At 53.1% G+C, this 57309-nt stretch carries 56 protein-coding genes (2 of these 56 running past the window's edge); 25 read left to right on the top strand and 31 right to left on the bottom strand.

The genetic code is table 11. From position 1 onward, the window contains the following. Positions 1–2216 carry the 5' portion of a PAS-domain containing protein gene (locus F7R27_RS16580; RefSeq protein WP_151705382.1) on the bottom strand. Its footprint begins 424 nt before the window's first position, so 2216 of the gene's 2640 nt are visible here — the first part of the coding sequence; the start codon lies at positions 2214–2216; its stop codon lies beyond the left edge, outside the window. Between the two features lie 4 nt (positions 2217–2220). Then, on the bottom strand, positions 2221–2958 hold the full coding sequence (locus tag F7R27_RS16575) for a response regulator (RefSeq protein WP_151705381.1): 738 nt from the start codon (positions 2956–2958) through the stop codon (positions 2221–2223). A gap of 182 nt (positions 2959–3140) precedes the next feature. Between F7R27_RS16575 and F7R27_RS16570 the strand changes: the two genes are divergently transcribed. Further along, complete coding sequence (locus F7R27_RS16570) at positions 3141–4118, top strand: carbohydrate kinase family protein (protein WP_151705380.1); 978 nt, start codon at positions 3141–3143, stop codon at positions 4116–4118. Positions 4119–4841: 723 nt separating this feature from the next. On the opposite strand, the gene F7R27_RS16565 is transcribed toward F7R27_RS16570, so the two are convergent. From F7R27_RS16565 to F7R27_RS16555, 3 genes are all read right to left on the bottom strand, one after another. Continuing rightward, positions 4842–5201, bottom strand: a complete 360-nt coding sequence (locus tag F7R27_RS16565) for a YciI family protein (protein WP_151705379.1) — start codon at positions 5199–5201, stop codon at positions 4842–4844. Positions 5202–5261: 60 nt separating this feature from the next. Then, positions 5262–6113, bottom strand: a complete 852-nt coding sequence (locus tag F7R27_RS16560; protein ID WP_151705378.1) for a YciI family protein — start codon at positions 6111–6113, stop codon at positions 5262–5264. A 93-nt stretch (positions 6114–6206) separates the two neighbouring features. Continuing rightward, positions 6207–7421, bottom strand: coding sequence for an RNA polymerase sigma factor (locus F7R27_RS16555; RefSeq protein ID WP_338088413.1), 1215 nt, complete (start codon positions 7419–7421; stop codon positions 6207–6209). A gap of 135 nt (positions 7422–7556) precedes the next feature. Here F7R27_RS16555 and F7R27_RS16550 point away from each other — a divergent pair, with 135 nt between their 5' ends. Then, a complete protein-coding gene (locus F7R27_RS16550; protein WP_151705376.1) occupies positions 7557–8303 on the top strand; it encodes an SDR family oxidoreductase in 747 nt (248 codons plus the stop codon). 61 nt (positions 8304–8364) lie between these two features. Here the strand turns inward: F7R27_RS16550 and F7R27_RS16545 are convergent, their stop codons facing one another. From F7R27_RS16545 to F7R27_RS16520, 6 genes are all read right to left on the bottom strand, one after another. Then, positions 8365–8646: a type II toxin-antitoxin system RelE/ParE family toxin gene (locus F7R27_RS16545; protein WP_151705375.1), complete on the bottom strand. Its 282-nt coding sequence runs from the start codon at positions 8644–8646 to the stop codon at positions 8365–8367. After that, positions 8643–8927 (bottom strand): type II toxin-antitoxin system RelB/DinJ family antitoxin, encoded by a 285-nt coding sequence (locus F7R27_RS16540; RefSeq protein WP_151705374.1) that lies wholly within the window; start codon positions 8925–8927, stop codon positions 8643–8645. Before F7R27_RS16540 ends, F7R27_RS16545 begins: the two co-directional genes overlap by 4 nt. A gap of 136 nt (positions 8928–9063) precedes the next feature. Then, on the bottom strand, positions 9064–9936 hold the full coding sequence (locus F7R27_RS16535) for a GGDEF domain-containing protein (RefSeq protein WP_151705373.1): 873 nt from the start codon (positions 9934–9936) through the stop codon (positions 9064–9066). A 99-nt stretch (positions 9937–10035) separates the two neighbouring features. Beyond that, positions 10036–10692: a DsbA family oxidoreductase gene (locus tag F7R27_RS16530; RefSeq protein ID WP_151705372.1), complete on the bottom strand. Its 657-nt coding sequence runs from the start codon at positions 10690–10692 to the stop codon at positions 10036–10038. A gap of 144 nt (positions 10693–10836) precedes the next feature. Next, entirely contained in the window at positions 10837–12624 is a 1788-nt protein-coding gene (locus tag F7R27_RS16525) for an ABC transporter transmembrane domain-containing protein (RefSeq protein ID WP_151705371.1), read from the bottom strand. A gap of 141 nt (positions 12625–12765) precedes the next feature. Then, positions 12766–13236: an LEA/WHy family protein gene (locus F7R27_RS16520; protein WP_151705370.1), complete on the bottom strand. Its 471-nt coding sequence runs from the start codon at positions 13234–13236 to the stop codon at positions 12766–12768. Between the two features lie 238 nt (positions 13237–13474). Between F7R27_RS16520 and F7R27_RS16515 the strand changes: the two genes are divergently transcribed. Beyond that, positions 13475–14458 carry a bifunctional helix-turn-helix transcriptional regulator/GNAT family N-acetyltransferase gene (locus tag F7R27_RS16515; protein WP_151705369.1) on the top strand — a complete coding sequence of 328 codons (984 nt, stop codon included), beginning with the start codon at positions 13475–13477 and terminating at the stop codon, positions 14456–14458. A 57-nt stretch (positions 14459–14515) separates the two neighbouring features. Here the strand turns inward: F7R27_RS16515 and phnE (F7R27_RS16510) are convergent, their stop codons facing one another. From phnE (F7R27_RS16510) to F7R27_RS16465, 10 genes are all read right to left on the bottom strand, one after another. Beyond that, positions 14516–15343, bottom strand: coding sequence for a phosphonate ABC transporter, permease protein PhnE (phnE, locus tag F7R27_RS16510; protein ID WP_151705368.1), 828 nt, complete (start codon positions 15341–15343; stop codon positions 14516–14518). Then, positions 15343–16161: a phosphonate ABC transporter, permease protein PhnE gene (gene phnE, locus F7R27_RS16505; RefSeq protein WP_151705367.1), complete on the bottom strand. Its 819-nt coding sequence runs from the start codon at positions 16159–16161 to the stop codon at positions 15343–15345. Before phnE (F7R27_RS16505) ends, phnE (F7R27_RS16510) begins: the two co-directional genes overlap by 1 nt. Continuing rightward, positions 16161–17018: a phosphonate ABC transporter ATP-binding protein gene (phnC, locus tag F7R27_RS16500; RefSeq protein WP_151705366.1), complete on the bottom strand. Its 858-nt coding sequence runs from the start codon at positions 17016–17018 to the stop codon at positions 16161–16163. The genes phnE (F7R27_RS16505) and phnC overlap by 1 nt, the downstream gene beginning before the upstream one ends. 117 nt (positions 17019–17135) lie before the next feature. After that, positions 17136–18110 (bottom strand): phosphate/phosphite/phosphonate ABC transporter substrate-binding protein, encoded by a 975-nt coding sequence (phnD, locus tag F7R27_RS16495; RefSeq protein WP_151705365.1) that lies wholly within the window; start codon positions 18108–18110, stop codon positions 17136–17138. Positions 18111–18297: 187 nt separating this feature from the next. Further along, a complete protein-coding gene (locus tag F7R27_RS16490; protein WP_168927542.1) occupies positions 18298–18750 on the bottom strand; it encodes a phosphatase domain-containing protein in 453 nt (150 codons plus the stop codon). Then, positions 18743–19315 carry a histidine phosphatase family protein gene (locus F7R27_RS16485; RefSeq protein ID WP_151705363.1) on the bottom strand — a complete coding sequence of 191 codons (573 nt, stop codon included), beginning with the start codon at positions 19313–19315 and terminating at the stop codon, positions 18743–18745. Before F7R27_RS16485 ends, F7R27_RS16490 begins: the two co-directional genes overlap by 8 nt. 73 nt (positions 19316–19388) lie before the next feature. Further along, the gene (locus tag F7R27_RS16480; protein WP_151705362.1) at positions 19389–20450 is read right to left on the bottom strand and encodes an MBL fold metallo-hydrolase; all 1062 of its coding nucleotides are present in this window, start codon (positions 20448–20450) and stop codon (positions 19389–19391) included. Then, on the bottom strand, positions 20447–21535 hold the full coding sequence (locus tag F7R27_RS16475) for an ABC transporter ATP-binding protein (protein ID WP_151705361.1): 1089 nt from the start codon (positions 21533–21535) through the stop codon (positions 20447–20449). Before F7R27_RS16475 ends, F7R27_RS16480 begins: the two co-directional genes overlap by 4 nt. After that, positions 21523–23223 carry an ABC transporter permease gene (locus tag F7R27_RS16470; RefSeq protein WP_151705360.1) on the bottom strand — a complete coding sequence of 567 codons (1701 nt, stop codon included), beginning with the start codon at positions 23221–23223 and terminating at the stop codon, positions 21523–21525. The genes F7R27_RS16475 and F7R27_RS16470 overlap by 13 nt, the downstream gene beginning before the upstream one ends. A gap of 6 nt (positions 23224–23229) precedes the next feature. Further along, complete coding sequence (locus tag F7R27_RS16465; protein ID WP_151705359.1) at positions 23230–24210, bottom strand: ABC transporter substrate-binding protein; 981 nt, start codon at positions 24208–24210, stop codon at positions 23230–23232. Positions 24211–24344: 134 nt separating this feature from the next. Between F7R27_RS16465 and F7R27_RS16460 the strand changes: the two genes are divergently transcribed. Together F7R27_RS16460 and exaC are read left to right on the top strand one after the other, a co-directional pair. Beyond that, positions 24345–25100, top strand: coding sequence for a DeoR/GlpR family DNA-binding transcription regulator (locus F7R27_RS16460; RefSeq protein WP_151705358.1), 756 nt, complete (start codon positions 24345–24347; stop codon positions 25098–25100). Between the two features lie 250 nt (positions 25101–25350). Next, complete coding sequence (gene exaC, locus F7R27_RS16455; protein WP_151705357.1) at positions 25351–26871, top strand: acetaldehyde dehydrogenase ExaC; 1521 nt, start codon at positions 25351–25353, stop codon at positions 26869–26871. Positions 26872–26933: 62 nt separating this feature from the next. Here the strand turns inward: exaC and F7R27_RS16450 are convergent, their stop codons facing one another. Next, complete coding sequence (locus tag F7R27_RS16450) at positions 26934–29213, bottom strand: YgiQ family radical SAM protein (RefSeq protein ID WP_151705356.1); 2280 nt, start codon at positions 29211–29213, stop codon at positions 26934–26936. A gap of 216 nt (positions 29214–29429) precedes the next feature. Here F7R27_RS16450 and F7R27_RS16445 point away from each other — a divergent pair, with 216 nt between their 5' ends. From F7R27_RS16445 to F7R27_RS16435, 3 genes are all read left to right on the top strand, one after another. Beyond that, the gene (locus tag F7R27_RS16445) at positions 29430–32387 is read left to right on the top strand and encodes an HD domain-containing phosphohydrolase (RefSeq protein WP_151705355.1); all 2958 of its coding nucleotides are present in this window, start codon (positions 29430–29432) and stop codon (positions 32385–32387) included. A gap of 326 nt (positions 32388–32713) precedes the next feature. After that, the gene (locus F7R27_RS16440) at positions 32714–33208 is read left to right on the top strand and encodes a porin family protein (RefSeq protein ID WP_151705354.1); all 495 of its coding nucleotides are present in this window, start codon (positions 32714–32716) and stop codon (positions 33206–33208) included. Between the two features lie 27 nt (positions 33209–33235). Further along, on the top strand, positions 33236–34567 hold the full coding sequence (locus tag F7R27_RS16435; RefSeq protein WP_151705353.1) for a metal-dependent hydrolase family protein: 1332 nt from the start codon (positions 33236–33238) through the stop codon (positions 34565–34567). A 123-nt stretch (positions 34568–34690) separates the two neighbouring features. On the opposite strand, the gene F7R27_RS16430 is transcribed toward F7R27_RS16435, so the two are convergent. The 6 genes from F7R27_RS16430 to F7R27_RS16405 form a co-directional block, all read right to left on the bottom strand. Then, positions 34691–35800, bottom strand: coding sequence for an ABC transporter ATP-binding protein (locus F7R27_RS16430; protein ID WP_151705352.1), 1110 nt, complete (start codon positions 35798–35800; stop codon positions 34691–34693). A gap of 12 nt (positions 35801–35812) precedes the next feature. After that, positions 35813–36691, bottom strand: a complete 879-nt coding sequence (locus F7R27_RS16425) for a carbohydrate ABC transporter permease (RefSeq protein WP_151705351.1) — start codon at positions 36689–36691, stop codon at positions 35813–35815. After that, positions 36684–37619 carry a carbohydrate ABC transporter permease gene (locus tag F7R27_RS16420; protein WP_151705350.1) on the bottom strand — a complete coding sequence of 312 codons (936 nt, stop codon included), beginning with the start codon at positions 37617–37619 and terminating at the stop codon, positions 36684–36686. Before F7R27_RS16420 ends, F7R27_RS16425 begins: the two co-directional genes overlap by 8 nt. A 73-nt stretch (positions 37620–37692) precedes the next feature. Next, positions 37693–38958, bottom strand: coding sequence for an ABC transporter substrate-binding protein (locus F7R27_RS16415; RefSeq protein WP_151705349.1), 1266 nt, complete (start codon positions 38956–38958; stop codon positions 37693–37695). 281 nt (positions 38959–39239) lie between these two features. Further along, positions 39240–40703 (bottom strand): ATP-binding protein, encoded by a 1464-nt coding sequence (locus F7R27_RS16410; protein WP_151705348.1) that lies wholly within the window; start codon positions 40701–40703, stop codon positions 39240–39242. Then, positions 40704–41429 (bottom strand): response regulator, encoded by a 726-nt coding sequence (locus tag F7R27_RS16405; RefSeq protein ID WP_151705347.1) that lies wholly within the window; start codon positions 41427–41429, stop codon positions 40704–40706. Between the two features lie 364 nt (positions 41430–41793). On the opposite strand from F7R27_RS16405, the gene rnk reads away from it, so the two are divergent. Genes rnk through sppA form a run of 3 tightly spaced genes read left to right on the top strand, consistent with a single transcriptional unit; the run spans position 41794 to position 43987 of the window. After that, complete coding sequence (gene rnk, locus F7R27_RS16400; RefSeq protein WP_151705346.1) at positions 41794–42183, top strand: nucleoside diphosphate kinase regulator; 390 nt, start codon at positions 41794–41796, stop codon at positions 42181–42183. A 52-nt stretch (positions 42184–42235) separates the two neighbouring features. Further along, positions 42236–42907, top strand: a complete 672-nt coding sequence (locus F7R27_RS16395; protein WP_151705345.1) for an HAD family hydrolase — start codon at positions 42236–42238, stop codon at positions 42905–42907. A gap of 18 nt (positions 42908–42925) precedes the next feature. Further along, on the top strand, positions 42926–43987 hold the full coding sequence (gene sppA / locus F7R27_RS16390) for a signal peptide peptidase SppA (RefSeq protein WP_240776411.1): 1062 nt from the start codon (positions 42926–42928) through the stop codon (positions 43985–43987). A 14-nt stretch (positions 43988–44001) separates the two neighbouring features. On the opposite strand, the gene F7R27_RS16385 is transcribed toward sppA, so the two are convergent. Beyond that, complete coding sequence (locus F7R27_RS16385) at positions 44002–44586, bottom strand: Maf family protein (protein WP_151705344.1); 585 nt, start codon at positions 44584–44586, stop codon at positions 44002–44004. A gap of 118 nt (positions 44587–44704) precedes the next feature. Here F7R27_RS16385 and F7R27_RS16380 point away from each other — a divergent pair, with 118 nt between their 5' ends. The 14 genes from F7R27_RS16380 (at position 44705) to F7R27_RS16315 (ending at position 55951) form a co-directional block, all read left to right on the top strand. Then, entirely contained in the window at positions 44705–45229 is a 525-nt protein-coding gene (locus F7R27_RS16380; protein WP_151705343.1) for a YceD family protein, read from the top strand. A gap of 18 nt (positions 45230–45247) precedes the next feature. Further along, positions 45248–45430: a 50S ribosomal protein L32 gene (gene rpmF / locus F7R27_RS16375; RefSeq protein ID WP_151705342.1), complete on the top strand. Its 183-nt coding sequence runs from the start codon at positions 45248–45250 to the stop codon at positions 45428–45430. Positions 45431–45432: 2 nt separating this feature from the next. Next, positions 45433–46467 carry a phosphate acyltransferase PlsX gene (gene plsX, locus F7R27_RS16370; RefSeq protein WP_151705341.1) on the top strand — a complete coding sequence of 345 codons (1035 nt, stop codon included), beginning with the start codon at positions 45433–45435 and terminating at the stop codon, positions 46465–46467. 153 nt (positions 46468–46620) lie between these two features. Next, positions 46621–47553 carry an ACP S-malonyltransferase gene (fabD, locus tag F7R27_RS16365; RefSeq protein ID WP_151705340.1) on the top strand — a complete coding sequence of 311 codons (933 nt, stop codon included), beginning with the start codon at positions 46621–46623 and terminating at the stop codon, positions 47551–47553. 37 nt (positions 47554–47590) lie between these two features. Next, complete coding sequence (gene fabG / locus F7R27_RS16360; protein WP_151705339.1) at positions 47591–48334, top strand: 3-oxoacyl-ACP reductase FabG; 744 nt, start codon at positions 47591–47593, stop codon at positions 48332–48334. Positions 48335–48502: 168 nt separating this feature from the next. After that, the gene (gene acpP / locus F7R27_RS16355) at positions 48503–48736 is read left to right on the top strand and encodes an acyl carrier protein (RefSeq protein WP_010323864.1); all 234 of its coding nucleotides are present in this window, start codon (positions 48503–48505) and stop codon (positions 48734–48736) included. An 88-nt stretch (positions 48737–48824) separates the two neighbouring features. After that, positions 48825–50063 (top strand): beta-ketoacyl-ACP synthase II, encoded by a 1239-nt coding sequence (gene fabF / locus F7R27_RS16350; protein WP_151705338.1) that lies wholly within the window; start codon positions 48825–48827, stop codon positions 50061–50063. Between the two features lie 47 nt (positions 50064–50110). After that, a complete protein-coding gene (gene pabC / locus F7R27_RS16345) occupies positions 50111–50941 on the top strand; it encodes an aminodeoxychorismate lyase (protein WP_151705337.1) in 831 nt (276 codons plus the stop codon). After that, positions 50935–51969: an endolytic transglycosylase MltG gene (gene mltG, locus F7R27_RS16340; RefSeq protein WP_151705336.1), complete on the top strand. Its 1035-nt coding sequence runs from the start codon at positions 50935–50937 to the stop codon at positions 51967–51969. The genes pabC and mltG overlap by 7 nt, the downstream gene beginning before the upstream one ends. A 3-nt stretch (positions 51970–51972) precedes the next feature. After that, positions 51973–52596, top strand: coding sequence for a dTMP kinase (gene tmk / locus F7R27_RS16335; RefSeq protein ID WP_151705335.1), 624 nt, complete (start codon positions 51973–51975; stop codon positions 52594–52596). Continuing rightward, positions 52593–53585: a DNA polymerase III subunit delta' gene (locus tag F7R27_RS16330; protein WP_240776410.1), complete on the top strand. Its 993-nt coding sequence runs from the start codon at positions 52593–52595 to the stop codon at positions 53583–53585. The genes tmk and F7R27_RS16330 overlap by 4 nt, the downstream gene beginning before the upstream one ends. Positions 53586–53605: 20 nt before the next feature. Continuing rightward, the gene (locus F7R27_RS16325; protein ID WP_151705334.1) at positions 53606–53956 is read left to right on the top strand and encodes a PilZ domain-containing protein; all 351 of its coding nucleotides are present in this window, start codon (positions 53606–53608) and stop codon (positions 53954–53956) included. Between the two features lie 8 nt (positions 53957–53964). Then, positions 53965–54750: a TatD family hydrolase gene (locus F7R27_RS16320; protein ID WP_151705333.1), complete on the top strand. Its 786-nt coding sequence runs from the start codon at positions 53965–53967 to the stop codon at positions 54748–54750. A gap of 100 nt (positions 54751–54850) precedes the next feature. Next, positions 54851–55951 carry a malate dehydrogenase gene (locus tag F7R27_RS16315; RefSeq protein ID WP_151705332.1) on the top strand — a complete coding sequence of 367 codons (1101 nt, stop codon included), beginning with the start codon at positions 54851–54853 and terminating at the stop codon, positions 55949–55951. Positions 55952–56028: 77 nt separating this feature from the next. Here the strand turns inward: F7R27_RS16315 and F7R27_RS16310 are convergent, their stop codons facing one another. Next, the gene (locus F7R27_RS16310; RefSeq protein ID WP_151705331.1) at positions 56029–56610 is read right to left on the bottom strand and encodes a chemotaxis protein CheW; all 582 of its coding nucleotides are present in this window, start codon (positions 56608–56610) and stop codon (positions 56029–56031) included. A gap of 136 nt (positions 56611–56746) precedes the next feature. Further along, positions 56747–57309, bottom strand: partial view of an NAD(P)-dependent oxidoreductase gene (locus tag F7R27_RS16305; protein WP_151705330.1) — the 3' portion only. 334 nt of this gene lie beyond the right edge of the window; the window shows 563 of its 897 coding nt (coding positions 335–897); the start codon falls outside the window, past its right edge; it ends in the stop codon at positions 56747–56749.

The following is a 57309-nucleotide window of genomic DNA, read 5'->3' as shown; positions in this document are numbered from 1 at the left end:
GTCACTCGGGTCAACTGGCGAGGCAGGAGTATGTCGATCCGGGTGCCACGACCGACTTCGCTCCAGACCTGTATATCCCCATTCGACTGCTTGACGAAACCATAGACCATGCTCAACCCCAAGCCACTGCCTTCACCGATCTCCTTGGTAGTAAAGAAGGGCTCGAATACACGACGTATCAATGGTGCCGGGATGCCGCAACCGGTATCGGTTACACTGATGCAGATCAGATCCTGCTGCTCACCATTCAGTAATTGTTGCGCTCGGAAACGGGTTGTAAATGTCAGAACGCCTTTGCCCTGCATGGCGGCACTGCTGTTGATCGCAAGGTTGAGCAGGGCGTTCTCCAACTGACTCGGATCGACGGATACGAGCCAGTGGGCTGCTTGCAGATCCAGTCGAATCTCGATCTGATCACCGACACTGTACTCTATCAAGTCCAGCATCCCTTCGATCAGTCCATCGACCTCGACCTCTTCCGGCTGAAGGTGCTGTTTACGTGAAAATGCGAGCAGGCGTTGCGTGAGCAGGCGTCCTCGCTCAGCGGCGGCCAGAGCACGACCAGCAAATCTGCGCTCTCTGGCATCCGGGCTGAGTTGTTCTTCCAGCAGTTGCAGATTGCCGAAAATCGCAGTCAGCAGATTATTGAAGTCGTGTGCGACACCGCCGGTGAGTTGTCCCAATACCTCCATCTTCTGTGACTGGCGCAGCTGCGCTTCGATGGTTTTGCGCTCAGTCAGGTCACTGTAGAGGGTGACAAAACCGCCGTCTGGCATGGGGTTGCTGCGAAACTCAACGACTCGCCCACCGGGGAAGTGGCGCTCAAAGCGCTGTGCCCGTTGTTTACGTAGCTGGTTGACTTCGTCCCGGTCCAGCATCATGCCATCAAGCGCCCAGCCTTCCTGTGCTTCCTGCGACAGCAGTGTGTAGATGGTTTCTATCGGGAGTCCCGAGTGCAGTTTATCAACCGGTAGTTCAAGTATGTCGGCATATTGAGGGTTCCACGCCACCAGACGGTTCTGGCTATCGAAAACACTGAGCCCGTCGTTGATGTTGTCAAAGATGGTCTCCAGCAAGCGTGACTGCTCTTTCAGGTGCTGGCTCATCTGATCTATCGCCAAGGCGTTTTCCCGGAACACCTCAAAGGCTCTGGCCAGCTCACCGATCTCGTCCAGGCGTTCAACCGCCGGTGTCTGTCGCTCACGATCGCCAGCGGCAAGACGGCTCATCACGGAGGTCACTTCGCCCAGACTTCGGGTCAACTCACGGACCACCAAGATGCCGCCAACCGCCGCGGCAAAGCAGAGCAGGGCGATCATCAGAATGCCGGTTTTGCCCGATTTAACGACCACTCCCATGCGTTGACCCTGGTGGGTGATACGCTGTTGAACCTGATCAACGAACTGTTTGACCTCGGTGCTGAGCTGCTCAGACACGGCTCGTGTCGATGTCAGTAGAAACGCGCGCCGTTGTTGCAATTGTAGCTGTTGGCGGCGCTGTTCAAACAGGTTGAGATCGGAAGTCCCCAGAAATTGAAGTTCATGATGAAAGGCAGCGATCTGTGGGTAGCGATGAATCAGGCTGTCGGATTCATTCAATGCCAGAGCAAACTGCTGCTGCAACTGAGTTATCTGGCGGCTATCCTCCAGATGAAGGGCTGTGCTGAGCTGATCAAGCAGTATCAGAAAAGAGGGTAGCCAAACATGAGCATCTGTATTCTGTTCGTGTTGGTACAACTTCTCGCGAAGTAGGCCGAGGCGGTATTCAAGCTGACGTATATCTTCACGCAGCAGCAGGTGCTCATGAGTCAGCCCGGTCAACTCGGTGATGGTGATTTCCAACTGACTCAGCAGGGCGGAAAGGCCCGGTGCAGCGTTGTCCAGCTCGGGTATATCACGGGCGATCGCCAGTACATTGTCGATTCTTTCCTTCAGCGACAGGTTCAGTTCATTGAGCAGGGATGGGCTACTGGTATTGGCAACATAGGGGGCAACTGCTGCCAGATTAGCGGTGCGCTCAGCCAGCGCCAGTGAGCGCAGAATATCCGGCAGCGCCTGCTGCTCAAACTCATTCAGCGCAGTATCCGTATCGCTCAGACCTGTCCAGCCAACCAGTGCCAGCATAATGGAGGAGCCAGCCAGAATGGTGAAGGCCAGCATCAGACGGGTGCGTGCCCGCATGCCGTGAAAGGGGTTGCGCCAGCGTAAGCGGCTCATCGGCTCAGCACTGCATTACGGTGGCACTGAAGATATAGCCAATCCCGCGTTCGGTGCGGATATATCTGGGTTGCCTGGGGTTGGGTTCAATCTTGCGTCGCAGTCTCAGTATCAGTACATCAATCGTGCGATCAAACACATCCGTATTGTAACCACGAGTGGCCTCAAGCAACTGGTCACGACTGAATGCACGGTTGGGGGATTTGACCAACGCCTCCAGTAATACGTATTCTCCATGGGTGAGTGTTTCCGATGAGCCATCGGGCCGCAGCAGTTCACGACTGGTCAGATCCATCACCCAGCCATCAAAGCTGAGGCGCTCATGGCTGTAGCGATCCTCCTTGCGTACCATCGGGGTGCTCAGCTCGGTGGTGCGTCTGAGCATGGCGCGCACACGGGCCAGCAGCTCGCGGTTGTTGAAGGGCTTCATCAGAAAATCATCTGCCGCCAGCTCAAGCCCCAGGATACGATCGGTTTCATCCCCCTTGCCGGTCAACATCATGATGGGGATGCTCGACTGGGCCCGTATCTCTCTGGCCAGTTGCATACCATCTTCGCCACGCAAACGCAGATCCAGTATAACCAGAGAGCAGGCGTGTTCCTGCAGGGCAAGGCGCATCCCTTCACCATTGGCCACCGTGATCACCTCATAGCCGCCTGATTCAAGCAGGTCCTGCAGCAGTTCACGCATGGGGGCTTCGTCATCCACGACAAGCAGTCGCTGTCGTACGTTTTCGCTCATGCTGTTGTTACCTCTTATTATTACCTACCTGAATAACACATCTGAGCAGGGGAATTATTTCAATTATTACAAAAGCGGGAGAATCAATACATGCGTTATTAAAACAACTGTGTTTGAATGCGGTTTTGCTTGTGTTCTGATAATACGTTTTCTTATAACAAAAACTCAGTATGGAGCTGTAGATGAAAAAAGTGATTGCGTTCGGAGAAGCCTTGATCGATATGCTGTCAACCTCGTTCAGTCAGGACGCTGGTGATGAGCATGAAGCGTTTATCAAGTTTCCGGGCGGAGCGCCGGCCAATGTGGCGGCTGCCGTGGGCAAACTTGGCGGTCGCAGTTACTTTGCCGGCATGGTCGGCAAAGATATGTTCGGTGATTTTCTGGTCGAGACGCTGGCTGCTTCAGGTGTGGATACCAGCTGCATGCTGCAGACCCGTGAGGCCAAGACTGCGCTGGCTTTCGTTTCTCTGGACGCTACAGGTGAGCGCAGTTTCGAGTTCTACCGTTCGCCGTCGGCTGATCTGTTGTTTCGTGAAGAACACTTTGATGATGCCTGGTTTACTGAACCGGGTATCTTTCACTTCTGCTCCAACACCCTGACTGAATCTGCTATACGCGAGACTACGCTGGCCGGTATTGCCAAAGCGCGTGAGACGGGTTTTCTGATCAGCTTTGATGTCAATCTGCGTCACAACCTCTGGTCGGATGATCAGGACGCTTTTGCTGCGGTCTGGCAGTGCATCCCTCAGGTGGATCTGCTCAAGCTCTGTGTGGAAGAGTTGGAATATCTCTGTGCCGGGCAGGATGAAGATGCAGTGCTGAATAAGATGCTGGAGATGGGGCCCAGTGTCATTCTCGTAACAGATGGTGGTAAGGGCGTGCGTTATGTCAGCGCTTATGGGCAAGGGAGTGTGGTGCCGCCCAAAGTTACCATGGTTGACAGCACTGCAGCCGGTGATGCCTTTGTTGGTGGCCTGCTCTATGCACTGGCCGAGCAGTCAGTGGGGCCTGTTGAGCTGAAGGCGATGGCGCAAACACCGATATCACTGTTGCCGGCTTTGCGCATTGCCTGTGCCTGTGGGGCCTATACCGTAACGCAGAAAGGAGCGATCAACTCGCTGCCGATGCTGAAGGATATCCAGTCGCTGCTGACGGATTGATAGATCTATCCGGAGGGCGGCAATCAGGAAGGAGGCTGGTTGCCTGGTGTCGTACGCTGTTAACCTTGATTCAGACGGGTTAATTGTCCTGTGTTGATGAAGTGCTCATAAGTTACTGATTGGTTTCGAATTTAGGAATTTTTCCTATATACAGTCATATTTTCAGACGATAAGGTTATATCTGGCAGAGGGTGGCTATGGATGGCCGCGTGCTCAGGGCGTTAGCCTATGCTTCTTCAAGACAAGAATGAGTTCTGCAGGGACGCAGCTGAAGCTGAATAGTCGTTGATCACGTGAAAATATTGTCAGAGGAAGATAATGAGCAGGCACAGTCTGGTGACCAGAAAGGGACAGGTCATGTTCCAGGAATCAAATAAACTCTTTTATGAATACCGGCCAACCATCTATGTTGCGGCAGGTTTGATCTCCGCGTTAACCATAGATAACGATATTGGTCAGTACTCGGGCGCATTACTGGTATTCATGGGGGTTTTGATCTTCAACCTTCGGATATCAAACAGGACGTCAACTAGATAAGGAAGTTTACAAAAAGACCTGTCAGGGTTTTGGGCGAGAGTTCATCCACTTTCAGTGCGTTCTTTCTGAGGCAGTATTTACTGCTCAGAGTTTGCTATAGCTAACATGCATACTCGCCTGAGTCGTATGACTCGACCCTGCCATGATTTTCTCAAATGATAGTACCAGGTAAATCCTAGGCTCTTGTCAGTCAGGTGGCGGAAGATCGCGTATCGGCCGTACCTCAATGCTGCCCAGCTGTGCCGGTGGTATCTTTTCGGCCAGTTGGATCGCTTCGTTCAGATCACGTGCTTCCAGCAGATAAAATCCGGCGAGTTGCTCCTTGGTTTCGGCGAAGGGGCCATCGGATATCAGGGTCTCGCCATTGCGGACGCGCACGGTGGTGGCGGTTTCAACCGGCTGCAGCGCCTGGCCTGCAATGAAGTGGCCAGCCTCCGCGAGGCCAGCGACACATTGAATACACTTCTGATTGAGGTCATGCCACTCCTTCTCGGTCATGGCGTTGATGATGCTTTCCTGGTAATAGACCAGTGCAAGATATTTCATGGTCAACTCCTGTTGCTGGCAGTGGCATGGTTGATTGTCAGTCGTTTACATCTAGCCAGATCACTTTTGAGCGGGGCAGGTGTCTTGCCCAAGCATTCCAGCGTTAATCATCCAGGCAATGCCGAAGCGATCGTTCAGCATGCCGAAGCCGCGGGCCCAGAAGGTGGGCTCAAAGGGCATTACGATAGTGCCACCTTCGGCCAGTTGTAGGAATATCTGCTCTGCCTTCTCCAGACTCTCATATTCTAACTGCACGCTGGCGCCCTGAACCGGTCTGTAATATCCAGCAGGTGCATCGGCTCCCATGATCCGCCTGCCACCGATATTGATCTGCGAGTGAATGATCAGGTCCTGCTGATCACCCGGCATATCATTGGCCATTGGTGTTTCACGATAGGGGAGCATCATCTCTATATCGCCGCCAAGCAGTTGGGCATAAAAGGTCATAGCCTCTTTGCACTGGCCGTTAAAGCCCAAATGCATGCAGATGCTACTCGGCATTCTGGCCAACTGCTCACCCATCTTGCGATGCCTGTCAATCGCTGCTCCCGGCGTAAAGTCTTCCAGCTCATAGAATCGACGCAGTTCAAGGGTAACGTTGCCATTACTGTCCAGAGTGGGCCAGCGTTTGGCCCAGGTGATCGCTTTTTCCAGTGAGTCGGCTTCCAGCACGGTATAGCCTGCCAGCAGCTCTTTTGTTTCGGTGAAGGGGCCATCGATAACAGTGGGTGTGCCGTTGTGAAAGGCAATGCGATAGCCATCTTTACTGGGTGTCAGCCCATTTCCTGTCACGAATATGCCTGCCTTCAGCATCTGCTCGTTGTAGTCCACCATGCTTGCCAACAGCTCTTCCGAAGGCATGATCCCCTGTTCGGTATTGGCATCGGCTTTACGCATCAACATGAATTTCATCATTATCTCCTTGCTAAGATCTGCGATTGATTTTGGACTAGTCGCACGGGAGAGGGCTGAATCGACAGGCCCTGAAAAAAAATCAGAAAATTATCACAGTGATGCCAGGCGCTTTTGCAAATAACGCTGCTCCGGCAGTTGCTGTGTCAGGTTGAGTGCGGTCTGATAGGCAGCTCGTGCTTCTGGAATCCGATTCAGGCGTCGATAGAAATCCGCCTTGGCGGCATGCAGCAGGTAATAGTTCTGCAGTTCCTCTTCAAGGGGGTGCAGGGCTTGAAGACCTGCCTCGGGCCCATCACGCATGGCAAGCGCCACTGATCGATTGAGTGCAATCACTGGTGATGGGTTGATGCGCTGGAGCAGGTCGTATAGCCCCGCAATCTGAACCCAGTCTGTCTCATCGCTGCTTTTGCTTTGTGCATGTAGTGCAGCGATGGCAGCCTGAAGGGTATAGGGACCAACGGGTGGTTGAGCCATGGCGTGATCCAGCCAGGCAAGACCTTCCTGAATCTGCGGCTGATTCCAGCGTGTACGATCCTGCTCATCCAATGTGATCAGATCACCCTCAGGGGTCTGCCGGGCTGCTTTGCGTGAATCCTGCAACAGCATCAGCGCCAGCAGTCCCAGCACCTCTGTTTCGGGAAGGAGTTCGCAGAGTAACCGACCGAGGCGGATGGCTTCTTCAGCCAGGTTATGGTTTACGACAGAATCACCCATACTGCTGGAGTAGCCTTCGTTAAAGACCAGATAAACTACCTGTAATACATTGTGAAGACGTTCCGGTAAGGCTTTGATATCAGGGACTTCATAAGGGATCGCTGCATCACGGATTTTGCGTTTGGCCCGTACGATCCGCTGAGCTATGGTGGCTGGCTTTTGCAGCAGGCCTTTAGCCACCTGCTCGGTGGTGAGGCCGCACATCTCGCGTAGTGTCAGTGCCAGTTGTGCCTCGGTGGCAAGGCTGGGATGACAGCAGGTGAAGATCAGCCGGAGCTGGTCATCTTCAAGGGTGTTATCATTGAAGGGCGTCGCCAGAGGTTCCTCTTCATCCAGTAACAGCTGTTGGTGCTGGCGCAGGGTCTGGCGTCGGCGTATCTGATCAATTCCCTTGTGGCGTCCGGCCGAGATCAACCAGGCGGTCGGATTATCGGGTACACCCTGATCCGGCCACTGTTGCAGTGCTGCAACAAAGGCTTCGTGCATTGCTTCTTCAGCCAGTTCAAAGTCACCCAGAAGTCGGATCAGCGTTGCCAGCACCCGGCGTGAATGGGTCTGATATAACTGCTCTAATTGAGTTTCTATGGTCACTACACACTCCATGAGTTTGACGTGATCAGGTTATAGCGTAGAGTCTGGATAGATGCAAAACCAGGCAGACACACTTTAAGGAGCTCTGGACATATTGTTCTGGACAATGTGTTCTGGAGAACAGGAGAGAATAGCGTGGATCAGGTCATCATCATTACCGGGGGCAGTCGTGGGATTGGCGCGGCAACAGCGCGGCTGGCTGCAAAGCGCGGCTATGCGGTGTGTATCAATTACATCAGTAATGGGGCGGCTGCGCAGGCGCTGATGCAAGAGATAGAGAATGCTGGTGGCAAGGCGATCGCTGTGGCTGCAGATGTAGCAAAAGAGGCAGACATTATCAGATTGTTTGATACCGTGGATCAGGCGCTGGGACCTGTTACGGCGCTGGTGAATAATGCTGGCATACTGGAAACACAGATGCGCGTTGATCAGATGGATGCTGAGCGCCTGACACGAATCTTCACGGCCAATATTACCGGCACTTTTCTCTGTGCTCGCGAAGCGATCAAGCGTATGTCGACACGTCATGGCGGGCAGGGAGGCGCCATCGTGAATGTGTCATCTGTTGCTGCACGTCTGGGCTCACCCGGTGAGTATGTGGATTATGCGGCGTCGAAAGGGGCAGTGGATGCGTTGACCATCGGCCTGTCAAAGGAGGTTGCGGATGAGGGGATTCGAGTCAATGCCGTGCGCCCGGGATTCATCTATACCGATATCCATGCAGCAGGCGGCGAACCGGGTCGTGTTGATCGGATTAAGAATGTCATTCCGATGAAACGAGGTGGTCAGCCGGAAGAGGTGGCGACTGCAATTCTGTGGCTGCTGTCGGATGAGGCCTCTTATGCCACAGGTACGTTTATTGATCTGGCGGGTGGGCGGTGATTTGGAAGGCGGCGTGGTAGATGACATGATAGTTGCCCCATTCTGAGTGCCCATGCGATTACTATCCATCAGTCGGAAACTTTTGCTTCTGATGGAGTACACGCATGATGCGAATGACTGAACCATCGACCCAATAGGACACAATCATTGAAATCTCAGGGATAATCAGCAGCCTTCCACGAAGGCCCTCCCGTTGAACCCCGATAAGTGGTTGTTCCAGTAAACTCTCTACTTTAGCTTCAATGATATTGTCGGTTTTTTCTGCTGCGACAGGGTTGAATTCATACAGGTACTCGAAGATTTTTTCACGATCCTCCAGCGATTTTTCTTCCCATAAGATCATTGATGAACTCGATTACGAATTTTCGCTTTCCGTTCAGCCATTTGTGCTTTGCTTGCTTCATGGTCGATAAAAGAAGCCTCTCCCGAGTCAAGCTTCTCAAATGCTTGGTTTACTTGTTGGGTAAGCCACGCATCGTGAGATATTGCTTTACGCTGTTGCTCAGCCAATTGTTCAGTGAGCTCACGGCATGCATCGCTGAGAGTGCGCCCTTGGCTTTCCGCCATTTGTTGGGCTAAACGTTTTGTTTCGTCATCGACACGAAACTGTATTCTAGAGTCCATGATGAGCTCCTTATTCTGTGTGTACAAATGTTAGCACCAATTGTGTCAGCTAACAAACATCTCAATCCAGGCCGCTAACGGCCATGAAGCTTTCAGGTCGATCCTTAAGAAGATGGTCTGGCAAGAGGATGTCGGATTAAGGCAGTAGGGTCGATACCATCAGACAGTTACGTCCCTGGTCTTTGGCTTTATAGAGTTGTTTGTCAACTTCGTGAAACAGGGCGAAGGGCTCATGGGGTTGCTGAAAGAAGATACAGCCAATGGATAGGGTAAGCATGGCATAGGGTGGGTTTTCCTCATGCGGAATGCCCAATGCCAGCACCTTGAGGCGGGTGTTTTCTATATGTTTCAGCAGCGATGCACGATCACGACCACTGAGGAGTAGAACAAACTCCTCACCTCCGTAACGGTAAACGTGATCACTATGGCGTTTGACCTGCTTTTTCAAAACGGCAGATACTTTTCTCAGTGCTTCATCACCTGCCAGGTGCCCATAATTGTCGTTGTAGGGTTTAAAGTGGTCAATATCAACCATCACCAGTGCACTCCAGGGGCGCTCACTGGCGCTGGCCACCCAATCGGTGTAACTGTTCTCGAAACAACGACGGTTATAAACATCTGTTAATACGTCGATATCCGCTTCTTTCAAAGCCGTGATATCAGTAAATATCCAGATTCTTGCTCTGCCGTGCATGTCGCTATTGAGGGAGGCTGAACGTCGAGAAAAGACTCGCCCATCGATGAATTCCAGCTCATCTATGAAGTGCCTTTCCGTTTGATAGGCGCGCTCGACCACTTCAATGAAGTGGTCCGGGTCTTTGAGCTGGTTCAGCACCAGGGTGATTAACTCCCGATCATCTCTGGCCGTGACGTGCTTGGGCACACGCCACATTTCACGAAAGCGCTGATTGAGATACATCACCTCTCGCGCTTCGCTAATCACGAGCAAGCCATCGGGCAGGCTGTCCAGCAAAAGGGTCAGCAAGGGTTGTGAAAGGTTGTTAGGCATAGCCCTCTGCTATTTGAGGCATGTCATTAACTCTTAGGTCAGTTAGCGGGTTATGTCAATTTAGCACGTACTCATGAATCCGCTGCTCAAGTAGTTTGTTCAGGCAATTTCTTGGTGTTCGGAAGCGATCTGCCGCAAAGCCTGAATGAAGCTGTCCGGCTCCTGTGCACCTGATATAAGGTATTTCTGGTTGATGATGAAAGCCGGTACTGATGAGATTCCTGCCTGCTGCCAGCTAGCTTCATCCTCGCGGACGATATCGGTGAACTGGTCGGAGGAGATAACCGCTCTGGCCTGATTGCCATCCAGCCCAGCAGATTCGGCACAGCGCACCAGTACATCGACATCTGACACATTTTCGGCATGGCCAAAATAGGCATCAAACAGTGACTTTTTCATTTCGGTCTGCAGACCTTGTTCACTGGCCCATTTAACCAGACGGTGCGCATCGAAGGTATTTCGTGTGTAACGCTCCTGCAGTCGGCTGAAGTTCAAGCCCAACTCGGTGGCGATCTCCATCATGTTACTTTGTGCAGCTTCCATCTCTGCAACGCTGCGACCATATTTACGACTCAGTGCCTGCAGTATCGGTTCATCTGCAGAGGAGGGGTCTGGATTCAGTTCAAATGCATGCCATTCAATGCTGAAGGTGAGCTCTTCGGCCAGAGTATTCATGGCTTGCTCCAGTCGTGCATAACCGATCGCACACCAGGGGCAGGCAATATCAGACACGATGTCTATCTTTATATTGTTCATCTTTCTCTCGTTGAGGCGGAAGATATCTGCCGCTCTGTTGGGTTAGTTGAATTGTGGACCAGTGTATACGGCGATTCCAGTGTAAAAGATTGAGTCTTGAGAATGCCGCATCTGAAAAGGGAGTAGGCGATCATTTATCCTGTATTAACTGCGGCCACTATCAGGTTGCAGTAGCTGCAGCTCAGCCAGCTCACGATACAATGGGCAACTGGCCATCAACTCGCTATGGCAGCCGCTGGCAATGATCCGGCCTTTATCCAGCACCACAATACGATCCACATGCAGCACGGTCGACAAACGATGGGCAATGATCAGCGTGGTTTTGCCCTGCATCAGATGCTGCAGGGCTTCTTTCACGGCGTGCTCACTGACGGCATCCAGTGCACTGGTCGCTTCGTCCAGCAGCAGCACTGGTCTGTTGGCCAGAATCGCCCGCGCGATGGCCAGTCGCTGCTTCTGACCGCCGGATAAGCGTACACCGCGCTCGCCCAACTGGCTGTGATAGCCTAGCGGCAATTCTCGGATAAATTCATCCGCCCGGGCGGCTTTGCAGGCTGCAATGACCTCCGGCTCAGTGGCTTCAGGTTGGCCGTAGCGCACATTCTCCAGCGCTGAGTTGGCAAAAATCACCGCATCTTGTGGCACCAGCGCGAATTGTGCCCGCAAGCTGCCCAGATCCAGCTCGGCAATATCGATGTTATCCAGCAAAATACGCCCTTGCTGGGGCTGATAAAAGCGCTGCAGCAATTGAAACAAGGTACTTTTACCGGCCCCGCTGGGACCTACCAACGCGATACGTTCGCCCGGTGCTATGCTAAGCTCCAGCTCAGTCAGCGCAGCACTGCTGCCAGATGGTGGGTAGGCAAAACTGATGTGCTGCAGATCCAAACGCCCCTGCACCGGCTTTGGCAACTCCCTGGGCTCTGTTACAGTCTCGATTTGCACCGGCACCTGCGACAGCTCTATCAGCCGTTCAGTAGCACCAGCCGCTCGCTGTACTTCACCAATAACTTCGCTGATAGTGGCCGTTGCACCTGCTACCAGCACGGCATAAAACAAGAAAGCGGTGAGCTGGCCGGCCGACATCCAGCCTTGTAATACATCCAGTGCGCCGGCCCAGCCGATCAGCGTGATGGCAGCCAGGCTAAGCAACATCACCAGACCTATCAATAAGGCGCGGTAAAAGATACGCTGTTTCGCCGCCTGCATCACCTGTTCGATTTTGTCGGCAAACAGTTGTTGGTCCAGGCTTTCATGGCCATAGGACTGGACGGTATGAAGTTCGTGCAGGCTTTCATCGACATGAGCACCAATATCGGCCAACCGATCCTGGCTGGCACGTGATAAGCGCCGTACTTTACGGCCCAGCACAATAATGGGTACCAGCACCAAAGGCACAGCCAACAGTACCAGGGCAGTTAGTTTGAAGCTGGTCAGCAGCATCATCAGTAAACCACCAATGGCGGTAACACCCGAGCGTAGCGCCATTGACAAACTTGAGCCCACCACCGACTGCAGCAAGGTGGTATCGGCAGTAAAACGGGAAATAACTTCGCCAGTGCGAGTTTCGCTGTAAAATGCCGGGGATAGCTTCAGCAAATGACGGTACACATGATTGCGGATATCGGCACTGACCCGCTCTCCCAGCCAGGTCATCAGATAAAAGCGGCAAAAGGCCGCGCTGGCACTGATGGCGCTGATCAGCAAAATCCAGCCTACCAGCTCATTCAACCGGCTGGCATTGCCGGCAACAAAACCCTCATCTACCAGCAGCCGCACACCTTGCCCCAGCGCAAGCCAGGCTAAAGAGCCAACCAGCAGGCAGGTGACAGCCAGCAATACCCGCCAGTGATATGGCTTTAAAAAAGCAACCAACCAGGGCAAAACAGCGCTGGTTGTGGCGGGATGAGCAACAGACGTTGTTTCGGACACATCGAGTCCTTGAAGTAAGGCCGCGCACAGAGAAACAGTGTAAATGTGAACGACCGTAGTGCCTACAGAATGTTTATCTTGTGCATGGTGTGCCCCAGCGCGGCGGTACAGTCAAGTTGCAGTCAGTGCAGTGTATCAAGATCACCGGGTTGCCGCGAATGAGAAACGGCCCGTTTCCTCTACATTGATAAACGGTACAACACTGCCGGCATCCAGTCGCGCCCTGAAGGTGTAACTGAAGCTGTCGCGCTGGCCAGTAAAGAGATCGGTCAGTAGGCGTGCGCTGCCCAGCAGGTCGGGGCTGGCCTTTATGACAAAGTCTGCGCTGCCATAGCCGGGAACACTGGGCAGGTCAGGCGTTGCTCCACTGAGGATGCGGTACCCCTCAATCTCGACAGCATAGCTCATGCCGCGCAGGTTCAGTCCAATACTGTTGGGGTTGACCACCTGAATCCCGATGTTGAATACCGGGGCCATGCCGGCGTTGCCCTGTGCTACGCTGAATGAGGTGATATTGACATGAGGTGTCTGAAACGGGTTCTGCAATCCGGCGCAGCCTGCCAGAGGCAGGATCAGTGCGCCCATCATGATCAAACGGCGTCGTGCGTTCATTGCTGTTCCTTCCGGTTTACTCCTGGGTGTGCGCCTGAGCGCCACGGGAATTGTCTCATAGATCATCCAGATTAGCCGCCTGAGGCTGAGTCCAGACTGAACGGGGCGCTTGATTTATTTTTATATGTTTGACTAAGTCAACTACTATACTAGACTATGTCAAACTGGCTTCTGTCAGAAAGCTCTCTGAAGTGACTTATGAAATTTTCTATGAAACCTCTCCTGTGAAGGGTCTCCAATGAACAGTCAAACTGAATCCTCAACAGGGCTTGTTAATCAGGCTGCTGCTAGCCCCTCAGCAGATTGCCAAGCAAGTCGGGTCAGTGCCGTCAGGCGCTTCAACCGCTTCTACACTCAGGTGATCGGTGTCTTGCATGAGGGCTTGCTGGATAGCCCCTTTTCTTTGACGGAGGTGCGGGTACTCTATGAGCTGGCTCACAGTGCTGATCCTACAGCTGCAGCATTGTGTCAGGCGCTGAGTCTGGATGCCGGTTATTTGAGCAGGATACTGCAGCGATTTGATAAGGAGGGGCTGATACATAAGCGCCGTTCGGAGCAGGATGCTCGTCAGAGCCACCTGAGCCTGACAGAGGCCGGGCAGCAGGTTTTCGAGGAATTGAGTCAACGTTCCAGCCAGGAGATCACTGACCTGCTGCAAGCACTACCGGATACGGATCAGCAAAAACTGATTGAATCGATGCAGTCGGTTGAGCAGTTACTGAGCCGTGATCATAAGGTTCATGCACCAGTCATTCTGCGCCAGCATCGGCCGGGTGATATGGGCTGGGTGGTCTGGCGCCATGGCATCTACTATGCCCGTGAATTTGGCTGGAATGAGGGTTTTGAGGCGTTGGTGGCAAAGCTGGTGGCGGACTTTGTGCAGAATTATAAACCTGAGCATGAGCGCTGCTGGATCGCCGAGTGTGATGGGCGCAATGTCGGATCAATCTTCCTGGTGCAGGAGAGTGAGTCGGTGGCGCGCCTGCGCATGCTCTATATCGAGCCGGAGATGCGGGGGCTGGGTCTGGGACGCAGACTGGTGGAGGAGTGTGTCAACACCGCACGACAGCTTGGCTATCGCAAGATGGTGCTCTGGACCAATGCCGGGCTGCATGCTGCGCGGCACATCTATGAAGCTCAGGGCTTTAAACTGCTGAGTGAGGAAACAGTCAGCAGTTTCGGCAGGGATGAGATCTATCAGGACTGGGAGCTGATTTTCTGATCACTGTGAATGAGGCGGGGCTGAACGTTCGAAGCATCAGCCCTGATTCCTCAGTCTTCAGATAAACGCCTTTCTCACCTTGGCCGAGATATACTCAGACACCAGCACGGTGGCGAAAATCAGGATAAAGATGATACTCACCTTGTCCCAGGCCAGAGTATTAATGGCGGCATTCAACTGCAAGCCAATCCCACCGGCTCCGACCAACCCAAGTACCGTTGATTCGCGGATATTGATATCCCAGCGGTAGATGCTGATACCGGCAAAGGCGGGCATTACCTGCGGCAGCACGCCATAGCTCATCACCTGCATGCGGCTTGCGCCTGTCGCGGCTATCGCTTCCACTGGGGTGGGATGGATCTCTTCTATCGCCTCGTATAGCAGCTTGCCGACAAAACCGATCGAGCGCAGAGCGATGGCGATGATGCCGGCCAGAATGCCAGGGCCCAGAATGGTCACCAGCAGCATCGCCCAGATCAGGGAGTTGATCGAGCGTGATGACACAATCACCATTAGTGCCGCTGAGCGGATTAACCCATGGGGTGTCGTATTGCGTGCTGCCAGAAATGCGCAGGGGAACGCCATGGCAATACCCAGCAGTGTGCCCAGTGTGGCGATGGTGATGGTATCCCAGAGTGGTTTCCAGAGCAGGTGCGCATAGCTCCATTCCGGCGGCAGCATGCGGCTGATCAGATCGGCTCCCTGTCGTGGTGCATCCTCTACAAAGACCCACATGGTGTTATCGGAAATCTGCTTCCAGCACAGTAGAAACAGGCTGATGCCCAGCAGCCACGCCAGCCAGATCAGGATCTGCTTGCGTGTAGTGTGAAGCTTCCAGCGGGCATCTGCCAGATTGGTTGAATGATCAGGATATCGAACTGGCATTATTGCACCCACTTGCGAACATGGCTTGAAATGTATTCCGTGGCCATCACGATGCCGATGATGATCAGCAGGATTGCGGCGGCGGTTTCGTACTCATAGCGACTCAGTGACGTATTGAGTGTGGCACCGATACCACCGGCACCAACGATCCCGATCACGGCTGATTCACGGAAGTTGATATCCAGACGGTACATCGACAGTCCGATCAGACGCGGCATCACCTGAGGCTGCACTGCATAGTTCATCAACTGCAGCCAGCGAGCACCCGTGGCACGAATCGCTTCAACCTGACGTGCGTCAATATCCTCGATATCCTCGGCCAGCAGCTTGGCCATGAACCCGATGGTTGCGAAGGCGAGGGTGATCATGCCAGCCAGTGGGCCGAAGCCGAACATCACGACAAACAGAATGGCGATGATCACTTCCTGAAAGGTGCGCGAGATGGCGATGATAGAGCGGCAAAACAGATAGACAGGCAGCGGGGCGATATTGCGTGCCGCACCGATACCCACCGGTATCGCCAGCAGAATACCGATAACCGTAGATGTCAGGGTCATGGTGAGGGATTCGATCAGTCCATCCAGGATGTCGCCACCACGGCTAGTGAAATCCGGGCTGGCGAAAGCGGCTATAAAGTTCATGCCTCGGCTCAGGCCTTCAGCTACACGCGCCCAGTTGACATCAATACTGATCACGGCCAGCAGCAGGTAGACCACCGCAGCGATAATCAGTAGCCAGCGGTAGCGGGCATCCCGGATCAGTGGTAGCGGCTTCCAGAGGCCCTGTTCAGCGGCTGCTAATCGTTCTTGTTGGTTCATCATACCGCTCCGACTGCTGGCACCGATCTTTTGAGTCCAGCAGCATCGGTTTGAACACGTGTATCGACTGCCTCAAGATCTGATTCAATTTCGGCTTCTGGTTCAGCTGCCGTATTCCAGTCCTCTTCGCCGTAGATACGGGTCAGGATCTCGGCATCTAGCTGATCCGGCAGTCCATCAAAGACGATCTCGCCCGCGCGCAAGCCAATGATACGATCGGCAAACAGCTGTGCCAGTGCGACATCATGGATATTGATGATCGCGGCCAGTCGTCGCTCGGCGCATAGCTCTTTGATCAGACGCATGATCTGCCGCGATGTCTTGGGGTCCAGGCTTGCGGTGGGTTCGTCCACCAGCAGAATTTCAGGACTCTGCAGAAGGGCGCGAGCAATACCGACCCGTTGACGCTGTCCACCTGAGAGCTCATCGGCACGTTTGTCGATAAAAGGCTCCAGCCCGACACGCTGTAGCAGTCGGAAGGCTTCACTGACCACCGGTTGCGGATAACGTCGCAGAAAGCTGCGCCAGAAACCGGTATAGCCCAGATAGCCTGACAGCACATTCTCCATGACTGTCAGACGGTCAATCAGGGCGTATTCCTGAAAAATCATACCCATGCGACGTCTGGCACAGCGCAGCTGGCGACTACTCAGTGATGTCAGCTCGGTATTCGACAATGTAATGCGGCCTTCGGTAGGTTCCACAAGGCGATTCACGCATCTGATCAGCGTACTTTTACCCGCGCCGGATGGGCCGATCAGGGCAACCACCTGCCCCTCGGGGATATGCAGAGAAACCTGCGTCAGGGCCCGATCGCCAGTGGAGTAACGTTTGGTGAGATCTGTTAATGTCAGCATCGTGTGTGTCTCTGTTCTGGACCGGCAGCTGTCAATTCTGAGTGCAATAAGTGGCCGCCGATATCAAATGGCGACGCCTCCACATGGGAGGCGTCGTTAACGGATCAGACAAACTGATCAGTTACAGTTGTAGGTCACATCCATCGCCTGATCGATGGTGCGAATCACGGCCCAATGCTCTTTGTAGGTGATCGGAATGAACTGGGCTTCGCCGGAGTTCTTGAACTCTTCCTGCAACGCACTGCCTTCCCATTCAAAGGTAAAGAAGGCTTCCTTGACCTTTTCTGCCAACTCAGGCTTGAGATTATAAACATGGCCATAGCCGGTGGTCGGGAAGGTTTGTGAGGTATAGATCGTTGTGTAGCTGTCCGGTTTGACGACATCACGCGAGATCATGCGCTTGAGCACTGAGTTGGCGATGGCTGCGGCGTCATAGTCATTGTTGATCACGCCCAGGATTGAGTTGTCATGACCGCCAGAGAAGGATGGGGTGAAATCCTGTTCTGCCACCATGCCGAACTCGGCCTCCAGCAGGGCTGAAGGTGCCTTGAATCCGGAATTGGAGGTAGGTGATGTAAAGGCAAGGCTGCGGCCCTTGATATCGGCCACTTCGTTGATGCCTGAGTCTGGACGGGTGATGATCTCCATCTCATAACCGAAGCTGCCATCTTCGCGTGCCATCATGGTGAAGGGTACGAAACCGGCACAGTTCACCGCCAACGGGTTGGAGCCAGTGTTGAAACCGGCTACATGCAGACGACCTGCACGCATTGCTTCCAACTGCGCGGCATTTGACTGCACAGGGAAGAACTGAACGCGCTTGCCGGTCACGTTCTCCATATGCTTGATAAAACCATCCCATACCTTGGCATAGACAGAGGGATCTTCAACAGGCGTGTAGGCAAACACCAGTGTGGCTGGATCAACCCACTGAGAAGGATCGGTCGGTGCATCGGCAACCATGTCACCGTCGGCATCGGTGAAACGTGGTGCCAGGTCACTTGCCTGAGCGCTGACAATGGCGCCAGCAGCCATCAGGCCGACAAACAGGGGGGATTTCAGATGTTGGGTGATCCGTGAAATGAGCTGCATGTTAAGCCTCTTCTGCATGTTGAATGTGCAGTTACTCTATTGAGGCTTTGTGACAGGCTCGTTAAATCAATATGTTAGTTTTATGACATCAAGGCATTTGTAATATTGAAGGCTTGGTGGCTTCTGGTGTAGTTCATATCCCGCTGGCGGTTCGGGTACTTTTCGTTACCGAACCGCCAGTGAGCCATCAGAAATCGCCCGGTGCACACTGCAGGCAGGTCAGGCCCATGGCACGCCACTGAGCAACCACACTGTCGCGATCATCCAGTACCAGCCAGGGTGAGAAACCGGCATCGCGTATCTCATCCAGCAGTCGCGCCTTGACCACTTCATCCTTTTCCAGATCATCGCCTGCCTTGCGCAGAAACACGGCATCAAAAGGGATCTCGCGCCTGATCAGCCAGTCGAGTGTCTGCTCGCGATGCGTATCGGGACGACCACTGCAGATCACAATTTTCTGCCCTTGCTGCTTCAGCATCATGACCAACCGATAGACAGGCTCAATGCGTTCTGCCTCTGCCATATGGGCAAAAAACGGGTCCCACTGTTTTTCATCGCCCAATACCCAGGCGCGAACCTCTTCAGGGTTAAAGTGGGCGAGTGTGCCGTCGACATCGACGATAACGGTATCCTTAGTCAAAATAGTGCTCCTTGGTAGCAGAGGTAAATGGCTGGAAGCGCCAGTTGGGATCTGTGGCGTCTGGCGGCAGAATCAGCATGGGTTGGGCATTGCCGATGCGTTCACCTTCCGGTGTGCCGGTTGCCAGTGAGCGTATCACGCGGTAGATGCCGGAATGTGCCACAATCAGTGGCATCTCATGCTGTTGCAGCAGGCTGTTCAGATCTGTCTGTACGCGCTCAGTGAAGTCGCTCCAGCTTTCCCCACCGGGCGGTGTATCTGTGTAAGGGATTATCTGTTCCCAGGGGATGCCTTCAAGCTCACCCCAGTCTCGCTCTTTCAGGCCATCCAGCAGGGTCAGTAATTGCCCGGGTGCTGCCAGCTGCGCTGTTTCATGTGCCCGTTTCAGCGGGCTGACACCGATAACGCTCCAGGTGATTGAGGACAGCAGCTCTGATGCTGCACGCGCCTCCTGCCGACCAGTTTCATTGAGGGGGGTATCGGTGCGACCGCCGATCAGACGCTGTCGGTTCATGGCGGTTTCGCCGTGACGAAGAAATACAAAGGGTTTATTAATCAGTTCCATGTGCCTGTTCCATAAGGTCTGTTACGAAATGGTTTATGTGCATCCAGGGATTCAGTCAATTCGATATTTCGTGTCAGATATCGATAATGGGGTGTTGATTAAAGCCACTGCCCAATGCCTGCTGCCACAGATGAGCCTGCTGCATGGAGCAGAACAGTGGGGTTACGCTACGGGCGCCCAGATGTCGGGTCAGTGCCTGAAGGTCACTCAGGCGTGGATGAACATTCCAGCGCAGCCACTCGGCGCGACCCGCACTGATATCGGCACGTGCCTTGGCTGGCGTATAACCGGTATAGATCACTTGCCCTGTGTACTCCGGATCTGAAATCAGGCGCCCGGTCTCTCCGCCGACGCCATTGGCATTGCCTGCAATTCTGACCAGTCCGTCCACCTCATGATCATCAGTTGTCCAGGTGCGCGGTGTCAGCTCGCGCAGTTGCTGCTGCACCCCCGGCATCAGCAGATCAGCAGGAAGCTGCATCAATTGTGCCATGAACCCCTGACACAGAGGGTCCAGTGTCCACTCAAGCTGGTTTGCCTGGCACCAGATCGCCAGCTCCAGCGCACGTCCTGAGGGAGGTACAGGCAAGAGTGTCGCTTGTGTCAGCCGCTCAAGCAGGGCTTCCCGGCAGAGAGATTGATTCGTATCGTATACACCGTAGGAGGCATCCAGCAGGGCGACTTCTGCCGGTGGAGGCAGGTCAAAAGGGTAGAGCAGCGATTCCCTGCTGAAATCACCACTGTAAAAAATGCCGCCTGCAATATCCAGGTGTAACCAGACTCCACCCAGTGAGTGCCCGGCCTGGCCACAGGTGATGCGTACGCCCTCTATCTCGATCTGTCCGCGTGTCGGCAGAGCCTGCCATTGGCGTCCGGTTGGCAGATTACGTGCAACCAGCTCGGAGCAGTAGAGGGGAATATTTTCCGGTAGCCAGCGCACAGACCCGATATGATCAACATGGTCATGGCTGATCAGGATGGCATCGGCGGCCAGGTCCAGATACCAGTCGCAGGTTTCATCCGGCTGCATCGGGCCACCGGCATCCAGCAACAGTCGTTTGCCGTTGACATGAACCATGATGGCAGCGGGTGCTTTTTCACCCAGACCACTGATAATCTCAATTTTAACACTCATGCGGCAGGCTCCAGGCTCCAACCCTGCTCAAGTGTCAGATGGATCTGCGCACCCTCGGTCAGGCCAGTGTGGTGATAACAGGTCAGCTCATCACCATTGATGAGCTGCACCTTTATCTCATAACGCTCGCCCCGAAAAAAGCTGCTCAGTACTCTTGCCGGTAATGTTCTAGCCTGTAGTGAGTGTGCGGCAGGTGGCAATAGCGAAGGTTTTTCGTGCGGGTTGTCGTCCAGATGCAGCCGGATATGTTCAGGCCGGATCAGTACCGGGGTGCGCTGCTCGCCTGAGCGGGCAGTAAGTGCCATCAGATCGGATGCCTGCAAGCATTGGCCGGGCACCACATCCGCTAGATGAATGATGCTGCCCTGACCGATAAAACCGGCGATCCACTGAGTTTTCGGGGTCTGATACAGCTCTTCAGGTTTTGCCCACTGTACCAGTTGTCCCTGATGCATTACGGCGATCTGATCAGCCAGTGACATCGCCTCGGACTGATCATGGGTAACATAGATCAGCGTGGCACCCGTGCGGCGATGAAACTCACGAAAGCTCTCCTCCATGGATGCACGCAGGTGGCGATCCAGGTTAGCCAGGGGCTCATCCAGCAGCACAACATCAGGATCTGTCACCAGACAGCGTGCCAGAGCCACACGTTGGCGCTGTCCTCCACTGAGGTCCTGTGGCATCCGTTGTGCCAGCGCTTCCATCTGCACAGTTTCCAGCGCCAGCATGACACGGCGCGTGTATTCCCCACCCTTGATCCGACGGTGCTTCAAGGGATAGCCGACATTATCAGCCACACTCATATGCGGCCAGAGAGCATAGGACTGAAACACCATCCCCATATTGCGATCTTCGGTCGGCACCTGCCAGCCATCACTGGCGAGGCAGGTGTCATTGAGCAGTATGCGACCACTGCTGAGTGTCTCGAATCCGGCCAGCATCCTCAGTGTGGTTGTTTTACCGCAACCACTGGGTCCGAGCAGGGCCACAAATGCGCCTTGCTGTATGTTCAGGCTCAGGTTATTCACGGCCAGTGATTGACCGAATCGTTTGCTGACCTGTTCCAGTATCAGTTCTGCCAAGGTATCACTCCTTTCGGTAAATGGCGGGCCATAAGACTCAAGAGCAGCATGATGGCCATTACCATCACGACAACCAGCACGGCAATGGCGGATGCCAGAATGCTGTCGCCGCTCTCATCCAGATTGAATATCAGCACACCCAGGGTTTCTTTGCCGGCGCTCCAGAGCAGGGCGGACACAGTCAGCTCATTCACGGCGGTCAGAAATACCAGCAAGCCACCGGCAAATACCGCGGGTGCAACCAGAGGCAGCAGAATATCAATAAGGCGGCGGAGGGTTCCGGCGCCGGCGATTCTGGCCGCTTCTTCAAGGCTGCGATCCAGCTCACTGAAGCTGGCTGTTACCGGCTTGAGGCTGACGGAGATGAACCGGGCAAGATAGGCAACAAAGATGATGCCGAGCGAGCCATAGAGGGTGATGTTGAGCAGTGGCAGTGGTTTGGCAAACAGGAGAATACAGGCGATAGCCAATACCACGCCCGGCAGTGCATAGGGGATCTCGATCATGCTGATCAGTGATGAACGCTGTCGCTGCGACATGCTCTGCATCAGGTAGGCCAGCAGTGTTGAGATCAGCATCAGCAGCATTGCGGCACCTGTGGCCAGCAGCAGGCTGTTGCTGAAGGCACGCAGGGTCACGCTCTGACGGTTGACCATCTCCTGATAGGCCGAAAAACTAAGGGTATCGAAGGTCAGTTTGACACCCAGTGCCGGTACCAGTGAGCTGGTGATCAGCGCTGCCAGTGGTGCCACCAGAATCAGTACAAGCAATGTTCCGAGCAGCAGTTGTACCGGAATGCGCCAGCGCCCCAGTGCAAAGTCCTGTCCTCTGCCGGCATGACCAAGCAATCTAAACTGACTGTTTTTAAGCATCTGCTGTTGCAGCATTACACCCAGCAGGGCAACCACACCTATCAACACCGAGAGAGAGGCTACCTCAGGCAATACATGAGCACCGAAGCTGGACATGCGCTGATAGATCAAGGTAGGCAGAACATAGTAGGAGGCGGGTATGCCCAGCATTGCAGGTATGCCGAAATTGCCCAGTCCCGACACAAATGCTATCGATGCACCGGCTATCATGCCATTGCGCGTCAGAGGCAGAATCATATCAAGCCAGACATGGCGCTGATTGGCTCCGCTGATGCGTGCCGCTTCAATCAGATCTCGTGGCAGGTTGATCAGACTGGTGCGAAGTGCCAGAAATACCAGTGGTGCATGTTGAATACCCAGTAGCAGGGCGATCCCCTCTGCAGAATAAAGTGGCTGGGGTGATCCGAGAGGTGGAGCCATACCCAGTGTATTAAGCAGTGGGCTGCCAGGTCCGGTAAGCTGCAGCCAGCTCAGGGCAGTAACCTGAGGCGGTATCATCATCGGCAGCATGAAGCTGAATACCAGCAGGGACTTGTAACGGATATCGGTCAGAGTCAGGGTGAAGGCAAACAGACTTCCCAGTATTACTGCGATCAGAGTACCCAGACCTGAGGTATAAAGGCTGTGCCACAGTGCACGCCAAGTGGCGCTTTGCTGCAGAACACGCATCATCGGCGAGTCAGATCCCAGATGCCATCCCTGTATCGCCTCCAGCAACAATCGCAGAGTCGGCAGCAGTGTCAGCAGACTCACCAGGGTAAGGATGGAAAACAGCAGCCAGCGATGCTGACTGCCGGTATCAAGCGTTGCAAACATGAATCATCAACCGCCGAAAATGTTGCTGAAACGCTGCTTGTTAGCGTCGGCATTATCCAGCGCCTTGCCGGCATCCAGGGGGATCAGCTTGATCTCGTTGCGTGCAGGAAATCCAGCCGGCGGGTCAATATCCGTACGTGCCGGCAGATAGCCCTGTTCGCTGACCAGTTGCTGGCCGGCTTCAGAAAGCAGAAAGTCGACAAATTTCTGAGCGGCTTCCGGGTTGCTGGCTTGCTTGAAAATAGCCACAGGCTCAGTAACCGCCGTGACACCTTCTTCAGGGAATACAAACTGAATCGGTGATCCCTTGGCGGCTTCGCGTATCGCCATGAAGTCAACAATCACACCATAGGGCTTGGAGCCTGAGGCGATCGCTGTCAGTACGGCGCCGTTACCACCATGGGCGGTTGTGCCGTTCTTCTGAAGCTGCTGATAGTAATTCCAGCCCAGATCCGCCTGATCCGTGATGGCTGCCAGATGAATCAAGGCTGCACCGGAATAAAGTGGACTTGGCATGACAACCTGATTCTTGTACTCAGGCGCAATCAGGCTCTGCCAGCTCATCGGTTGCTGAGTGGCCTGTGTATGGTAGGCGATACCGGTTGTGATCATCTTGGTGCCATAGTAGTAGCCCTCCTGATGATAGAGGTCAACGTCATAGTGTGAGCGCTCAGGACTCAGGTAGGCCTGCAGCAATCCCTCCCGATTAAGCGCTTCCATGGTGACGCTGTCGGCAATCAGCAGGACATCAGGTTTGGAAACGCCAGCGCTGAGTTCTGCCTGCAGGCGCGTCATCAACTGTGTGGTGCCATCGCGTACCCACTCCACCTTGATATTCGGATGAGCGGCAGTGAAAGCATCGACGGTCATCTGGGCATCGGTGTTCGGCTGGCTGGTATAAAGAATCAGGGACTCCTGTGCCATCGCAAGTGTTGGCAGGGCCAGTGCGGTTGTCAGTATCCAGCGGGTCAAATTCGAATAGGGCATGTCGCATCTCCGGTTTATTGGCTGAGAGATGTCAGCGTACTGTCATGGAGTGACAGTACAGTGACATTAACCTTTCGAATCAGTCCCTGAGGCTTTCGCTTTAAGCCATTTTATTTTCGTTTTAAGGAGGGCGCATGACAGCAAGTGAGCGTCGACAGCAGATAGTCGTTCTGATCAATCAATCCGGCAGGCAGAATCTGGAGCAACTGTCTGAACGGTTCAATGTCTCTGTCCAGACCATCCGCTCCGATATCCGCGTGCTGGCAGATAGAGGTTTATTGATGCGCCGCCATGGCGTGGCTGCGCCATTTCCTGGTCGGGAAAATGTGGAGTTTGACCAACGCCAGATACTTAATCGCACGGGTAAGCGAATCATAGCTCAGCACTGTCTGGAACTGATCAGTGATTATCAGAGCCTGTTTCTCGGTACTGGAACCACGGTTGAGCATCTGGCTGCTCTGATCAGCATACGTAAGGGAGTTCGGATCATGACCAATAACCTGCATGCGGTTTCACATCTGTGCCACCACCCTGACTGTGAGCTGATCATCGCTGGTGGCGTAGTGCGCAAGCGCGATCAGGATGTGGTCGGGGGTGATGCGCTCAGGTTTTTCTCCCGCTTTCGGGCGGATATCGGGATTGTCTCAGTCGGCGGTATGAGTCGCGATGGCAGATTGTACGACTACAACACCGACGAAGTGATGGCACGAGAAGCGTTGCTGGAGCAATCACGCCAGAAAGTGCTGCTATTGGATAGTTCAAAATTTGATACTGAAGCCAGTTGCAGCGCGGGTCATCTGACTGAGTTCGATGTGGTGGTGATGGATCAGCCGCCGGGTGCGCTCCTGCGCAGTGAGCTGTCGGCAGCCGGTGTCAGGTTGATCTGTTGAGCAGCCAGTTGTTCATCTGGTTGTTCATCTTGTCGTTGATATGGACTATGAGGGGGTCTGAAGCACTACTACCAAGGTACTGTTTTTCTGCTGCCAATGCGCAATGTCGGATCTGATGTCTGCCCGCCTATCATGTAGTTATGAAAATTGAGTCATGAAAATTGAGTCATGAAAATTGAGCCATGAAGAAACACTTCTCCATGCCTGCACGATAGAAAACTGCACGATATAAAAAAAAGAGGCAAACATCATGATATACGCACAACCAGGACATCAGGGCTCCAAGGCTACCGTTAATGAGCGCTATGGCAACTTTATTGGCGGTGAGTGGGTTGCGCCGGTAAAAGGACAGTATTTCAAGAATATCTCGCCTGTGAATGGCGAAGCCTTCTGCGAGATTCCACGCTCTACCGCTGAAGATATCGAACTGGCACTGGATGCTGCACACAAGGCCAAGGCGGCCTGGGGCACCACCTCCGTGACCGCACGCTCCAATATTCTGCTCAAGATTGCTGACCGCCTGGAAGCTAATCTGGAGATGATGGCCGTGGCTGAAACCTGGGACAACGGCAAGGCCGTTCGTGAAACCCTGAATGCCGACGTACCACTGGCGGTTGATCACTTCCGCTACTTTGCCGGTACCATCCGTGCACAGGAAGGTGGCATCAGCGAGATCGATCACAACACGGTTGCCTATCACTTCCACGAACCGCTTGGCGTCGTTGGGCAGATCATCCCCTGGAACTTCCCGCTGCTGATGGCCTGCTGGAAATTGGCTCCTGCACTGGCGACCGGTAACTGCATCGTGCTCAAGCCAGCCGAACAGACACCTTGGTCAATCCTTAAGTTTGTTGAGCTGATTGCAGATCTGCTGCCACCCGGCGTACTCAACGTAGTAAACGGCTATGGTGCCGAAGCGGGTCAGGCACTGGCGACCAGCAAGCGTATCGCCAAGATCGCGTTTACCGGCTCTACCCCTGTTGGCGCACATATTCTGAAATGTGCGGCTGAAAACATTATCCCATCTACTGTCGAGTTGGGTGGCAAGTCACCAAACATCTATTTTGAAGATGTGGTGAGCTTTGAAGACAACTACCTGAGCAAATGTGTTGAGGGTACAGTACTGGCGTTCTTCAACCAGGGTGAGGTCTGCACCTGCCCGTCACGCCTGCTGATTCAGGAAACCATCTATGATCAGTTCATCAGCATGGTGATCGACCGTACCCGCCAGATCAAGCGTGGTAACCCGCTGGATACCGAAGTAATGGTTGGGGCACAGGCGTCGCAGGAGCAGTATGACAAGATTCTCAGCTATCTGGATATCGGCCGCGATGAAGGCGCTGAAGTGCTGATCGGTGGTGGTCGTGAAGCGCTGGAAGGTGGCCTGAGCACTGGCTATTACATCCAGCCGACACTGCTGAAAGGCAACAACAGCATGCGTGTGTTCCAGGAGGAAATCTTTGGGCCAGTGGTATCTGTAACCACCTTCAAGGACGAAGCTGAAGCGCTGGCGATTGCCAACGATTCTGAGTTCGGCCTGGGTGCCGGTGTCTGGACACGCGATATGAACCGCGCTTATCGCATGGGTCGTGGTATCGAAGCGGGTCGCGTCTGGACCAACTGCTACCACCATTATCCTGCTCATGCTGCTTTCGGTGGTTACAAGAAGTCTGGTGTTGGCCGTGAAAACCACAAGATGATGTTGAACCACTATCAGCAGACCAAGAACATGCTGGTCAGCTATGATACCAATCCGATGGGCTTCTTCTGATCGATCGGCTTGTCTTGAAAGCAGGTTAAATTAAAAACTTAACCTGCTGATTTAAAAGCCCATCAGGTTTGCGTCTGACGGGCTTTTCCTGCTTTTGGAGGACGGTTACCGGCAGGGGGCCGCTTATTGGAAGGATTAGACCCTGCAGCCGCCTTGCCTTTCCCCGCGGGAGCCTTATGTGTCCGTGGTGGCAGGCCTGTGTGTTGGGTCAGTACTCGACCCTTGGCAGTTCTGGCTGCTCCCGGGGTATTCTTTCGGCGCGCACTGGTATACTGACTGTCGCTGTCTTCGGACGGAATCAACTGATGGGGTGCATCGCCGATCAGATCCGCACGTCCCATATTGGCCAGTGCTTCACGCAGCAGTGGCCAGTTGTCTGGATCATGCCAGCGCAGGAACGCCTTATGCAGGCGGCGCTGCTTCTCACCCTTTACGCTCTCAACCTTCTCAGAGCTTTTCTTATAACTCAATTTGCGCAGCGGGTTGCGGCCGGTATGGTACATCGCCGTGGCTGTTGCCATCGGGGAGGGGTAGAAGGCCTGAACCTGATCCGCCTTGAAGCCGTTTGTCTTCAGCCAGAGTGCAAGGTTCATCATATCTTCATCGGTGGTACCCGGGTGGGCGGCGATGAAGTAGGGGATCAGGTACTGATCCTTGCCGGCCTCTTTGGAGAAGCGCTCAAACATCTTCTTGAAGGTATCGTAGGCACCGATGCCGGGCTTCATCATCTTATCCAGCGGGCCGCGTTCAGTGTGTTCCGGCGCAATCTTCAGATAACCACCGACATGGTGCGTGACCAGCTCGCGTACGTACTCGGGGTCCTGAACCGCCAGATCATAACGCAGGCCGGACGCGATCAGGATCTTCTTGACCCCTTTCAGGCGGCGCGCATCACGATAGAGCTGCGTCAGGGCTGAGTGATCGGTGTTCAGGTTGTGACAGATGCCGGGGTAAACGCAGGAGGGTTTTCGACACGCGGCCTCGATCTCAGGCGTTTTGCAGGCGATGCGATACATGTTCGCAGTCGGCCCGCCAAGATCAGAAATAACACCGGTAAAACCGGGTACTTTGTCGCGAATCTCTTCAATCTCGCGCAGAATCGATCCCTCTGAACGGTTCTGAATGATTCTGCCTTCATGCTCGGTGATGGAGCAGAAGGTGCAGCCGCCAAAGCAGCCGCGCATGATATTGACCGAGAAGCGGATCATCTTGTAAGCCGGAATCTCCTCCTTGCCATACGCAGGATGAGGAACGCGCGCATAGGTGAGGTCAAAAACGTAATCCATCTCTTCGGTGGTCAGGGGTATCGGCGGCGGATTAAGCCAGACCTCCTGATCCCCATGCAGCTGTACCAGTGCCCGTGCATTTCCGGGATTGGTCTCCAGATGCAGCACACGGCTGGCGTGCGCATACAGCACAGGATCCTGACTGACCTTCTCGAAAGAGGGGATACGGATCACTGTTGTGGCACGATCCAGCTTCGGCTTAGGCAGAATATGCAGCACCTGCTCCTCGTCTGGATCAAACGCGAGTGTGTTGTTGACAGTGTCGTTCTCCAGTGAGCATTCCGGCAGGTCACGTGTGTTGACGTAGGGATTGATGATCTTGTCGATCTTGCCGGGGCGGTCGATGCGCGTGGAATCGATCTCCATCCAGCCTTCAGGCGTGTCTTTGCGCACAAACGCCGTGCCGCGCACATCACGGATATCTGCTACCGCCTCACCAGCTGCCAAGCGGTGCGCCACTTCGACAATGGCGCGCTCGGCGTTGCCATAGAGCAGCAGGTCGGCACGCGAGTCCAGCAGTATGGAGCGACGCACCTTGTCCTGCCAGTAGTCGTAATGAGCAATACGCCGTAGCGAGGCTTCGATGCCACCCAGAATCAGGGGGACATCCTTCCAGGCCTCGCGGCAGCGCTGGCTGTAAACAATACTCGCGCGATCAGGGCGCTTGCCAGCGATATTGCCTGGTGTGTAGGCGTCATCGGAGCGGATCTTTCTGTCAGCCGTGTAACGGTTGATCATCGAGTCCATATTGCCGGCCGCAATACCGAAAAACAGATTGGGCTTGCCCAGCGCCTTGAACGCTTCGGCACTGTGCCAGTCTGGCTGCGCGATGATACCGACACGAAAACCCTGAGCCTCCAGCAGACGCCCGATGATCGCCATACCGAAGGAGGGGTGATCGACATAGGCATCCCCCGTTACGATGATAATGTCGCAACTGTCCCATCCCAGCTTGTCCATCTCCTTGCGGCTCATCGGTAGAAAGGGGGCAGGTTTGCTGCGGGTAGCGGACCTGAACTGGGCGCGGGTATGGATGGGTGTTACGGCTTGCGTCATGGCGGAGGTACTATCTGAGGGATTGATCAAACTTGCAATTATACGCGTATTGCCTATAAAGATCTTTGATTACTTGAGTCATTTACAGGGATAAGAAGTGGCGTTTTTTATTTTCCAACAAGGTGCAATTCACATACCGGTGCTAATCTACCTTGCACAGGAAGATCATATCAGCCATGAAATCAGTAACCTGACATCTTGTCGAGGAGTGTACAGATGACAGAGAACATGCGTAAAAATGGTCGTTTTCCGCTTCATGTTCATATCAGCGTTCTGTTCAGTCTGCTGCTGCTTATGACTGGTGCTCTGGTCGGTTTATTCAATTTCAATCAGACCACAAGGATTATTCTGACCAACAGCCATCATCTGATTGAGCGTATCGAGCAGGAAGTGCAACAGGACCTGACACTGACCTATCAGCCGATTCGTCAGATGCTTAGTCTGGTGTCATTGAATGAAACACTGATAGCGCCTGATCTGGCTGGTAGGCTCTGGCTGTTGCCGCTTTTTTCCCAGGCGCTCCATGATAATCCACGTTTGTCATCAATCTATGTAGGGTACGAGACAGGTGATTTTTTCATGCTTCGACCTTTACGAACGGAAGCATTGAAAAGCTTTTTTGGCGCGCCGGATGATGCCGCCTATCAGGTCTGGTCAATTGAGCGCTCTTCGGGTGATGCACAGGGAGTATATCTTTTTCTGGATCAGAGTCTGAACCTGATCAGCCGAGTGGATAAGGATGAGGAGTTGTATGATCCGCGTGAGCGTGGGTGGTTTATCAGTGCGCAGGATGAGGATTCACAGATCACCACTACACCCTATCTTTTCTTCTCCACACAAGAGATAGGAACAACTGTCGCCAGGCGGGCCAGCCTTGGCCCGATTGTAGGGGCTGATCTGACCCTGCAGAATCTGTCTGATGCTCTGGCAAATCATCTGATAACTCCATCAACTGAAGTACTACTCTACGATCCGGACGGGCTTGCAGTGGCTTATCCAGATACTGAGCGACTTCTTGTGAACGATGACGGTCTGCAGCGTGTACCCGCTGGTGCGCTGAGTCCTGCGTTAAATGAGATGATGTCGCAGTCTGCAAGGCTGGATAAGCAAGGTATGCTGGTTCTCGGGGACGAACGCTGGCTGGTGGCTCAAAGCCATCTGGAAGAGGGTGGTCCTGGTGGTTTGTATCTGGCCATGCTGGTACCTGAGCAGGAGATGCTGGTGGGCGCATATCGAATTCGTTGGCAAGGTGCTTTGATCACCATAGGAATTCTTGCGCTCTGTCTGCCGGTCGGTTGGATGCTCTCTGGCATGATCGTCAGGCCGCTCAGAGCTCTGGTTGGTGAGGCTGAAGCGATCAGGCGTTTTGATTTTGATACACCGATACGTGGGCGCTCTTTTGTGCTGGAGGTAGATCAACTTTCCTTGGCGATGGCGAGCATGAAGGACACCATCGCCAGTTTTCTGCAGATCTCGGCCAGCCTTTCGGCTGAAACGCGTTTTGATTCTCTGCTTAAGCGCGTATTGAAAGAAACCATTTTCATCAGTGAAGCAGACAGTGGTGTGCTCTATCTGCTCGATACCGAAAAAGGTCGCCTGGAACCACGCAGCGTGTTTCAGCGAGGTATCGGCCAGAAGGAGAAAGAGCATGATGAGCCGATACAGCCACCTGCCTTTGATCAGGACAGCCCTGATCTGCCTATCTGGCTGCGTGATCTGGCTTACCACTCGTCCGCTGTGACGCTGACTATTCCACAGGATGAGGCTCAGCTGTTTACGCAACTGTTCCATAACGAGTCAGATGCAGAGTTGATGGCTATCGCATTGCATAACCGCCAGGGAGAAACGGTCGGTGTGTTGTTGTTACTGCACACTCAGGATGTCTCTGCAAAGGGTAGCCAGTCGACTAGTATGGCGCGCAAAGCCTTTATCGAGGCTGTTTCAGGAGTGGCAGCGATCTGTATTGAGAGTCAACGCTTGCTGGAACGACAAAAACAACTGATGGATGCTTTCATTCAATTGATGGCTGGCGCGATTGATGCCAAAAGCCCCTACACCGGAGGGCATTGCCAGCGGGTGCCTGAGTTGACACTGATGCTGGCCAAGGCCGCTGCAGACAGCGATGAACCTGGCTTTCTGGATTACCAGCCGACACCTGATGAGTGGGAGGCGCTGCATATCGGAGCATGGCTGCATGATTGTGGCAAGGTCACAACGCCTGAATATGTCGTCGATAAGGCCACCAAGCTGGAAACCATCCATGACCGCATTCATGAGATTCGCATGCGCTTTGAAGTGCTCAAGCGCGATGCCTGGATTAACTACTGGCAGCAATGCGCAGAGGGCGCAGATGAGGAGCAACAGGCCGCGCTGAGAGATGAGCTGCTCACTACACTGGATGAGGAGTTTGGGTTTGTAGCTCAGTGTAATCTCGGTGGTGAAGCGATGGAAAAAGCGCATGTTGAGCGGCTGCATAAAATAGCGCAACGAACATGGTTGCGCACGCTGGATAACCGTATCGGTATCGCCTGGGAGGAGCAAAAGCGGATGGAACGTACGCCCGCTCCTGATTTGCCGGTGCTGGAACCTCTGCTCAGCGACAGGGCGGAGCATCTGATCGAACGACCGGCCAGCGATAATGTGGTGCATAACGCAGGGCATGAATTCAAACTGGATGTTCCACAGTGGAAGTTCAATCGTGGTGAGGTCTACAACCTCAGTATCGGGCGCGGAACTCTGACCAATGAAGAGCGTTATATCATCAACCACCATATCGTGCAGACGATTCTGATGCTCAGCAGTCTGCCTTTTCCTGCTCACCTCAAATCAGTGCCGGAAATAGCCGGGGGCCATCACGAGAAGATGGACGGTACGGGTTACCCTAAAAGGCTGAGTCGAGATGAGATGAGTCTGCCCGCAAGAATGATGGCGATTGCCGATATATTCGAAGCGCTGACGGCGGTGGATCGCCCCTACAAGAAGGGAAAACTCCTGTCTGAGTCACTGAATATCATGGCTGGCATGTGCCGTGGTGCCCATATCGACCCTGAGCTGTTCAGTCTGTTTGTGCGTAAAGGGATATACAAAGCCTATGCCAGCCGATTCATGAAACCTGAACAGATCGATTTGGTGGATGAGGTCGTAATACTGGAAAAGGCAGGAGTCATTCCTTGATGGCTACAGCTGATGTAACATTCAGCGCTGTCTAGTAAAAAAAAGCGAGCCATGGAAATGATTAGCGAAATGGAGTGAATCTGATGATAAAACGTATTGCGGCATCTTTGGGTATTGTCACACTGAGTTTGAGTAGCACAGTTACGAGTGCGGATGAAGCATGGCGTGTTCAGGTTACGCCCTATATCTGGGCATCCAGTATGGCTGGGGATATTCGACCTCTGCCTGGCGGGCCTTCTATAAGTACTCGCCAATCTTTCAGCGAAATACTGAAAAATCTTGATGCGGCACTTTTTATGAGTGCTACTGCCAGGCGTGATCGTCTGGTGTTGTTGGGTGACCTGACCTATGCATCATTGAGTGATTCAGAAAATCTTTCCGGCATACCTGTAAAAGGTAGTGTTCGCCAGTCATCTTTCACTGCCGCTGCAGGCTATCAGGTGGTAAATGAACCTGATCTGAGTATTGATGCTTTGTTTGGTGCCAGATTCTGGCAGGTGCGAGCATCTGTCAATACACCAGCACCTTTGCCGATTCAATCAGCCAGTAAAACTGAGAGTTGGACAGACCCCATTCTGGCAGCCCGTATGAATGCTCGCATCAGCCCTGAGTGGTCATTTATTTTGTATGGAGATATTGGTGGATTTGGTGTCGGGTCTGAAAAAACCTGGCAGTGGGTGGGGACGATGAACTATCAACTTCGGGACGATCTATATCTATCGGGTGGATACCGCCAAATGAAAGTTGACTTCGATGATGGCAGAACCCGTGTAGATGTTGAAATGAGTGGACCGATTATAGGCATGACACTGCGATTCTGAGATGCACAGGGTAGGGAGAAAATAAAAATGAAAATGATTAAGGCACTGCTTACGCTAGGCTGTTTACTGTTGGTGTCATCTGCCATGGCGGCGGATAATAGATTAACGCTGTTCGAAAATGTGCGGATATTTGATGGCAGTGGTACATCGATTACCGATCCGCGGCATGTTTTGGTTCGTGACAATCTGATCGATACAATTTCATCTGAGCCGATTCAGATCGACCCTGCTGATACTGTAATGCGCATCGACGGTGCTGGCAGAACCCTGATGCCAGGATTGATCGATACGCATACACATCTTGCAATGGGCACTATCTCACAGGTGCGGCTGATGACTGGAGATAACAATTACGCGACTCTGTTATCCGGGCAGGCGGCTGGAGAAATGCTGATGCGTGGATTCACATCCGTGCGTGATGCTGGTGGTCCGGTATTCGGGTTAAAAGCCGCGATTGATGAAGGCCGAATTCCAGGGCCACGAATCTGGCCTTCAGGTGCTTTGATATCACAGACATCCGGGCATGGTGACTTTCGAATGCTGGGTGAGTTGCCAAGATCTGATGGCGAGATGCACATGTCTGAACGTTTCGGTTATGCCGCGATAGTAGATGGCGAGCCTTTGATGTTGCGACGTGTGCGTGAGCAACTGATGCGTGGCGCAACACAGGTCAAGTTGATGGGCGGGGGTGGGGTTACTTCCTTGTATGACCCGCTGGATGTCAATCAGTTTACTGAGAGAGAAATACGCGCCGCCGTTGAGGCTGCCGAAGACTGGGGAACCTATGTCATGATACATGCATATACGCCTCAGTCTGTGCAACGTGCCTTGCGGGCAGGTGTCAAGTCGATTGAACATGGGCAATTGGCAGATGAAGAGACCATCAAAATGATGGCAGAACATGATGCCTGGTTGAGTATACAGCCATTCTTGGGAGATCCAGATCCACGATTACCAGAAGGCTCGCCGCGTCGCCTGAAGCAGCTTCAAGTGGCAGAAGGTACTGATCGTGCTATTAGACTGGCAAAAGAGCATGGTGTACGTATTGCCTGGAGCCTGGATATATTATTTAACCCCGCAAAGGCTGAGGCCCAAGGGCGTGAGTTGGTGCGAATGACGCGCTGGTTTGAACCTGAAGAGGTACTGCAAATGGCAACCAGTACTAATGCGGAGTTGTTGGCATTATCCGGTCTTAGAAACCCTTATCCAGGAAAGTTGGGGGTGGTCGAAGAGGGTGCGCTCGCTGACCTGTTGCTTGTTGATGGTGACCCTGTAGAAAACCTTGATCTAATAGCAGAGCCACATAAGAGCTTTCTGATCATCATGAAGGATGGCCGGATATTTAAAAATATTCTGTAAATGGCTCAGAATGTCTAGCATGATTGCTCTCTGACATGCTGTTTTTGATGGGGTTTCTGTCATTTAATTATTACTGATGCTACCTGTGACAAGCCTTATCACAGGTAGCATTAAGAGCCTGAATCAGATCCGCTCCCCACTGTCCACATCAAAAAACACCGCCTTGCCCATATTCAGCATGAGTGTCATCACTTGCCCGGGTTGGCGTGCCTCATAGGGATCAACACGACAGTTCACCTCCTGGCCGTTCATCCTGACCAGCACCAGTGTATCGGCGCCGGTTGGCTCGATAACCTCCACCGTGGCATCCACTCTGGCGATTCCGGGGTTGTCATCATAATGGGGAATGACATGGGTGATCTGCTCAGGGCGGATGCCCAGAATCACGGTCTGCCCAACCATCTGTCTGACACGCTGCTCCTGATCCGGGGTCGGCAGGTAGTGGGTGATGCCATCTATGGCCAGTTCGATACAGGCTCTATCCTGTTTCTGCACAACCAGCACTTCAATGAAGTTCATTGAGGGTGAGCCCATAAAGCCGGCAACAAAGCGGTTAGCCGGGTTATCGTACACCTCCTGTGGTGATCCGAACTGCTGAATATGCCCATCCTTCATCACCGCAATGCGGTCCGCCAGGGTCATCGCTTCGATCTGATCATGGGTCACATATACAATGGTGGTGCCCAGGCGCTGATGCAGTTTCTTGATCTCGGTACGCATCTCGACCCTGAGCTTGGCATCCAGGTTGGACAGGGGCTCATCAAACAGGTAGATCTTCGGCTGGCGCGCCAGAGCACGACCCATCGCCACACGCTGGCGCTGGCCACCGGAGAGTTGGCCGGGCTTTCTATCCAGCAGATGTTCGATCTGCAGCAGTTTGGCGACTCTGTCTACCTCATTGGCGATCACATCCTTGGGCAGTTTGCGGATCTCAAGGCCAAAGGAGATATTCTTGCGCACATTCATGTTCGGGTAGAGCGCATAGGACTGAAACACCATCGCGATATCGCGGTTTTTCGGCAGTACACTGGTAATATCCTGATTGGCGATGCTGATGGAGCCGGATGTAACGTCTTCAAGGCCCGCGATGCAGTTCATCAGGGTTGATTTACCGCAGCCGGATGGTCCGACGAGGATGATGAACTCTCCATCGCGGATATCCATATTGATCCCTTTCAGAATGTGGGTCTGATCGAAGGATTTCTCTACATTTTCAATATTCAAACTGGCCATCTTATTTTTCTCCTAGCCTTTGACGCTGCCGGCTGTCAGCCCGCGCACGAAATATTTACCAGCGATCACATACACCAGCAGAGTGGGCAGGGCGGCGATGATTGCGCCAGCCATATCCACGTTGTAACGACGCTCCCCGGTGGAGCTGTTCACCAGATTGTTCAACCCGACCGTGATCGGTTGTGATGAAGGATCAGAAAAGGTCACGCCAAACAGGAAGTCGTTCCATACCTGAGTAAACTGCCAGATCACACAAACCGTCAGGATCGGGGTCGACAGCGGTAGCATGATGCGGAAAAAGATACGCCAGAACCCGGCACCATCCAGTTGCGCGGCTTTGACCAGCTCACCTGGAATGGTCACGTAGTAGTTGCGGAAAAACAGCGTCGTAAAGGCGACACCATAGATGACATGGGTGAATACCAGGCCAACGATAGAGCCGCTGATGCCCATCTTACCGAGCACGGTGGCGTGGGGCAGCAGTATCGCCTGAAAGGGGATGAAGCAGCCGAACAGCAGCAAGCCGAAGAACAGATTGCTGCCCTTGAAGCGCCAGAAGCTCAGCACATAGCCATTGATCGCGCCGATCATGGTCGAGATCGCCACCGCTGGCAGTGTCATCAGCAGTGAGTTGATGAAGTAGGGGCGCAGACCCTTCTCGGAGCGCGCACCGATCTGTGCCTGATCCCAGGCGATACGCCAGGCATCCAGACTCAGCTGTGTCGGCCAGTCGATCAATTGCCCCATGCGGATCTCATCCATCGAACGGAAGGAGGTCACGATCATCAATGCCAGTGGCAGCAGGTAGTAGAGCGCCATGATCCCGAGCAGGGCATAGAGAATGGCGCGTCCGCTGATATCGCTGTAGCGACGTTGGTTATGCTCAGTCATGTTTTTTCACCCTCAGCTCGGAGTACAGATAAGGCACCAGGATCGCAATCACCGTCAGCAGCATGATCATCGCAGACGCCGCCCCGATACCCATCTGATTGCGGGTGAAGGAGAGCTGATACATGAAGATCGCAGGTAGGTCCGAACTGATACCGGGGCCACCACCAGTCAGTGCCAGCGCCAGATCGAAAGATTTGATCGCAATGTGCGCCAGCATGATGAAAGCGCTGAAGAAAACCGGGCGCAGGCTCGGGATGATGATGCGGGTATAGATGGTGAAACGTGAGGCGCCATCGATCTGCGCCGCTTTTATGATGCTGTCATCAACACCGCGAAGGCCGGCCAGAAAAAGTGCCATGACAAAACCGGATGACTGCCAGACCGCGGCAATAACGACGGTGTAGATCGAGAAATCGGGATTGACCAGCCAGTCAAACTGGAAGCTTTCCCAGCCGAGGCTTTGTACGAACTGCTCCAGACCCACCTGAGGATTGAGCATCCATTTCCAGACGGTACCGGTTACGATGAAGGAGAGCGCCATCGGGTAGAGGTAGATGGTACGCAGGGCGCCTTCGGCACGGATTTTCTGATCCAGAAGTATCGCCAGCAGCAAACCGAGCACCAGACAGATAACGATGAATAGAAAGGCATAGATGCCGAGATTGCCCAGTGCGACCAGCCAGCGCTCATTGTTGAACAGGCGAACGTAGTTGTCCCAGCCGACCAGGCCATAGCTTGGCAGCATGCGGGAGTTGGTGAAGGAGAGCAGGCCGGTCCAGAAAATAAAGCCGTAGAAAAATACCACTACGATCACCAGCGTGGGCGACAGCACCAGTTTGGGTATCCATTGGGCTATGCGATCTGCCGGTGAGCGTGCAGGCGCAGGAGTACGAACGGCCTGCGACGAAGAAGTCAGTGTTTGAGACATGTGGTGTACCTGTAAGCAGCTTTGGCTGAATCTGCACCGGCACTGCGCGGCAGGCCGGTGCAGGATAAGGCCCTTACTGGGCTGCGCGTATGGCTGAAGCCAGCTGGCGCACTGCGTCCTGGGAGCTCATGCTACTGTTGAAGAAGGTTGTCGTGACATCATAAATGGCACCCTGAACCGCCGAAGAGGTGGACATGCCATGTGCCATTGAAGGTACCAGGCCCTGACCATTTTCAGAGGTGCGCTGGAAGGTTTCCATGGATGCCTTGGCACAACTGTCAAACGGAGTCATATCCTGATCCAGACGGACTGGTATGGAGCCCTTGTTCAGGTTGAATGTCTCCTGGAACTCGGGTGAGAGAACCAGTCGTGCCATGGTCTGCTGCGCGCGCACATTATCGGCATCGCGCTGCATGAACATCGCCAGAGAGTCGATATTGAATGCAAAGGCATCTTCAGTACCTGGGAAGGGCAGGCAGAGATAGTCAGTGCCGGGTTCCATACCAGCGGCTGTGAATTCACCCTTGGCCCAGTCGCCCATAAACTGCATGCCAGCCTCGCCACGAATCACCATGGAGGTAGCGATGTTCCAGTCACGTCCAGGGAAGCCGGGGTCAAGATATTCACGCGCCTTGCGGAACTGATCAAAGACTGTTTCCATCTGTGGGCTGAGCAGGGTGTCCTGATCATGCTCAACAAATGCCTTGCGGAAGAAATCGGGGCCACCGGAGCTCAGTGCAATGGATTCGAATACCGTTGCATCCTGCCATGACTGGCCACCATGTGCGATTGGGATAATACCGGCTGCCTTGAGCTTGTCTGCAGTTTCCCAGAGCTCATCCAGCGTGGTCGGCACTGATGCTCCAGCTTTTTCCAGCGCTGCCGGATTGACCCACATCCAGTTCACGCGATGCACATTAACCGGAACAGCGACATAGTAGCCATAGTGTTTCATGATGTCGGCGACAACGGGAGGTAGCACGTCATCCCAGCCTTCCTGCTTTGAGACTTCCTCAAGATTGGCCAGGAATCCAAGATCTGCCCATTCCTGAATCTCAAGCCCTTTGATCTGTGCAGAGGAGGGAGGATTTCCGGAAACTGCGCGAGCACGCAGAACAGTCATGGTGTTTTCACCACCGCCACCAGCCACCGCGAAATCTTTCCAGGTATGCCCCTCTTTTTCCACCATTTCGCGCAATACGCTGACGGCGGCGGCTTCACCACCTGAAGTCCACCAGTGCAGTACTTCAACCTCACCGGCAGTGGCTGTAGCAGAAAGGGTAGAAACAGAGAGAGCGGATGCGATCGCAGCTGCCATGAAACGCTTTTTCAGATACATGAGAGTTTGTCCTCAACTTATTGTTTTTATCTGGCGGACTCAGCCTGAATAAACCAGTACTGATGTTGTTGCCAGACCAAATTTAATCTCTGTATCAGTCAATTACACGTAAGGAAGAGTTACCAATTGTTACTGCGCAGATCTTGAAAAAAGCAGGCTTCAATGAGTAATTTTGTAATATTTTTATATGTAATTCATGTATTTAATCGGTTCTTATAAAGTGAATTAAATGTAAAAATCTTGTTACATTTATCATGAAAGTAACCTGGAGTCATCGTCTGTTACTCTCTGGGCACTGTGATCTGCACCTCAAGTCCCATCTCGGGCTGATTACGCAGTTTGATCTCACCACCATGGGTGTGCACGATATTGCGGGCGATGGTCATACCCAGTCCGCTGCCACCGGTGTGTCGGTTACGCGATCCTTCAAGTCGAACGAAGGGATCGAAGATATGCTCAAGCTCTGACTCTGGCACTCCGGGGCCGTTATCGGTGATGATGATCGTAATGCTGTCGGGCTCATCCAACACCTTGATCCAGGCTTCGGAACCATAGAACACGGCGTTATGTACCAGATTGGACAGGCAGCGTTTGAATGCCATCGGCTTGCCGGAAAAAAACACCGGGTAAGGCATCTCGATATGCACCTGTCGCTGCAGCACGGCCACCTCTTCCTGGATCGCTTCCAGCATCGGCTTGAGCTTGATGCGCCCCGTCGGCTCATTCAGATCACTACCGCGAGCCAGTTCCAGTGCTCCCTGAACCAGCTGTTCCAGCTCGGCAAGGTCCTGATTGATCTTGTCGCGGGTTGGCTCATCATCAAGCAACTCGGCGCGCAATCTGAGACGTGTGATGGGGGTCTTGAGATCATGTGATATTGCTGAAAACAACAGGTCGCGCTCACTGATGAATGTCAGTATGCGACGCTGCATCAGATTAAAGGCGCGTGCAGTCTCTCTTACTTCATAGGTGCCCTGTTCGGGTACGGGTACCTGATGAATATCTCGTCCGAGCGACATGGCGGCTTTGGAGAGTCGGCGTAAGGGCTTGGTCAACCAGCGCACAATAAACCAGCTGCTGAGGATCAACACCAGTGACAGTATCAGGGTGAACGCCAACTGGTCGCCGGTGAATGCTGGTATTCCTTCAACTACATAAGGATCCGGCAGCATCAAGCTGGCGAGATAGAGCCAGTCGCCACTTTCCATCTGCATTTGAGCGACCAGAACGGGGGCGGGTGGATTGAGCACAAGGTTGTTTTGCACCCAGCGAGAGGGGAGTTCGGAGAATAGTACACCGGAATTAAAAACTCTGAGCTTATCAGGGTAAGCGAAATCGACACGCAGTTGTCCCATCCGCTGACCAACCCGCTCGCGAAATGCCAGTTGGTACTCCTTTATCAGTTCCTGCTTCAGGGGGTTGTCTGGGATCGCTTCAAAATCGACATACTCCTGATTGACGCTCAGAAAATAACGGCTGCCACCCAGATTACGTTGCTGATCTATGATGATGTGCTGATAAGCTTTGGGTAGCCCCTCAAAGTAAGTCACTGTCTGCGCCATCGAGATCGCCAGATCCTGAACGCTGGCGGTGGCATCAGCTTCCTTATCACTCTGGATGGCGTGTATCCAGATGGTGGTGGCGATAAAAAATGAGCCGCCGACAGCCAGCATCATTACCAGCAGCAAGCGGCTATATAAAGAAGAAAAAGCTCTCGGTAATAGAGTCAGCGCGCGCTTGAGCACCTACAGATACTCTATGTTCGTGCTCAACAGATAGCCCTGCCCGCGCACGGTCTTGATCAGCTGTGGTGTTTTGCCGTCATCATCAAGCTTGTGCCTGAGTCGACTGATCTGGACATCGATGCAGCGATCATAGGGGCTCAGCTCACGTCCTTTCAGTCGCTGAAAAAGTGATTCACGACTGATGATCTCGCCAGGGTGGGCGATGAATATCTGCAGCAGGTCGTAATCGGCCCCGTTCAGCGGCAGCTTGTCACCACGTTCGTGGATCAACTGACGGTGCAGCATGTCCAGTGTCCAGACACCGAAACGGATCATCTGGCGGTTCGGTTCCGGGTCGGTGTTGCGCTCCTCAATCCGACGTAACACCGCCTTGATTCTGGCCAGCAGCTCTCTGGGATTGAAAGGCTTGTTCATGTAATCATCGGCGCCCAGCTCCAGGCCGATAATCCTGTCTGTTTCATCAGAGCCGGCTGTCAGCATGATGATGGGAATGGCAGAGCTGGCCCGGACTTTCTTGCACAGCGTAAATCCATCTTCACCCGGCATCATCAGATCCAGGACGATCAGATCGAAATTGCTTTTTTCAAGTTGCGACAGCATCTGCTGTCCATTGTGGGCAGTGGATACCTGGAGCTGGTTGCGAGACAGGTAGGTGTCCAGCAGTTCCGTGATCTCGTGGTCATCATCCACCACAAGGATATGCGCAGGGGAGTTTGTAGGGTTCATAATTTCTTATTGTTGGTTGATCATGAACACTATATTGGATGGTAGTGGTATGAACAATGCCTGTTTTCCCGCACTACAGCTGAAACAGGGCGATAAAAGAGTATCCTCATTCTTTCTCGGGACTTGCGCGATGATGTTAAAGAGGCAACAATAGCTGCATGAAAGCAATTTTTACAACCTGTTACTCGATCGCCTCCGGATATCCGGCTGCTCTGAAAATTCCCGTTAAAGGGCACAGCAGCTAAGCTGTGCCCATGCCCTCTGACTGACGGCTATGCGCTGGAGGTCATCGTGTTTTCAGTTTTTAATTAATTTATTATCGAACAACGCCCGATGTCATGGCGTTTTTTTGTTGGAGTAATACATGTCTGATATGCCTGCAATTATGATTTCCGAGCTGGATATTGACCGGCTTGAAGGCTTGCTGGACAAGAAACCCTACCGTGATGATCCTGCTTTTAATACACTCAAGGCTGAGTTGGCGCGTGCGACTGTCGTCAAGCCCGAGCAAGTGCCTGATGATGTTGTGCGCATGAACTCTGTCGTGACCTTTGAGGTTGAAGAGAGTGGGCAGCAGTTTCAGATGAAGCTCTGTTTTCCCCATGAGATGAAGGATGCGCAACAGGCTATTTCGGTTTTTGCACCGATTGGTGGGGCGTTGATTGGTCTGTCTGTCGGGCAGAAAATAGACTGGACTTTGCCGGATACCAAACACCGTCATGTCAAGATTATTCGCGTGGAAAATCCGGCCTGAGGGGTGATCTGTCTATCGATAGAACAGCATCTGTCACAAGAGGATTCTGACTGTGTATACGTTACTGATATTTGACTGGGATGGCACCATCATTAACTCGGAAGAGCGGATCATCTCCTGCATGCGTTCTGCCAGTCAGGATCTGGACCTGCCTCTGCCGCATGCTGAGGCAGTTCGTAATATCATAGGTCTCGGCTTGCCTGAGGCTATCAGAGCGCTGATCCCCGGGATTGCCGATGAGATGATTCCGAGGGTGCGTGAGCGCTATGCGTTTCATTATATAGAAGGTGATCAAACGCCTACGCCACTTTTCCCGGGAGTGGAGGAGACTCTGCTGCGCCTTCAGGATCGTGGTTTCAGGATGGCAGTGGCAACGGGTAAGAACCGTCCGGGCCTGAATCGCGTATTTGAGCAGACAGGGCTCGGCAAATACTTTGAGCTGTCGCGTTGTGCTGATGAAACGACATCGAAGCCGGACCCTCACATGCTGCATGAGATACTTGAGGAAGCACAGGTGTCTGCGCGACAGGCTCTGATGGTCGGTGATACTGAGTATGATCTGGAAATGGGGCAGCGAGCTGGCGTGGCTACAGCTGCTGTGAGCTATGGTGCCCATCCAATACATCGCTTGCGTCCCTGGCGCCCTGTGGTCGAATTGAATCATTTCAAGGAACTGGAGCTCTGGCTGACCAGTCATACTCTGATGACAGATACAGTGGATTAGTCTTTTAAGGAGATAGATGTGTCACAGAACCACTGGGATGACCCGGAAAAGCGCGCGGCTTATGAGTCTACGTCAGCCCATGACGCGAGGGTTGATGGGGAGCAGCCACATGCGGCATTGCCGCATGCCACATCACCTAAAAGCAGCAAGGAGTGGAAGCTGATCGAGAAAATGGTCAGTACTCTGCATGTCGAGCATCGTCGGGCACGGCGCTGGGGGATTTTCTTCAAACTCCTGACGTTCACCTACCTGTTTGCCTTGCTGGGCATCTATCTTGCCGGGCGTTATCTCAGCCCTGATGTGGTTGAGCGTGGCAATCATGTTGCCGTGATAGAGGTTTCCGGAGTTATTGCCGATAGTGCCGACGCCAATGCCGATGTCGTGATCACTTCACTGCGCAATGCCTTCTCGGCCAAGAACAGTGAAGCGGTGATACTGCGCATCAACAGCCCAGGTGGCAGCCCGGTGCAGGCGGGTTATATCAATGACGAAATCAAGCGTCTGCGAGCCTTGCATCCGGAGAAAAAGACTTATGCTGTCATAACTGATATTGGTGCATCTGGCGCTTACTATGTTGCGGTGGCTGCGGATGAGATATATGCGGATAAGGCCAGTCTTGTCGGGTCCATTGGCGTAACGGCATCGAGCTTCGGGTTTGTCGAGCTTCTGGATAAAGTGGGTGTAGAGCGCCGTACCATGACGGCAGGAGAGAACAAGGCGTTTCTCGATCCATTCCAGCCCTTGAAAGAGGAGGATAAAGCCTTCTGGCAGACCGTCCTGGATACCACGCACAGGCAGTTTGTGCAGCAGGTGATTGAGGGGCGTGGTGACCGGTTGAAAGATGATCCATCCCTGTTCACCGGCCTGGTCTGGTCTGGTGAGCAGGCTCTTGAGCTGGGGTTGATTGATGGACTGGGCAGCACCAGCTCAGTGGCGCGCGATATCATTCAGAACAGCAAGCTGGTGAACTATACCTTCAAGCCATCACCATTGGATCGACTGGCAGATCGTCTGAGTATGTCGATCGCCAGTCAGTTGGCTTCGCAGTTATCGGCGCGTTTGATTCCTGAGCTGCAGTAGTTCACCAGAGCTGGTTATTTCAGTACCTCAACACCCTCTGCCTCCAGCATCCGTACCAAACGGATCAAGGGCAGGCCGATCAGGGTGTTGGGGTCCTCGCCGCTGAGTTTCTCAAACAGTACGATTCCCAGGCCTTCCGATTTGAAACTCCCGGCGCAATTGAATGGCTGCTCTCGCTTGAGATACTGCTCAATCATGCTGCGATTCAGTGTTCGAAAGTGCACCTCGTAGGGAACGACTTCGGTTTGGCACTGCTCTGTAGCGGTGTTATACAGTGCAAGGCTGGTCAGAAATGTCAGATGGCGTCCTGAAAATGATTCAAGCTGCGTAACCGCACGATCAAATGTTCCAGGCTTTCCGATAATTTCGCCATCCAGCACAGCAACCTGATCTGAGCCTATGATCAGTGCATCAGGAAACCAGCCGGCTACTGCCATCGCTTTCTCACGTGCCAGTCTTTCTACCAATGCTTCGGGTGATTCGCCCGGTTTCGGTGTTTCATCGATATCCGGTGTTTTGCATCGATAGGGCAAACCGAGTTTATCCAGAATCTCTCGACGAAATGGCGAACTTGAAGCGAGTACCAGTGTATTTTCCATGATTTTTTCAACTTTTATCCATTTAGAGACATAATTATAATGTTAACCCTATTTTTATTGCTTTAAACCCCCGAATCCCTTTGACAGCGGGTTCCTGACTCCCTAGAATTGCGCGCTTATGTCGAACGGTCCATTACCAAAAAAAGTTGATCCGCGAAAACTCGCAGAGCGGAACGCCGAAATCAGTGGCAGCGCCAAGGTGGCTGACTTCACTCGTTTCGCATCATTCCTGTGCAGTGACAGCGGAAGTATCGATGTGGCACTGGCTTTTTCCATCGATCAGCAACATTTACGTACAGTCACCGGTACAGCCACCGGGCAGGTCTTTATGACATGCCAGCGCTGTCTGGAGCCTGTGGCTGTCGACGTTAAGGCCGAAGCCAATCTGGCTGTGGTGCTCAATGAGGAGCAGGCCAAGAATTTGCCGGGTTATTATGACCCGCTGCTTGTTGAAGATGAAGATGTTGAATTTCTGTCACTGATTGAGGATGAGCTGATTCTGAGCTTGCCGTCTGTTCCATACCATGATGACTGCACAATTCAGACCTCATTCGGTGATACTGAAACAATTCAGAATCAACAGGATAAACCCAACCCCTTCAGTGTTTTGGCCCGACTTAAAGATACGGCCGACAAGAGTTGAACCAGGAGATACCTTACCATGGCAGTACAGCAGAACAAAAAATCCCGTTCAAGACGTGATATGCGTCGTTCACATGACGCGCTGACAGGCCCGGCTCTGGCTGTTGATGCTACTACTGGTGAGACACACCGTCGTCACCACGTTAGCGCTGACGGTTTTTACCGTGGTCGTCAGGTCATCAGCAAGCAAGATGACGAGTAAGCTTGGCTGAAAGTTTTTGCATAGCTGTTGATGCAATGGGCGGGGACTTCGGTCCCCGCGTAACCATTCCCGCCGTTATAAGTGCCGCAAGGCGCTATCCTGATCTGCGTTTCCGGCTTGTCGGTGACGAACAGAGAATCCGTGATGTACTGTCCCGCTGTGGAGTTTTTCGTGATGATCAGATAATGATCCATCATGCTGAAACTGTTGTGGCCATGGATGAACGCCCCTCCTATTCGATCCGACATCGCAAGAATTCATCGATGTACATCGCTTTGCAGCTGGTGCACTCGGGTGATGCTGATGCCTGTATCAGTGCCGGCAATACCGGTGCGCTGATGGCGCTTGGGCGTATTATTCTCAGAACCCTGCCTGGCATAGATCGTCCAGCCATCATTTCTGCCGTGCCGACCGATACAGGGCACTGCTACCTGCTTGATCTTGGTGCGAATGTCGATTGCAGTGCCGAGCACCTGTTGCAGTTTGCCATTATGGGGTCGGTGATGGTTCAGGCTGTTGAGAGCAAGCCGGAGCCTTCTGTTGCGCTGCTGAATATCGGCAAGGAGGAGATCAAGGGGAATGAGCAGGTCAAGCTGGCATCACGGCTGATTGCAGAGCAGGGTGGCCTGAATTACATAGGCTACATAGAGGGTGACGAGGTGTTCAGTGGGCGTGCTGATGTGATCGTCTGCGATGGCTTCACCGGCAATGTTGCGCTCAAGAGCAATGAGGGTCTGGCGCGCCTGCTTGCCAGCAAGCTGCACCAAAGCTTTACGCGAAACCTCTATCGCAAGTTGCTGGGTTTTCTGGCGCGCCCGATACTGCAGGAGCTGCAGCAGCAGATTGATCCGGGGCGTCGAAATGGTGCCAGCCTGCTGGGACTGCAGGGGATAGTGATCAAAAGCCATGGCGGTGCTGTGCAGCAGCATTTTGAATCTGCCATAGATCAGGCGTTGACGGAGATCAAAATGAATGTTCCGGCCCGTATCAGTGAGCAGCTTGAGAGCCATTTTGAGGCTGGCAATACACAGCGTTGATTCGTACCCCCTCCTGGTTTTTCCCCGATATTCACCATAAGTCTTATTCAGGCGTTCTAATCAGTTCTCAATGTTGTAAACTAGGCGGCGAGCAGACTCGGTTCGATTTTTCACTATCCGGGTATCCGTTTTTCAGGACTACATGAGGACGCTATGTCGCAATCGCTGGCTTTTGTTTTTCCGGGGCAGGGATCACAGCAGGTAGGAATGCTGTCTGAGCTATCCAGTTCATACGGCATTATCAGAGAAACATTTCAGGAAGCATCAGATGCGCTGGGCTACGACCTGTGGGAGATGGTCCAGAAGGGCCCTGAAGATGCCCTGAACAGCACTGAGAATACCCAGCCTGCCTTGCTGGCTGCCAGTGTTGCCCTGTGGCGCTTATGGCATCAGGAGGGTGGTCAGGCTCCCGCTACTCTGGCCGGGCATAGTCTTGGGGAATACTCTGCACTTGTCTGTGCCGATGCGATCAGCTTTGCCGATGGCATTCGCCTGGTCAATTTGCGTGGCCAGTTCATGCAACAGGCGGTTCCGCAGGGTACCGGTGCCATGGCAGCGATACTCGGCCTTGATGATGCCGCTGTTGAGGCTGCTTGTGCGGCAGTTGCGGGTGATGATGTGGTGGCTCCTGTCAATTATAACTGTCCGGGTCAGATTGTGATTGCTGGTGAACGAGCTGCAGTTGATCGTGCGATGGCTGCCTGTAAGGAGGCTGGCGCCAAGCGCGCACTTCCATTGTCGGTCAGCGTTCCATCCCACTGCCGCCTGATGAAACCTGCGGCTGAAAAAATGGCAGAGATTATTGCTGGAATTGACATGCGCTTGCCATCCATCAGCGTTATCCAGAATGTCAATGCAGCGCGGCCGGCAACCACCGAAGAGCTGGCCCAAAATCTCTTGTCACAGCTTTATAGCCCTGTGCTCTGGACACGCAGTATCGAATATATGGTTGCAGAAGGTGTCACCCAAGTGATTGAATGTGGACCTGGTAAGGTGTTATCGGGTTTGAACAAGAAGATTGATAAAACCCTGGATGTTGCTTCCATCGGTGACGCAGCAGGTTTTGAAAAAGCGTTGAACCTATAATATTGAACCTATAATCCAGACAGATTCAGGAAAGATTATGAGTATTGAAGGCAAAATTGCACTGGTCACAGGTGCTACCCGGGGGATCGGCAAGGCGATTGCCGAAGAGCTTGCACGCCAGGGGGCAGTAGTAATTGGAACGGCCACCAGTGAAAAGGGCGCGCAGGCGATTTCCGAGTATCTGGCGGCCGGAAATTACAGCGGCTGTGGACTGGTACTGGATGTTGCCGCCGATAACTCGGTTGATCAGGTACTAAAAACCATTCAGAATGAATATGGTCCGGTAGCGATTCTGGTCAATAATGCCGGCATCACCCGTGATAATATCATGATGCGCATGAAGGATGATGAGTGGACTTCGGTGTTGAATACCAATCTGACATCCGGTTTTCGCCTCGCAAAAGGTTGTCTTCGTGGCATGACCAAGGCGCGCTGGGGTAGAATAATCAGTATCAGTTCGGTGGTGGCCTCCATGGGTAACGCCGGGCAGGCTAATTATGCGGCTGCCAAATCCGGCATGGAAGGATTCTCTCGGGCGCTGGCTCGTGAGGTGGCGTCACGTAATATTACAGTAAACTGTGTTGCTCCGGGTTTTATCGATACCGATATGACCTCCGGGCTGGCAGAAGAGCATAAGGCTACCCTGCAGGGGCAGATTCCGATGAATCGCCTGGGGCAGCCGGAAGAGATAGCAGCGGTTGTTGGATTTCTTGCCAGCAACGGTGGAAGCTATGTGACAGGGGAAACAATCCATGTCAATGGTGGCATGTACATGTCATGAATCAGTATAATAGCGAACAAATATTTGTTTTTTTCGCTGATATGTTGATAATTGGCGTCAGCAATTCATAAAGAAAGCCGCCACCCTTGTTAAGGCGTAACCGGTTCTAATAAAATTGCGTCTCGCAACTCGGGATGTCATAGTGTCTATAAGTATATAGGAAGAGATATGAGCAATATTGAAGAGCGCGTAAAGAAAATCATCGCTGAGCAGCTGGGCGTTAAAGAAGAAGAAGTCGTCAACAGCGCCTCTTTCGTTGAGGATCTGGGAGCGGACTCTCTCGATACCGTTGAGTTGGTAATGGCGCTGGAAGAGGAATTCGAAACTGAAATTCCTGATGAAGAAGCTGAAAAAATCACCACGGTTCAGCTGGCGATCGATTACATCAACGCTCATCAGTAATATACCAGTCACGTTTTGCCGAAAAGCCGCACCTATACCTGTATAGTGCGGCTTTTCTATTCATGGCTTGAGGTTCTGGAGGAATGGCATGTCACGCAAAAGAGTGGTGGTGACTGGACTGGGTCTGCTGACACCTGTCGGCAACACTGTAGAGGATGCGTGGGCGAGTATACTCGCTGGTAAAAGCGGTGTTGCAGCAATCGATCATTTCGATGCCACACAGTTTTCCACTCGTTTTTGTGCATCAGTCAAAGCGTTCGATATTGAACGTTATATGAGCGTTAAAGAAGCGCGTAAGATCGATCTTTTCATTCAGTACGGCATGGCAGCCGCCATTCAGGCTATCGAAGATGCCGGCCTTGAAGTCACAGAAGAGAACGCTGCACGCATCGGTTGTGCAATAGGGTCGGGTATTGGCGGGCTACCCATGATTGAGAAGACGCATGATATGCTGAATCAGTCTGGCCCTCGCAAAGTATCCCCCTTCTTTGTTCCCGGCAGTATCATCAATATGATTGCGGGCAATCTGGCCATTCGTTATGGCTTCCAGGGGCCTAATATCGCTATTACCACGGCCTGTACGACAGGGACTCATAATATCGGTCAGGCGATGCGCATGATTCAGTATGGTGATGCCGATATCATGATCGCCGGTGGCGCTGAAATGGCAACGACACCACTCGGTGTTGCCGGTTTTGCAGCCGCCAGAGCACTCTCCACACGAAATGATGATCCGGTTGCGGCAAGCCGTCCCTGGGATCGTGATCGTGATGGATTCGTGCTTGGTGACGGAGCAGGTATTCTTGTGCTGGAGTCTTACGAGTCCGCAAAAGCACGTGGTGCTGATATTTATTGCGAACTCACCGGCTTTGGCATGAGTGATGATGCGTTTCATATGACTGCACCTCCGGAAGATGGCTCCGGCGCAGCCAGATCGATGCTCAATGCACTTAAGGATTCCGGATTGAATCCGGAGCAGATTCACTATATCAATGCCCACGGTACCTCAACACCAGCGGGTGATATCGCTGAATCCAATGCGGTGAAGCTAGTGCTGGGCCAGTACGCAGCCCAGACAAGAATCAGCTCCACCAAATCGATGATTGGACACCTGCTGGGTGCTGCAGGAGCTGTAGAAGCGGCTTTCTGTGTACTGGCGCTGCGTGACCAGGTGGCACCTCCGACGATCAATCTTGATAATCCGTCCGAGGGCTGCGATCTCAACTACGTGCCACATACTGCACAGAGTTGTCGTATTGATGCGACCATGTCGAACTCTTTCGGCTTTGGTGGTACCAATGGTACGCTGGTATTCAGTAAAATCTGAATCGATCTCCGGGGCCTTGCTGGCCCCGACTTTTGAAAGCTGAGCATATGGCCGATCCGACTACCTGGCTCAACGGTGTTGAAAGAGATACTCTCGCCATCTCAGATCGAGGTTTGAGTTATGGCCATGGTGTCTTTGAAACGATCCTGCTGAAGGAGGGGGAGCTGAGTCTGTGGCCTTTGCACCTGCAGCGGCTGATACTTGGTTGTGTCAGGCTGGGTATCCCGACTGACGGGCTGGAGCAGGCGCTTGAGTCCGATCTGTCATGCCTGCCACAGGGTCATACCGGTATTGTCAAACTCATTATCACTTGTGGTCCGGGCGGAAGAGGCTACGCGACGCCCGATAATGCCCAGGTCTCTCGTATCATCCAACTGAGCCCATTACCCGAATATACGGAGCAGCCCGCCGAGAAAGGGATAGCGGTCTGCTATTGCAGTACACGTCTTGCGATTCAGCCACTGCTTGCGGGAATTAAACATCTGAATCGGCTGGAGCAGGTGTTGGCACGTGCGGAGTGGCAGGGAAGCATCTACCGCGAAGGGATTGTCTGCAGTATGGAGGGTGAATTGATAGAGGCGACCATGAGCAATCTGTTTTTTGTGCGTCAGGGCGTACTTTGCACACCGGACTTGAGTCGCTGTGGTGTGGCCGGTGTCATGCGTGCCAGAATACTGCAGATAGCACAGCAAAACAAAATGGTTATCGCTGTGGGTAGATATTGGCCGCGAGTGCTGGATGACGCCGATGAGGTGTTCATCTGTAACAGTTTGATTGGTATCTGGCCAGTGATATCCCTGGAAGGGCGTTCATTCTCACCCGGTCCAGTGACCAGGCGCCTGCAACAAGAATTGGAAAAGAGCGGTTTGGGATGTTGAAAAAACTATTCTATGTATTACTGATCAGTCTGCTGCCCATTTTTGGCGCGGTTGTGTATGGATGGCACCTTATGGAGGAGCAGATGCATGCCAGTCTGCCGTTGAATGAAGAGCGTACGCTGCAAGTCAGAAGCGGCACAAGCTTCAATCAACTGATCCGCCAGCTGCAACAGGAGGGACTGGTCGGTAATACTGAGTTGGTTCGCTTTTATGCCAGACTCAACCCAGAGATTACCGCGATTAAGGCCGGTGAATACCGCCTGCAACCTGGACAGTCTTTGCTGCAGGTACTGGATCGTATGGGGCGCGGTGATGTCGTGCGCCATTATTTTACTCTGGTTGAAGGGCACACCTTTAGGGATGTTCTGCTGGCATTGGGTGCAGATGATCGTATTACCCAAACACTTGATGAGATCAGTGACGAAGCTCTGATGGAGTCGCTGGGCAGTCCCGATGTTGCACCTGAAGGGATGTTCCTGGCAGAAACCTATCAGTTCCAGCGTCATGACAGAGATGTGGACCTGTTGCGCCGGGCGCACAGGGACCTGATGGCGTTTCTTGAGCAGCAGTGGGAAGCTCGAGACGAGTCTCTGCCTTATGCATCGCCCTATGAGGCATTGATCATGGCTTCAATCATTGAAAAAGAGACAGGTGTACCTGAGGAGAGAGCAAAAATTGCCGGTGTCTTTGTACGAAGACTGGAGATAGGTATGCGCCTTCAGACGGATCCTACGGTGATCTATGGCATGGGGGATGCCTATGAAGGCCGTATTCGCCGTGCAGACTTGCAGCGACCGACGCCCTATAACACCTATACGATCAACGGACTGCCACCGACCCCCATCTCGCTGGTTGGCCGTGAAGCGATAGTCGCGGCCTTCAACCCTGAGCCGGGTGAGTGGCTCTATTTTGTTGCCAAGGGTGATGGCACCCACCAGTTCTCACGCACGCTCCAGGAGCATAATGCAGCTGTGCGTCAGTACCAGCTTAACAGACGCAGCGACTATCGCTCTTCGCCAGGAGGTTGAACCATGCGTGGGCGCTTTATCACGATCGAAGGTATCGAGGGTGTCGGTAAAAGTTCCAATCTGGCGTTTATCCGTGATTGGATTGAGTCGATGGGTATCGAAGTGGTGGTGACTCGCGAGCCAGGTGGTACACCGTTGGCGGAAGAGATAAGAGAGCTGCTGCTTTCTCCTCGAAATGAGGTGGTGGATGAAACCAGTGAACTGCTGCTGGTGTTTGCAGCCAGGGCGCAGCATCTGAATACCAGGATATTGCCTGCCATTGAACGCGGCGCCTGGGTGTTATCCGATCGTTTCACGGATGCCACCTATGCTTATCAGGGCGGTGGCAGGGGGCTTAACAAAGCGCTTATAGAGCAGTTGGAGGAGCTGGTGCAGAAATCGGTTCGCCCGGGTCTGACCTTTCTGCTTGATGTGCCTGTTGAGATAGGTCTGGCCAGGGCACGAAGCAGAAGTGAGCCGGATCGCTTTGAGGCTGAACAGTCGGCTTTTTTTGAGCGTGTTCGCAACGCCTATCTTGAGCGTGCCGCTTTGCAGCCTGAACGCTTTGCAATCATTGATGCGTCACCTTCATTATCGGAGGTGCAGAAGCAGATAGCTGTAGTGCTGAAGGGGCTGGAGTGGCGATGATGCATCAGGCAGAGGTGCTTCCCTGGGCCTGGACTCAATGGCAGCAGGTCATAAAACAACACCGCAGTGGCAGACTGCCTCATGCGTTGTTGCTTGCCGGAGTGGCGGGTACAGGCAAGTCAGCTTTTGCTGAAACGCTGGCTAATCTTCTGTTATGCCATCACCCTGATGAGTCCAGCCCCTGTGGGCACTGCAAAAGCTGTCAGTTGCTGGAGGGTGGCAATCACCCAGACCTGATACACCTCAGTCCTGAAGAGCCCGGTAAACCGATCAAGGTAGATCAAATCAGAGATCTGGGCCAGATGCTGCATAGCACGGCGCAGCAGGGTGGCTATCGTGTCGTGATCATGAATCCGGCAGAGGCGATGAATATCGCTGCAGCGAATGCCTTGCTTAAGTCACTGGAGGAGCCGGGGAATGACACATTGCTGCTGCTGGTTTCAGACCGCCCCGGACAGTTGATGCCGACCATTCGCAGCCGCTGTCAGCGTATTGATATACCATTGCCAGATGCAGATACAGCTTGTGAGTGGCTTGCCGCACAGCTCAATGGCGATCAGACACGTGCACGGCAATTGCTGGGCATAACGCGCGGCTCTCCTTTCAAAGCTCTCAGTCTGGCAGGGGGAGACCTCATGCCGGTTCGCGCCGAGCTGTTGAAAGGGCTGAGTGATATTCTGAAAAATCGAATATCACCACTTTTACTCGCAGAGAAGATGCTAAAGCAGGATACTCTGTTGATTCTGGACTGGCTGCAAAGCGTTTTAGCAGATATAGTCAGAGTACAAAGCGCGGAGGAGATTGCGTTAGTAAACAGTGATATGAGTAAGATGCTGTTTGCTGTTGCTAAAAATACAACAGCCGCTAAAATTTTCTCCATGCTGGATCATATTCAAGCTGAAAGATTTGGGTTGTTTCAGCGGCATAATCTCAATCGCCAGCTGTTGTTGGAGCGATTGTTTTTTGACTGGGCCGATCTGGTCCGTTAGTCGAGGGAGTAAGGCATCAGATGTCGATAGTACCCAGAATCAGTCACGGTATACTGTCGCTGACTATCGAGAATAAAGAGGACTTATATAAATCCTTCATGCCTTTTGTCAGTTATGGCGGCCTGTTCATTCCAACCACCCGCTCGTACCAGCTTGGGGAGGAGGTATTCATGCTGCTGACCCTGATGGAGGAGCCGGATAAAATTCCTGTCACCGGCAAGGTGATCTGGGTAACGCCCAAGGCTGCACAGGGCGGACGTGTGCCAGGTATCGGCATACAGTTGACTTCGGATGATGCCGCGCTGGTCCGTAAAATTGAAAACTATCTTGCCGGTGCGCTCAACAGTTCGCGGCGAACCTACACTATCTGAAGATAATTATGTTTATTGATTCCCACTGTCATCTCGACAGGCTTGATCTGTCTCGCCATAACCACTCTTTTGCCGAAGTGATCCGCCAGGCCCAGGAGCAACAGGTCAATCAGATGCTCTGTGTTTCCATCGATCTCGACCAGTTTGAGACGATGCACAAGACGATTGAGGATTACGATAATATATTCGCTTCTGCCGGTGTCCATCCGATGCATGTCGACGAACAGCCTTTTAACGAGGTGCGTCTTCGCGAAGCCGCTGCACGTGAGCGGGTGGTAGCAATTGGGGAGACGGGTCTGGATTACTATTACAGCAAGGAGCATGCTGATGCCCAGCATGAGAGCTTTGCCGGACATCTGAGAGTTGCGGGTGATCTGGGGCTGCCGGTTATTGTTCATACGCGTGATGCGCGTGAGGACACGCTCAGGCTGATCAGGCAGCATGGTAATCTGGACACTGCAGGTGTGCTGCACTGCTTTACGGAGTCTCTGGAGATGGCTCAGGCAGCCATCGAAGTGAACTATATGGTTTCTTTCTCCGGGATCATTACTTTCCGAAATGCACAGGAGTTGCGTGATGTAGTAAAGGCTCTGCCGCTGGATCGCATACTGATAGAAACTGACTCACCCTATCTCGCACCGGTTCCTTATCGTGGTAAGCAGAATCAACCAGCGTATGTGCCTGAAGTGGCTCGCTGCGTAGCTGATATTCGGGGAATTTCAATAGAAGAGGTTGCACAGGCAACGCGCGAGAACTTCTTCAGGTTATTTTCAAAAGCGACACCAATCAATTAATTTACCCCTTATAGAACAAATTTTTCTATATCTCCTTCATCTATTGGACGATCTGGTCTAAGCTGGGTTTTTACCCAGCCTATTAGACCAAGGTATAAGTATGAGACGTCCTATACGCATTGCGGTAACTGGCGCTGCCGGCGCTATCAGTAATAATCTGCTATTTAAAATTGCCAGTGGTGAGATGATGGGGTTTGACCAACCTGTCATCATGCAACTGATAGAGGTTCCCGGCCGCATGGAGGCCTTGCGCGGTATCGCGATGGAGCTTGAGGATTGTGCTTTTCCTCTGCTGCACACCATAACTCTGCATGATAATGTCGAGGAGGGCTTTGAAAACATCCATTATGCGCTGCTGATAGGAGCCTACCCCCGTGGCCCGGGTATGGAGCGCAGGGATCTGCTGGAGATGAATGCCGAGATCTTTGCCCGTCAGGGGAAGGCGCTGAATGACTTTGCCAACCGGGATGTCAAAATTCTGGTAGTCGGAAACCCGGCCAACACCAATGCGCTGATTGCCAGTCGTAACGCACCCAAGTTGAGCCCTTCGCAGTTCACTGCACTGACGCGTCTGGATCATAACCGTGCCAAAGGCATTCTTGCCAACCACACAGGCGCCAATCCCAGGAATATCAGCCGCATCGTGATCTGGGGCAACCATTCAACCACCCAGTTTCCCGATCTGCATCATGCCACGATTCTGGAGGAGCCCGCGATGCAGCAGGTTTCAGAGGAGTGGTATCGTAGCGTTTATATACCCAAGGTACAGCAGCGTGGCGGTGAGATCATTGCCGCACGGGGGCAGTCAAGTGCCGCCTCTGCTGCTCAGGCGATTGTCGATCATATGCATGATTGGGTGCTGGGAACGGCGCCGGGCGAAATCGTCAGCATGGGGATATTCAGTGATGGCAGCTATGGTATCCAGAAGGGGATCGTCTACTCTTTCCCCGTCAGATGTGACTATGGCCGCTACCAGATCGTCAAGGGGCTGGAAATCAATGAGTGGAGTCGACAGCAGATGCATCTGACTGAGCAGGAGTTACTGGATGAAAAAAGTGCAGTGAATCATCTGTTGCCACCGGAAACTGCGGCCTCGCATGAAGACCTGTCGATTTGCCTGCGCTCAGGTGTAACGCTTTACGCAGATGGTACTGGCCCGCAGGCCTCATCCAAGTATCTGACGACGAATCGCGTTCTTTAGTAGACACACTTTAGCATTTTAATGAAAAGGCCGGAGCTGCTGTAGCGCCCGGCCTTATTTTTATGCCGCAGGATCAATCAATGTGCGAAGTCATCATCCGCTACAGATGGCGTGATGCTCAGCAGCATTTTGGTCAGATCAAGCAGAATGATCAGGATATTGTTGTGGTAGCAAACGCCCTGAACAAAGCGCTTGGTGGATTCGTCACTATTCAGGCTTGGCGCGCGATCCACGCGGTTCTGTGGCAGGTTGATAACCTCATCGACGCTGTCGACCACCAGGCCTATCACTTCCTTGTCATTCAGTTCAACGACGATGATGCGTGTATCATCGTTGTAGTCGACTTCAGGTAGTTTGAACAGACGACGGGTATCAATGACCGTGACGACATTACCACGAACATTGATGATGCCCAGTACAGAGGCGTCGGCACCAGGAACAGGTGTGATCTCGACAAATCGCAGCACCTCTTTAACCTGCATGACGTCTATGCCGAACAGCTCCTGTTTGACGCGAAATGTCGCCCACTGGTGATAGACGATCTCCTCTTTCTCACTGCGTCGTCCAGAATCAGCCTCTTTCTGGGCTTTGCCCTTGGCTTTGTTCTGGTTGGTACCCTGGAGCATTTTAAGCTGTTCTGCTGCTGCTTCTAGACCCATAGCTTAATGTCCTTTCTTGATACTGTTCAGTTTTTATTCCGACCCAGCAGGGCCGCTGATATTAAATTTGATTAACCAGAGTATCCCACAGCCACTATCAGTTTGAAAAGACAGAGTTTGATTTTGTTGCTCTGTTTTAAATCTCACGATTCAGCTTGGTTCTGTTTTTCGCTTCCAACTGTAGTAGCAGGCCGCTGTGGTCGACATCTTCAAGACCTTTGCTGGCAAGTTCCAGGTATTCGTTATAAGCCTGCTCGGTCAAGGGAAGTGTCAGATCTTCTTCTCGTGCCGTATCCAGTATAGTACGCAGGTCTTTGAGCTGCACTCTGGAGGTGGCACCAGGTTTGAAGTGCCTGTCGAGCATCCGTTGTCCATGCAGATCCAGAATCCTGCTGCTGGCAAAGCCGCCCATCAGTGCTTCACGGACAGCCGCCGGATTGGCCCCGCCCCGTGCTGCAAGCAGCAGCGCTTCGGCGACAGCACCGATAGTGATGCCGACTATGGCCTGATTGGCGCATTTCGCCAGCTGTCCGGATCCTGCAGGGCCGATATAGGTGGACTGTTTGCCGAGTGTGTTGAAAATCACTTCGGCACGTTTGAAGTCCTCTTCTGTGCCACCAGCCATGATCGACAGGCTTGCTGCTTCTGCGCCGGCTGTTCCGCCGGATACCGGTGCGTCAAGATATGCCAGTTCCTTTG

It is taken from the genome of Nitrincola alkalilacustris (assembly GCF_008973755.1).
Classification (GTDB): Bacteria; Pseudomonadota; Gammaproteobacteria; order Pseudomonadales; family Balneatricaceae; genus Nitrincola; species Nitrincola alkalilacustris.
The sequence above is the reverse complement of the archived record's forward strand: the minus strand, read 5'-3'. Positions and strand labels throughout refer to the sequence as shown.

What these genes read in the sequence shown, in the direction of transcription:
- F7R27_RS16545 (WP_151705375.1), bottom strand. Translation starts at nt 8,646, where the DNA reads ATGATCTTATGGGAAGAAAAATCGCTGGAGGATCGTGAAAAAATCTTC.
- phnE (WP_151705368.1), bottom strand. Translation starts at nt 15,343, where the DNA reads ATGCCAGTTCGATATCCTGATCATTCAACCAATCTGGCAGATGCCCGC.
- exaC (WP_151705357.1), top strand. Translation starts at nt 25,351, where the DNA reads ATGATATACGCACAACCAGGACATCAGGGCTCCAAGGCTACCGTTAAT.
- F7R27_RS16535 (WP_151705373.1), bottom strand. Translation starts at nt 9,936, where the DNA reads ATGCCTAACAACCTTTCACAACCCTTGCTGACCCTTTTGCTGGACAGC.
- F7R27_RS16415 (WP_151705349.1), bottom strand. Translation starts at nt 38,958, where the DNA reads ATGTATCTGAAAAAGCGTTTCATGGCAGCTGCGATCGCATCCGCTCTC.
- phnE (WP_151705367.1), bottom strand. Translation starts at nt 16,161, where the DNA reads ATGAACCAACAAGAACGATTAGCAGCCGCTGAACAGGGCCTCTGGAAG.
- F7R27_RS16450 (WP_151705356.1), bottom strand. Translation starts at nt 29,213, where the DNA reads ATGACGCAAGCCGTAACACCCATCCATACCCGCGCCCAGTTCAGGTCC.
- F7R27_RS16460 (WP_151705358.1), top strand. Translation starts at nt 24,345, where the DNA reads ATGACAGCAAGTGAGCGTCGACAGCAGATAGTCGTTCTGATCAATCAA.
- F7R27_RS16330 (WP_240776410.1), top strand. Translation starts at nt 52,593, where the DNA reads ATGATGCATCAGGCAGAGGTGCTTCCCTGGGCCTGGACTCAATGGCAG.
- F7R27_RS16515 (WP_151705369.1), top strand. Translation starts at nt 13,475, where the DNA reads ATGAACAGTCAAACTGAATCCTCAACAGGGCTTGTTAATCAGGCTGCT.
- F7R27_RS16310 (WP_151705331.1), bottom strand. Translation starts at nt 56,610, where the DNA reads ATGGGTCTAGAAGCAGCAGCAGAACAGCTTAAAATGCTCCAGGGTACC.
- fabG (WP_151705339.1), top strand. Translation starts at nt 47,591, where the DNA reads ATGAGTATTGAAGGCAAAATTGCACTGGTCACAGGTGCTACCCGGGGG.
- F7R27_RS16530 (WP_151705372.1), bottom strand. Translation starts at nt 10,692, where the DNA reads ATGAACAATATAAAGATAGACATCGTGTCTGATATTGCCTGCCCCTGG.
- F7R27_RS16385 (WP_151705344.1), bottom strand. Translation starts at nt 44,586, where the DNA reads ATGGAAAATACACTGGTACTCGCTTCAAGTTCGCCATTTCGTCGAGAG.
- phnC (WP_151705366.1), bottom strand. Translation starts at nt 17,018, where the DNA reads ATGCTGACATTAACAGATCTCACCAAACGTTACTCCACTGGCGATCGG.
- F7R27_RS16435 (WP_151705353.1), top strand. Translation starts at nt 33,236, where the DNA reads ATGAAAATGATTAAGGCACTGCTTACGCTAGGCTGTTTACTGTTGGTG.
- pabC (WP_151705337.1), top strand. Translation starts at nt 50,111, where the DNA reads ATGGCCGATCCGACTACCTGGCTCAACGGTGTTGAAAGAGATACTCTC.
- phnD (WP_151705365.1), bottom strand. Translation starts at nt 18,110, where the DNA reads ATGCAGCTCATTTCACGGATCACCCAACATCTGAAATCCCCCCTGTTT.
- F7R27_RS16575 (WP_151705381.1), bottom strand. Translation starts at nt 2,958, where the DNA reads ATGAGCGAAAACGTACGACAGCGACTGCTTGTCGTGGATGACGAAGCC.
- F7R27_RS16565 (WP_151705379.1), bottom strand. Translation starts at nt 5,201, where the DNA reads ATGAAATATCTTGCACTGGTCTATTACCAGGAAAGCATCATCAACGCC.
- F7R27_RS16405 (WP_151705347.1), bottom strand. Translation starts at nt 41,429, where the DNA reads ATGAACCCTACAAACTCCCCTGCGCATATCCTTGTGGTGGATGATGAC.
- rnk (WP_151705346.1), top strand. Translation starts at nt 41,794, where the DNA reads ATGTCTGATATGCCTGCAATTATGATTTCCGAGCTGGATATTGACCGG.
- rpmF (WP_151705342.1), top strand. Translation starts at nt 45,248, where the DNA reads ATGGCAGTACAGCAGAACAAAAAATCCCGTTCAAGACGTGATATGCGT.
- F7R27_RS16320 (WP_151705333.1), top strand. Translation starts at nt 53,965, where the DNA reads ATGTTTATTGATTCCCACTGTCATCTCGACAGGCTTGATCTGTCTCGC.
- fabD (WP_151705340.1), top strand. Translation starts at nt 46,621, where the DNA reads ATGTCGCAATCGCTGGCTTTTGTTTTTCCGGGGCAGGGATCACAGCAG.
- F7R27_RS16425 (WP_151705351.1), bottom strand. Translation starts at nt 36,691, where the DNA reads ATGACTGAGCATAACCAACGTCGCTACAGCGATATCAGCGGACGCGCC.
- F7R27_RS16480 (WP_151705362.1), bottom strand. Translation starts at nt 20,450, where the DNA reads ATGAGTGTTAAAATTGAGATTATCAGTGGTCTGGGTGAAAAAGCACCC.
- F7R27_RS16520 (WP_151705370.1), bottom strand. Translation starts at nt 13,236, where the DNA reads ATGAACGCACGACGCCGTTTGATCATGATGGGCGCACTGATCCTGCCT.
- tmk (WP_151705335.1), top strand. Translation starts at nt 51,973, where the DNA reads ATGCGTGGGCGCTTTATCACGATCGAAGGTATCGAGGGTGTCGGTAAA.
- F7R27_RS16485 (WP_151705363.1), bottom strand. Translation starts at nt 19,315, where the DNA reads ATGGAACTGATTAATAAACCCTTTGTATTTCTTCGTCACGGCGAAACC.
- acpP (WP_010323864.1), top strand. Translation starts at nt 48,503, where the DNA reads ATGAGCAATATTGAAGAGCGCGTAAAGAAAATCATCGCTGAGCAGCTG.
- F7R27_RS16430 (WP_151705352.1), bottom strand. Translation starts at nt 35,800, where the DNA reads ATGGCCAGTTTGAATATTGAAAATGTAGAGAAATCCTTCGATCAGACC.
- F7R27_RS16560 (WP_151705378.1), bottom strand. Translation starts at nt 6,113, where the DNA reads ATGAAATTCATGTTGATGCGTAAAGCCGATGCCAATACCGAACAGGGG.
- F7R27_RS16470 (WP_151705360.1), bottom strand. Translation starts at nt 23,223, where the DNA reads ATGTTTGCAACGCTTGATACCGGCAGTCAGCATCGCTGGCTGCTGTTT.
- fabF (WP_151705338.1), top strand. Translation starts at nt 48,825, where the DNA reads ATGTCACGCAAAAGAGTGGTGGTGACTGGACTGGGTCTGCTGACACCT.
- mltG (WP_151705336.1), top strand. Translation starts at nt 50,935, where the DNA reads ATGTTGAAAAAACTATTCTATGTATTACTGATCAGTCTGCTGCCCATT.
- F7R27_RS16465 (WP_151705359.1), bottom strand. Translation starts at nt 24,210, where the DNA reads ATGCCCTATTCGAATTTGACCCGCTGGATACTGACAACCGCACTGGCC.
- F7R27_RS16540 (WP_151705374.1), bottom strand. Translation starts at nt 8,927, where the DNA reads ATGGACTCTAGAATACAGTTTCGTGTCGATGACGAAACAAAACGTTTA.
- F7R27_RS16420 (WP_151705350.1), bottom strand. Translation starts at nt 37,619, where the DNA reads ATGTCTCAAACACTGACTTCTTCGTCGCAGGCCGTTCGTACTCCTGCG.
- F7R27_RS16380 (WP_151705343.1), top strand. Translation starts at nt 44,705, where the DNA reads ATGTCGAACGGTCCATTACCAAAAAAAGTTGATCCGCGAAAACTCGCA.
- F7R27_RS16315 (WP_151705332.1), top strand. Translation starts at nt 54,851, where the DNA reads ATGAGACGTCCTATACGCATTGCGGTAACTGGCGCTGCCGGCGCTATC.
- F7R27_RS16570 (WP_151705380.1), top strand. Translation starts at nt 3,141, where the DNA reads ATGAAAAAAGTGATTGCGTTCGGAGAAGCCTTGATCGATATGCTGTCA.
- F7R27_RS16325 (WP_151705334.1), top strand. Translation starts at nt 53,606, where the DNA reads ATGTCGATAGTACCCAGAATCAGTCACGGTATACTGTCGCTGACTATC.
- F7R27_RS16445 (WP_151705355.1), top strand. Translation starts at nt 29,430, where the DNA reads ATGACAGAGAACATGCGTAAAAATGGTCGTTTTCCGCTTCATGTTCAT.